General features: G+C 53.4%; 51 protein-coding genes (2 of these 51 cut by a window edge). 23 read left to right on the top strand and 28 right to left on the bottom strand.

The window, feature by feature from the left end:
* On the bottom strand, positions 1-835 hold the 5' portion of the coding sequence (gene menA, locus WG929_RS14115; protein WP_416206563.1) for a 1,4-dihydroxy-2-naphthoate octaprenyltransferase. 35 nt of this gene lie to the left of the window's left edge; 835 of the gene's 870 nt are visible here — the first part of the coding sequence; the start codon lies at positions 833-835; its stop codon lies off the left edge, out of view.
* A 226-nt stretch (positions 836-1,061) separates the two neighbouring features.
* Between menA and WG929_RS14120 the strand changes: the two genes are divergently transcribed.
* Complete coding sequence (locus tag WG929_RS14120) at positions 1,062-1,955, top strand: bile acid:sodium symporter family protein (RefSeq protein ID WP_416206564.1); 894 nt, start codon at positions 1,062-1,064, stop codon at positions 1,953-1,955.
* 49 nt (positions 1,956-2,004) lie between these two features.
* Here WG929_RS14120 and WG929_RS14125 read toward each other — a convergent pair whose 3' ends face one another.
* The 8 genes from WG929_RS14125 to WG929_RS14160 all read right to left on the bottom strand — a co-directional run bounded on the left by WG929_RS14125 (position 2,005) and on the right by WG929_RS14160 (position 10,821).
* The gene (locus WG929_RS14125) at positions 2,005-3,291 is read right to left on the bottom strand and encodes an HlyC/CorC family transporter (protein ID WP_416206565.1); all 1,287 of its coding nucleotides are present in this window, start codon (positions 3,289-3,291) and stop codon (positions 2,005-2,007) included.
* A 217-nt stretch (positions 3,292-3,508) separates the two neighbouring features.
* Complete coding sequence (locus tag WG929_RS14130) at positions 3,509-4,804, bottom strand: PepSY-associated TM helix domain-containing protein (protein WP_416206566.1); 1,296 nt, start codon at positions 4,802-4,804, stop codon at positions 3,509-3,511.
* A 103-nt stretch (positions 4,805-4,907) separates the two neighbouring features.
* Positions 4,908-7,313, bottom strand: a complete 2,406-nt coding sequence (locus WG929_RS14135) for a TonB-dependent siderophore receptor (protein ID WP_416206567.1) — start codon at positions 7,311-7,313, stop codon at positions 4,908-4,910.
* 146 nt (positions 7,314-7,459) lie between these two features.
* Positions 7,460-8,548 (bottom strand): FecR family protein, encoded by a 1,089-nt coding sequence (locus WG929_RS14140; RefSeq protein WP_416206568.1) that lies wholly within the window; start codon positions 8,546-8,548, stop codon positions 7,460-7,462.
* A gap of 68 nt (positions 8,549-8,616) precedes the next feature.
* The gene (locus WG929_RS14145; RefSeq protein ID WP_416206569.1) at positions 8,617-9,129 is read right to left on the bottom strand and encodes an RNA polymerase sigma factor; all 513 of its coding nucleotides are present in this window, start codon (positions 9,127-9,129) and stop codon (positions 8,617-8,619) included.
* A 153-nt stretch (positions 9,130-9,282) separates the two neighbouring features.
* The gene (locus tag WG929_RS14150) at positions 9,283-9,663 is read right to left on the bottom strand and encodes a DUF4870 family protein (RefSeq protein WP_416206570.1); all 381 of its coding nucleotides are present in this window, start codon (positions 9,661-9,663) and stop codon (positions 9,283-9,285) included.
* A 49-nt stretch (positions 9,664-9,712) separates the two neighbouring features.
* Complete coding sequence (locus WG929_RS14155) at positions 9,713-10,309, bottom strand: glutathione S-transferase family protein (RefSeq protein WP_416206571.1); 597 nt, start codon at positions 10,307-10,309, stop codon at positions 9,713-9,715.
* Between the two features lie 50 nt (positions 10,310-10,359).
* Positions 10,360-10,821 carry an EVE domain-containing protein gene (locus WG929_RS14160; RefSeq protein ID WP_416206572.1) on the bottom strand — a complete coding sequence of 154 codons (462 nt, stop codon included), beginning with the start codon at positions 10,819-10,821 and terminating at the stop codon, positions 10,360-10,362.
* 326 nt (positions 10,822-11,147) lie between these two features.
* Here WG929_RS14160 and WG929_RS14165 point away from each other — a divergent pair, with 326 nt between their 5' ends.
* Together WG929_RS14165 and WG929_RS14170 are read left to right on the top strand one after the other, a co-directional pair.
* A complete protein-coding gene (locus tag WG929_RS14165) occupies positions 11,148-11,372 on the top strand; it encodes a YgaP family membrane protein (RefSeq protein WP_416206573.1) in 225 nt (74 codons plus the stop codon).
* 287 nt (positions 11,373-11,659) lie between these two features.
* Positions 11,660-14,659, top strand: coding sequence for a transporter substrate-binding domain-containing diguanylate cyclase (locus tag WG929_RS14170; RefSeq protein ID WP_416206574.1), 3,000 nt, complete (start codon positions 11,660-11,662; stop codon positions 14,657-14,659).
* A 128-nt stretch (positions 14,660-14,787) separates the two neighbouring features.
* On the opposite strand, the gene WG929_RS14175 is transcribed toward WG929_RS14170, so the two are convergent.
* Positions 14,788-15,663: a GNAT family N-acetyltransferase gene (locus WG929_RS14175; RefSeq protein WP_416206575.1), complete on the bottom strand. Its 876-nt coding sequence runs from the start codon at positions 15,661-15,663 to the stop codon at positions 14,788-14,790.
* A gap of 268 nt (positions 15,664-15,931) precedes the next feature.
* Here WG929_RS14175 and WG929_RS14180 point away from each other — a divergent pair, with 268 nt between their 5' ends.
* From WG929_RS14180 to WG929_RS14190, 3 genes are all read left to right on the top strand, one after another.
* Positions 15,932-17,092, top strand: coding sequence for a cytochrome P450 (locus WG929_RS14180; protein ID WP_416206576.1), 1,161 nt, complete (start codon positions 15,932-15,934; stop codon positions 17,090-17,092).
* Positions 17,093-17,183: 91 nt separating this feature from the next.
* A complete protein-coding gene (locus WG929_RS14185) occupies positions 17,184-17,507 on the top strand; it encodes a 2Fe-2S iron-sulfur cluster-binding protein (RefSeq protein WP_416206577.1) in 324 nt (107 codons plus the stop codon).
* The gene (locus tag WG929_RS14190) at positions 17,507-18,799 is read left to right on the top strand and encodes an NAD(P)/FAD-dependent oxidoreductase (protein ID WP_416206578.1); all 1,293 of its coding nucleotides are present in this window, start codon (positions 17,507-17,509) and stop codon (positions 18,797-18,799) included. Before WG929_RS14185 ends, WG929_RS14190 begins: the two co-directional genes overlap by 1 nt.
* Positions 18,800-19,449: 650 nt before the next feature.
* On the opposite strand, the gene WG929_RS14195 is transcribed toward WG929_RS14190, so the two are convergent.
* Positions 19,450-19,614: a hypothetical protein gene (locus tag WG929_RS14195; RefSeq protein WP_416206579.1), complete on the bottom strand. Its 165-nt coding sequence runs from the start codon at positions 19,612-19,614 to the stop codon at positions 19,450-19,452.
* A gap of 324 nt (positions 19,615-19,938) precedes the next feature.
* Here WG929_RS14195 and WG929_RS14200 point away from each other — a divergent pair, with 324 nt between their 5' ends.
* From WG929_RS14200 to cas12c, 4 genes are all read left to right on the top strand, one after another.
* Complete coding sequence (locus tag WG929_RS14200) at positions 19,939-20,229, top strand: nucleotidyltransferase family protein (protein WP_369855371.1); 291 nt, start codon at positions 19,939-19,941, stop codon at positions 20,227-20,229.
* Entirely contained in the window at positions 20,226-20,579 is a 354-nt protein-coding gene (locus tag WG929_RS14205) for a HepT-like ribonuclease domain-containing protein (protein ID WP_416206580.1), read from the top strand. Before WG929_RS14200 ends, WG929_RS14205 begins: the two co-directional genes overlap by 4 nt.
* A 282-nt stretch (positions 20,580-20,861) precedes the next feature.
* Positions 20,862-20,999 carry a transposase gene (locus WG929_RS14210; RefSeq protein ID WP_416206581.1) on the top strand — a complete coding sequence of 46 codons (138 nt, stop codon included), beginning with the start codon at positions 20,862-20,864 and terminating at the stop codon, positions 20,997-20,999.
* A gap of 149 nt (positions 21,000-21,148) precedes the next feature.
* Positions 21,149-22,039: a type V CRISPR-associated protein Cas12c gene (gene cas12c / locus WG929_RS14215; RefSeq protein WP_416206582.1), complete on the top strand. Its 891-nt coding sequence runs from the start codon at positions 21,149-21,151 to the stop codon at positions 22,037-22,039.
* Positions 22,040-22,146: 107 nt separating this feature from the next.
* Here cas12c and hpaD (WG929_RS14220) read toward each other — a convergent pair whose 3' ends face one another.
* The 13 genes from hpaD (WG929_RS14220) to trhA all read right to left on the bottom strand — a co-directional run bounded on the left by hpaD (WG929_RS14220) (position 22,147) and on the right by trhA (position 35,617).
* Positions 22,147-23,073 carry a 3,4-dihydroxyphenylacetate 2,3-dioxygenase gene (hpaD, locus tag WG929_RS14220; RefSeq protein WP_416206583.1) on the bottom strand — a complete coding sequence of 309 codons (927 nt, stop codon included), beginning with the start codon at positions 23,071-23,073 and terminating at the stop codon, positions 22,147-22,149.
* Between the two features lie 62 nt (positions 23,074-23,135).
* Complete coding sequence (locus tag WG929_RS14225) at positions 23,136-24,350, bottom strand: multidrug effflux MFS transporter (protein WP_416206584.1); 1,215 nt, start codon at positions 24,348-24,350, stop codon at positions 23,136-23,138.
* Positions 24,351-24,425: 75 nt separating this feature from the next.
* Complete coding sequence (locus WG929_RS14230; protein ID WP_416206585.1) at positions 24,426-25,859, bottom strand: aldehyde dehydrogenase family protein; 1,434 nt, start codon at positions 25,857-25,859, stop codon at positions 24,426-24,428.
* A 296-nt stretch (positions 25,860-26,155) separates the two neighbouring features.
* On the bottom strand, positions 26,156-27,007 hold the full coding sequence (gene hpaD / locus WG929_RS14235) for a 3,4-dihydroxyphenylacetate 2,3-dioxygenase (RefSeq protein WP_416206586.1): 852 nt from the start codon (positions 27,005-27,007) through the stop codon (positions 26,156-26,158).
* Between the two features lie 334 nt (positions 27,008-27,341).
* Positions 27,342-27,764, bottom strand: a complete 423-nt coding sequence (gene hpaR / locus WG929_RS14240; protein WP_416206587.1) for a homoprotocatechuate degradation operon regulator HpaR — start codon at positions 27,762-27,764, stop codon at positions 27,342-27,344.
* A 58-nt stretch (positions 27,765-27,822) separates the two neighbouring features.
* Positions 27,823-29,136, bottom strand: a complete 1,314-nt coding sequence (locus tag WG929_RS14245; protein ID WP_416206588.1) for a hypothetical protein — start codon at positions 29,134-29,136, stop codon at positions 27,823-27,825.
* Between the two features lie 117 nt (positions 29,137-29,253).
* Positions 29,254-30,168, bottom strand: coding sequence for a 4-hydroxyphenylacetate catabolism regulatory protein HpaA (gene hpaA, locus WG929_RS14250; RefSeq protein ID WP_416206589.1), 915 nt, complete (start codon positions 30,166-30,168; stop codon positions 29,254-29,256).
* A 92-nt stretch (positions 30,169-30,260) separates the two neighbouring features.
* Positions 30,261-31,070, bottom strand: a complete 810-nt coding sequence (gene hpaI, locus WG929_RS14255) for a 4-hydroxy-2-oxoheptanedioate aldolase (protein ID WP_416206590.1) — start codon at positions 31,068-31,070, stop codon at positions 30,261-30,263.
* An 84-nt stretch (positions 31,071-31,154) separates the two neighbouring features.
* On the bottom strand, positions 31,155-31,958 hold the full coding sequence (gene hpaH / locus WG929_RS14260) for a 2-oxo-hept-4-ene-1,7-dioate hydratase (protein ID WP_416206591.1): 804 nt from the start codon (positions 31,956-31,958) through the stop codon (positions 31,155-31,157).
* A 143-nt stretch (positions 31,959-32,101) separates the two neighbouring features.
* A complete protein-coding gene (locus WG929_RS14265) occupies positions 32,102-32,863 on the bottom strand; it encodes a fumarylacetoacetate hydrolase family protein (RefSeq protein WP_416206592.1) in 762 nt (253 codons plus the stop codon).
* Positions 32,864-32,876: 13 nt separating this feature from the next.
* Positions 32,877-33,653, bottom strand: a complete 777-nt coding sequence (locus WG929_RS14270; protein WP_416206593.1) for a fumarylacetoacetate hydrolase family protein — start codon at positions 33,651-33,653, stop codon at positions 32,877-32,879.
* 782 nt (positions 33,654-34,435) lie between these two features.
* The gene (arfB, locus tag WG929_RS14275) at positions 34,436-34,876 is read right to left on the bottom strand and encodes an alternative ribosome rescue aminoacyl-tRNA hydrolase ArfB (protein ID WP_416206594.1); all 441 of its coding nucleotides are present in this window, start codon (positions 34,874-34,876) and stop codon (positions 34,436-34,438) included.
* 24 nt (positions 34,877-34,900) lie between these two features.
* Positions 34,901-35,617: a PAQR family membrane homeostasis protein TrhA gene (gene trhA / locus WG929_RS14280; protein ID WP_416206595.1), complete on the bottom strand. Its 717-nt coding sequence runs from the start codon at positions 35,615-35,617 to the stop codon at positions 34,901-34,903.
* 74 nt (positions 35,618-35,691) lie between these two features.
* On the opposite strand from trhA, the gene WG929_RS14285 reads away from it, so the two are divergent.
* The 4 genes from WG929_RS14285 to gspD all read left to right on the top strand — a co-directional run bounded on the left by WG929_RS14285 (position 35,692) and on the right by gspD (position 39,833).
* On the top strand, positions 35,692-36,093 hold the full coding sequence (locus WG929_RS14285; protein WP_416206596.1) for a GIY-YIG nuclease family protein: 402 nt from the start codon (positions 35,692-35,694) through the stop codon (positions 36,091-36,093).
* A gap of 166 nt (positions 36,094-36,259) precedes the next feature.
* Positions 36,260-37,021, top strand: a complete 762-nt coding sequence (gene gspN / locus WG929_RS14290) for a type II secretion system protein N (RefSeq protein WP_416206597.1) — start codon at positions 36,260-36,262, stop codon at positions 37,019-37,021.
* Between the two features lie 27 nt (positions 37,022-37,048).
* A complete protein-coding gene (locus WG929_RS14295) occupies positions 37,049-37,936 on the top strand; it encodes a type II secretion system protein N (protein ID WP_369857028.1) in 888 nt (295 codons plus the stop codon).
* Between the two features lie 4 nt (positions 37,937-37,940).
* Entirely contained in the window at positions 37,941-39,833 is a 1,893-nt protein-coding gene (gene gspD / locus WG929_RS14300) for a type II secretion system secretin GspD (protein ID WP_416206598.1), read from the top strand.
* On the opposite strand, the gene WG929_RS14305 is transcribed toward gspD, so the two are convergent.
* The gene (locus tag WG929_RS14305; protein ID WP_416206599.1) at positions 39,830-40,435 is read right to left on the bottom strand and encodes a Maf family protein; all 606 of its coding nucleotides are present in this window, start codon (positions 40,433-40,435) and stop codon (positions 39,830-39,832) included. The genes gspD and WG929_RS14305 overlap by 4 nt on opposite strands.
* Positions 40,436-40,558: 123 nt before the next feature.
* Positions 40,559-41,143, bottom strand: a complete 585-nt coding sequence (sodB, locus tag WG929_RS14310) for a superoxide dismutase [Fe] (RefSeq protein ID WP_369857031.1) — start codon at positions 41,141-41,143, stop codon at positions 40,559-40,561.
* Between the two features lie 300 nt (positions 41,144-41,443).
* On the opposite strand from sodB, the gene WG929_RS14315 reads away from it, so the two are divergent.
* The 5 genes from WG929_RS14315 to WG929_RS14335 all read left to right on the top strand — a co-directional run bounded on the left by WG929_RS14315 (position 41,444) and on the right by WG929_RS14335 (position 48,113).
* Entirely contained in the window at positions 41,444-42,220 is a 777-nt protein-coding gene (locus WG929_RS14315) for a hypothetical protein (protein WP_416206600.1), read from the top strand.
* Between the two features lie 164 nt (positions 42,221-42,384).
* On the top strand, positions 42,385-43,896 hold the full coding sequence (locus WG929_RS14320; protein ID WP_369857033.1) for a fumarate hydratase: 1,512 nt from the start codon (positions 42,385-42,387) through the stop codon (positions 43,894-43,896).
* Positions 43,897-43,979: 83 nt separating this feature from the next.
* Positions 43,980-44,171, top strand: coding sequence for a 4a-hydroxytetrahydrobiopterin dehydratase (locus WG929_RS14325; protein ID WP_416206601.1), 192 nt, complete (start codon positions 43,980-43,982; stop codon positions 44,169-44,171).
* A 346-nt stretch (positions 44,172-44,517) separates the two neighbouring features.
* Positions 44,518-46,353, top strand: a complete 1,836-nt coding sequence (locus tag WG929_RS14330) for an alkaline phosphatase PhoX (protein WP_416206602.1) — start codon at positions 44,518-44,520, stop codon at positions 46,351-46,353.
* Positions 46,354-46,415: 62 nt separating this feature from the next.
* Complete coding sequence (locus WG929_RS14335) at positions 46,416-48,113, top strand: Aq_1262 family (lipo)protein (protein WP_416206603.1); 1,698 nt, start codon at positions 46,416-46,418, stop codon at positions 48,111-48,113.
* Positions 48,114-48,154: 41 nt separating this feature from the next.
* Here the strand turns inward: WG929_RS14335 and ppnN are convergent, their stop codons facing one another.
* Together ppnN and WG929_RS14345 are read right to left on the bottom strand one after the other, a co-directional pair.
* Positions 48,155-49,519, bottom strand: coding sequence for a nucleotide 5'-monophosphate nucleosidase PpnN (gene ppnN, locus WG929_RS14340; RefSeq protein WP_416206604.1), 1,365 nt, complete (start codon positions 49,517-49,519; stop codon positions 48,155-48,157).
* 171 nt (positions 49,520-49,690) lie between these two features.
* Positions 49,691-50,305 carry a CBS domain-containing protein gene (locus WG929_RS14345; RefSeq protein ID WP_416206605.1) on the bottom strand — a complete coding sequence of 205 codons (615 nt, stop codon included), beginning with the start codon at positions 50,303-50,305 and terminating at the stop codon, positions 49,691-49,693.
* A gap of 217 nt (positions 50,306-50,522) precedes the next feature.
* On the opposite strand from WG929_RS14345, the gene purU reads away from it, so the two are divergent.
* From purU to WG929_RS14365, 4 genes are all read left to right on the top strand, one after another.
* Positions 50,523-51,374, top strand: coding sequence for a formyltetrahydrofolate deformylase (gene purU, locus WG929_RS14350; protein WP_369857038.1), 852 nt, complete (start codon positions 50,523-50,525; stop codon positions 51,372-51,374).
* Positions 51,375-51,580: 206 nt separating this feature from the next.
* Positions 51,581-54,403 (top strand): hypothetical protein, encoded by a 2,823-nt coding sequence (locus tag WG929_RS14355; RefSeq protein WP_416206606.1) that lies wholly within the window; start codon positions 51,581-51,583, stop codon positions 54,401-54,403.
* 40 nt (positions 54,404-54,443) lie between these two features.
* Positions 54,444-56,318, top strand: coding sequence for a DUF1302 domain-containing protein (locus WG929_RS14360; protein ID WP_416206607.1), 1,875 nt, complete (start codon positions 54,444-54,446; stop codon positions 56,316-56,318).
* A 33-nt stretch (positions 56,319-56,351) separates the two neighbouring features.
* On the top strand, positions 56,352-57,671 hold the 5' portion of the coding sequence (locus tag WG929_RS14365) for a DUF1329 domain-containing protein (RefSeq protein WP_416206608.1). 42 nt of this gene lie beyond the right edge of the window; the window shows 1,320 of its 1,362 coding nt (coding positions 1-1,320); the start codon lies at positions 56,352-56,354; its stop codon lies off the right edge, out of view.

The raw sequence follows: 57,671 nt of genomic DNA on the forward strand, positions 1-57,671 counted from the left end.
CACAGTAGATCAGTCCGGCTTTGGCGGTCTGGGCTAGCAGGGTATTCAGTTCGCCTCCGCTGAGGCTATAAATACCGCGAATCAGGTTCAATACCGGTTTCAGGCACAGCAGCACGGGAAGCAGCATGAGCCATGGCTGCGGCCAAGCCGCCAGCAGATGGGTCAGCAAGGCAGCTGCAGTAACGCCGAGAAACAGCTGGCGCGTGCCTGCTTCGCCCAGACGTGCCGGTAAGGTGAGCTTGCCGCTGGCACGATCGGTAGGAATGTCGCGCAGGTTGTTCACCAGTAAAATAGCCACACTGAATAATCCGGCGCTGGTGCCATATAGCAGGGCGGTGAGTGTCAGCTCGCCAGTTTGCAGCCAGTAGCTGCCCATCACGGCAACCCAGCCAAAGAATATCAGTACCGTGACTTCTCCAAGGCCCACCGAGGCTAACGGCAGTGGACCTGCGCTGTAGGCAAATACGGCCAGCAGGCAGGTGATGCCGACCAGCAGCAGGTTCCAGTGGGTCAGTGCGGCCAGCGTCAGGCCGCACAACATGGCCATCAGGGTGAATAGTGCCAGTGCGATGGCCATGGCTTTGGGTGTTATAAAACCGGATTGCACCATCCGGGCGGGGCCTAATCGTGCTTCCGTATCGACACCGTTGAGGCCATCAAACAGGTCGTTGGCGAGGTTCACCGCAATCTGCAAGGCAATGGCACAGAGTATTGCCAGGCCGAATACCAGGCCATTAATGGTGGTCTCGGTGGACGCAAGCGCAGTGCCCAGCAGAATCGGGCCAATTGAGGCTGGAATAGTTTTCGGGCGAATGGCTAGCCACCAGTACGACACGCGGGATTCCTCTGGAAGTGGGGTGTTATTGGGTGGTCATTGCTGCGCGATATGTTAACACCTGGTTCGATACGACAAAGCCTGATGTGTAGGTAGTCGCGGCTCAGCCAATCGTATCCACGAGCAGCTTATAACAAAACCTTGCGTTAAATGGGTTCTTGATTGGCGCAATGGGGGGTAGAGTAGCGCTTGTTTTAACCCCACATTCAATAGCAAGGAGCGCTAAATGCAGCCAATGGTTTCACAAGTGGTTTTACCCGTTGTCCTGGCACTGATTATGTTTGCCATGGGACTGGGCTTGACCCGCCAGCACTTTATTGCGGTATTACGCCAGCCCATGGTGGCGTTGCTGGGGCTGGCATTGCAGATGGTGTTGCTGCCACTGATCGCCCTGACTATTATTTTGATATTTGATTTACCGCTGATTGCCGGTGCTGGATTGTATCTGGTGGCCTTGTGTCCGGGTGGTGCCACTTCGAATCTGTTGACTTTACTGGCACGCGGTAATGTGGCGCTGAGTATTTGCCTGACGGCGATGACCAGTATGCTGGTGCCGTTTACCTTGCCCTGGTTATTTTCTGTCTATATGCAGGCGGAAGGGGCGGAGATGAGTCAGTTCGGCTTGCCACTAGGCTTGATGACCAAACAGCTGATCGTGGTGACCCTGGTGCCGGTATTACTCGGGATGGCGATTCGTCATTTTTTTGCAGCTCTGGCTGTTCGGGTCGAGAAACATATCAAGACCGTGGCGACGTTAGCCATGCTGGCTGTGATCGGATTACTATTGGCCAGCAATTGGGCATTGCTGGAAACGATGTTCTCGATCAGTGGCGCTGCCGTTGTGACGCTGAGTTTGTCGTCGTTATTGCTGGCATGGAGCGTTGCCCGGCAGTTACAGCTGAGTCAGGCAGACAGTCGCACTATTGCCCTGGAAGTGGGTGTTCAAAATGCCGGTACGGCCATGATGGTGGCGCTGTCGTTATTGCATCAGCCGGAATTGGCCATGGTGCCGTTGATGTACGGCTTATTGATGAATATTCCGGCGTTTGGTTTTATCGGCTGGGTTACCCGGCAGGGTGACTCTGTGCCGCAAGAGCAGGAGCAACAGCAAGCCGGCTGAAATCCGGCTTGCTTGTTGTTGCGGCGGGCTAGCGCAGAGCCCGTCGGACTTAGGCGTTCGTTTTGCGTGGCTTGTCCAGCGTCACCCTGACGGCTTTGATCATGTTATCCTTGAGTTGCAAGATCTCGAAGCGGTAACGCCCGATACGCAAACAGACGGGAGATTCGGGAATATGTTCCAGAATCTCCACAATCATACCATTGATGGTTTTTGGGCCAGCAATGGGTAAATCCCAATGCATGGTCTTGTTTACATCGCGAATAAAGGCGGTGCCATCAACAATAAAACTGCCATCTTCCTGCGGATGTACATCCGGTGAACTGGCCGACAGCACATCGGTGGTGAATTCGCCGACGATCTCTTCGAGAATATCTTCCAGAGTACAAATCCCCTGGACATCACCGTATTCATCAACCACCAGTGCAATCCGGCGCTGGTTTTTCTGGAAGTTGAACAGCTGGGTATGGAGTGGGGTGCTCTCGGGAATAAAATATGGCTCGCGCGAGGCGGCTTCAATATCCTCGCGGGTAAACTCGCCCTGACTCATCACCCGTGCCAGTGAGCGCGCATGAAGAATGCCAATGATGTTATTGATGTCGCCACGATAAATCGGCACCCGGGTATGTTGTGTGGTACGCAGCTGCTCAACCAATACATCCATGTCGTCGTCCAGATCGACCCCGTAGATCTCATTCCGTGGCACCATGATGTCGTTTACCGTCATCTTTTCCAGATCGAGGATGCTCAGCAGCATGTGCTGGTGGCGCTTCGGAATCATCGATCCAGCTTCGCGTACCACCGTGCGTAGCTCTTCTGTGCTCAGATGATCCGAATTGGTGTTGCTGGTGTCGATGGGAATCAGCTTCAGCAAACCATTGGCAATGGTATTTACAAACCATACAAACGGATGCAACAACCACTGCAGCCCCAGCAGGATAGGGGAGGCCGGGAACGCGATCTGCTCCGGGGCTATAGCTGCCAAGGTTTTGGGAGTCAGCTCAGCAAAAATCAGCACGATCAGGGTGAACAGAATGGTGTTGACGAAAACGGCGAGATCCGGATTGTCAGGCCACAGCCGTTGACTGATGATGGTCGCCAGCGCCGCAGCAGCAAAGTTGACCAGATTATTTCCGGTAAGGATCGTGCCGATCAGGCGGTCGGGTTTTTCGAGCAGTTTGGAAGCCAGTTTGGCGCCCTGGTGGTTATTTTTAACCAGATGCCGCAAACGATAGCGGTTAAGCGACATCATGCCGGTTTCGGAACTGGAGAAGAATCCTGAAAAAATGATCAGTACCGCGAGTATGCCGAACAGCACACTTAAGGGAACCTCGTTCAAGACTGCGTCCTTTGACTATTAAGATTCCGCCATCATAGGGCGCGCATGAAAGCTGTCAACTGAAGAAGGGTGACGGTTTGATCATGTAGGGGATCCCGGTGAACATTGCTGCTGTAGCCGTTGTTTGAATGAGGCATTGCAAGCGGTGGTGCGGTCGTCAAGAACGGCGCGGGGTGTCGATAGCAGACCGGCACCGCGCAGATAACAGACGGATGGATTATCCGCTATTTACCGGGGTCATCTTGGGCACCGTTTTGTCCTGGTTGTCTCGTCCCTTGAGGGAGCGGGCAATACGGGCACGGCGCTTGCGCCACCAGATAATCACTCCGGTTATCGATAGCATCGCCACGACCAGCCCCATGGCTGAAATCAGGATTCGCCCTGGTAACCCCAGGATTCGCCCTGAATGCAGCGGAAACTGTGCCTGGATAAAGATGTCTGCCGCTGTGCCTTGCCAAGGAATCCTGTCACCGAGGAGTGCTCCCGTATGAGCGTCGATAAACAGGGTTTTGTGACCGGCACCACCAACACCGTGGTCTGACTCAGGCGGGTAGAACTTGACGTCATACAGATCAAACTGACGGGCGTAAAATACTGCGCCCAAGGGTTCTTGCCAGCCTTTGGTATCGGCTTGCTGGCGTGCCAGCGTCAGCACTTCGTGGTAGCTCAATGCTGGGGGGGTCAGTTGTTCGACCGGGATCATGGTGCGCTGGTCATAGGGTGTCGGTGTGACATCGGAGATAGCGCTCAAGGCCGGGTGAAAGACCTCCCGATACAGATTCAGTGAGAATGCAGTAAACGCAATGATCACCAGTAAGCCCCAAGTCCACAAACTCACTGCTTGATGCAGGTCGAAGTTGAGCTTGTAACCGCCTTTGTTCCAGCGAATAGCCCAGGCTGGCTGCCAGCGTCGCCAGAAGCGTTTACGTGGATTCGCCTTCAATCTGGCGGTACGGCGCGCAGTGTTTTTAGGCAGTGTTAGAATCAGTCCAAAGACACTATCGATCGTCCAGATCAATGCAATCACCCCCAACAACCAGACACCCCAGCGGTCGGTGCCAAACATTTCGGGCAGATGCAGGCTGTAGTGCAACTTGTAGAGGAAGGAGACAAAGGTCTCACGGGTGATAGGCCAGACAGCTCCCCATTGGCGGGTACCGAGTTCTGCGCCGCTGACGGGGTCAACAAACACCTGGTTGAACGATTCCGGGTAGAGTGCCCCGGTTGCTGGATTTAGTTTTGGCTGCACATAGAATTCGGCGGCATGACCTGGTTCATCATGTAAGGAAAAATACAATACTTCGACGTTCGGGTGACGGTCTTCCAGCTGCTCGACCAGGTTTAGCACTGGCTGTGGCTGGCCAGGGGTATGGGCTGCGGTCAGATGGCTGTTGAGCCAGCCATCCAGTTCATGATCCCAGGAAATCACCGCACCGGTTATTCCGGTGAGGAACAGAAAGGCCGCTGTGGTCAGTCCGGCCCAGCGGTGTAATAACACAAATGTTGAACGCATGGGTTTCTCTCTATCGGGCGTAATACAGACTCAAGTTGTGGTCGTTTGGGATCGATCTCGTTATCTATTCAGACGTCTCTACACCGGGATGTCCCTAACGGCTTCAGAATGTATAGTTCATGCTCAGAGTGCCACTGCGAGGCGCTCCGTAACGGTATTGGTCATAGAAACCGACTTGACTGTAATAGGTTTCATCCAGCAGATTGTTGATATTAAACTGAGCGGATAAAGCCGGACTGATTTGATAACGGCTCATCAGGTTGACCAAGGCATAGGCATTCTGGCTGATCGTGCCGCCATAGCTTTTGCCTTGCCAGTCAACACCACCGCCGACCACCAGGTTTTCCAAACGACCGGTCAATTCATAGGTACTAAAGAGGTTGAATTGTTCACGGGGGTGATCGGTGTTTACCCGTTCACCATCCGCGTCTTTGGCATCGAAGCGGGTATAACCGAGGTTAATGTTCCAGTTGTCATGCAGTTGGCCAACCACTTCTACTTCAAAGCCTTTGGTGACGGTGCCTTCTGCGCCGTAGTAGGCCTGCTCTGTCGGATTGTTGTTGACCATGATGGCTTCGCCATCAGCGTCGATTAACGCCTGTGCCAGGTTGTCCTGCTTAATACGGAAATAATTCACGGTGGTGTGTAGCTGATCATCCAGGAACGAGCTTTTCAGGCCGACTTCCTGATTAATACCTGTGGTTGGCTCAAGCGTTTCACCGCTGGCATTACGGGCATTCTGGGGATTAAAAATTTCAGTGTGGCTGAGATACACCCGATGCTGTTCTGACAGGTCATAGAGAGCACCCACATAGGGTACCCAGACACCATTATTGCCAAAATTGGTATCCACTCCCCAGGTGTAGCCCTTGCGTTGCCAGCTGGAAACTCGTGCGCCCATGATCAGTTTCAGGTTGTCGCTCAGGTTGAGACGGGTGGCAGCAAAAAAGCCGCGCTGGGTGGTGGTCATATCGACTTGCTGTGTGGCGGTACTGTCCCATTCCGGTTCGGCAACCGATCCATCCCATTCGTAGAAATTGCCTGACGATGGGTAGCTGAGTTCGTTGTATTCATAGGTGCGGGCATTTTGAGCACTGCGCAGGGCACCCAACGTAAATTCATGTAGTTGGTTGAAAGCTTCAAAGTCGCCTTTTAGCTGGACGTTGAGGCTGTCCTGGCGATTGATGCCGGTGCTGTACAGCGGCCAGGTGGCCAGTCCTTCGCCGCTGTCTTTGTCGATGCTGCCATACAGATACAGCAGCTTGCTGTCTTGGGTGTAGATCAAACGGTTGATACTGGCATCCAGTTCCCAACCGTTATTAAACAGATGCTCAACATTCATAAAGTAGTTGGTGCCAACAGTGTCCCAGTCAGTCCACTCGGCCGAGGTTGTGGTTGAGCGCTTCCAGTTGGTCTCGGTGTCGTCACTAAAAGTGGCAGGCAGGGCTCCCCAGGTGGCTCCATCCGGGCTGTTTTTGTCATAACTGATGCCACCGCGCAGTAACGTCATGTCCGTCAGATCGGCTTCCAGGGTGCCGTAGAGCACGGTGCGGTTGGCTTTGTAGAGATCCTGCCAGGATTCGGAATAGCTGCGTTTGGCAATGAGACGACCACGCACAGTACCGGATTCATTCAGCCCGCTACCAACATCGGCAGAGACTTCTTTATGGTTCCAGCTGCCAATCTTGGTACTGACAGAGCCACTCAGTTGATCATTGTCGGCATGCTTGCGCACCAGGTTGATCGACGCGGAAGGATCGCCGGCACCTGTCATCAGGCCTGTTGCACCACGTACAAACTCGATCCGCTCGTACAGAGAGGTATCGGCGATGGTTTCACCGGAATCACCGGCTAATGACCATGACAGCGGCACGCCATCGACCTGATAGTTGGTGACATCGAAACCACGGGACATGAATTCGTTACGCACGTTGTCAACTGCGCGAGTCGTGAGGCCAACGGCGCTGTTGACGGCATCGGCAATGGTGGACAGATTCTGATCCTTGATGCGCTGGGCCGTCATGATGCTGACCGATTGTGGTGTTTCCAGCGGCTTCAGACCGAGACCGGTTGCGGTATTCAGCTTTTCCCGTTCGATATAGCTGCCAATAGCAAACACTTCCACCATCGGTACCGCCGCTGCGTCTGGCTGGTCGATACTGGCGGATTCAATGGTAAAACTCTGCTCACCTACCGGTTTGGCCACCAAACCGCTTCCTTGCAATAAAATCCCCAGTGCTTCGGCAACAGAGTAACGACCGTTCACGGATGTACTTCGGTGTGATTGCAGTGAAACGCTGCTGGAGGCGATTTGAGTGCGGGTAGCGATGGCCAGCTGATTCAGAGCACTGGCCAGATTTTGGGCCGGAATGTTTAACTCAAAGTCTGCCTGGCGAGTGATGGCGGCGTCTGCAACGGCCTTTGCCGTCGGGATGATCAGGGAAGCGCCGATCGCCAGGCTGATGGCGATGCTCAGAATGAAGCGTTGCGGGTGGGCTGGGTGTGGCAAACGTCGAACTCCTCTACAAAATTAAATCAGGCACAAGTTTTTGATAATAAGATTGCTAGTACTAATGATTATCAAATATTGATTTGGATAGGAGACGTTTGATGGGCTGGAAACCCGTAATTGTTTTTTGTTGATGGAGTGTCTTTTTACCGAGCCGGCCGTTGGGGTGGGGCGGGGCGAAGTACCAGTCTTGACGTAGTGCCATCCATTTGCCTATTGGCCCGCAGTCGGAACAGTTGCAGCAGTGAACGAATGGCTTCGTCGGTCTGGTCAATAAAATAAGTGGCCGTGACCGGCACTTCTGGCTCGGGCAGAAATCTGCTGTCGATGTGGTAACGGGTGTAGCGGTTAATTTCTGCTAGCACCTCGCGTAGTGGTTGCTGATTGAACACCAGGGCACCGGTTTGCCAGGCGGTTGTTGCATTAGCCGCGACGGTAACCACCGTACCAATGCGGCTATTGGTCATGTCGACGCTCTGATTCGCACTGACGTGAGCGGTTTGTTGACGGGTAGCAGAAGTATGGGGAAGGCTGACGACGACAATGCCTTCTGTCACAGTAACCCGTGTGGTTCCTGACTCCAGCTGACGCACGTTATAGGCAGTGCCTACCGCCTGACTGCGAGTGGTGCCACTGATGACGATGAAAGGCCGGTTGGGGTTTTTTGCTACGTTAACAAAAAATTCACCGCGTAGCAGTGTGACTTGACGTTGCTCCGGGCTGTACTCCACAACAATCTCACTGTTCCAGTTCAGGGTGACCAGGCTGCCATCGGGCAGGGTGTGGCGGACTTGTTCGCCGTAGCCTGTCTGGTAGTTGATATGACTGAATCGGGTGGCGACTGGAGCGGACTGGGTGATTGAGTCAGGAGAGTGTGCCTGTTGCCAGAGCAGTGGCAGACATACACATACCAGCAGCAAGGCGCTAATGGCAATCAGTCGTCGGGGTTGATCTTGCAGTGCTGCGCTCTGAGTCGCGATATGCAGGGCCAGTTTTTCTCGTTGTGTCAGTGCTGGTCGTGCCAGCAAACCGAAGAGCTCCCAGTCTTGTCGGGCACGGGCGAGTGCTTGATGGTGTTCAGCGGAGCGTTGACCAAAGGCGTGTATGAGGGATGTGACTTGGGCCGTTGCCGCGTTGGTACGGGCTTCATGCTGCTGCTGGATCAGCTGAAAAGCCTGTTCATCCAGAGACTGGATGAGTGGTTTGGTGGCGTCCATGTCGGAAGGGCTGTTCAATCCATTGTTCTCATTGGTAGTGTGGATGATTGTTTTTGGGGGTGCTGAAGGTTCCATAGGAGCGCAGCTTACCGCTCATTGTCGGAGATCAGGCTTTGACGCAGGTGTTTCATGGCGCTGGCCAGGTGCTTCTCGACGGTTGATAGACTGATGTTCATTTGCCCGGCAATGTCTTTCTGGCGTTGCCCTTCAATCCGATATTGCCAGAAAATTTCTCGCGTCAGTAATGGCAATTGCTGAAGGGACTGATCTAGCCGCTGGAGCTTGCGACTGGCTATGGCTGCTTGTTCGATGGTAATGCCGTCTTCGTCCTCGGGATGCTGCGCGATAAAGCTCGACTCATGGCGTTGACGACTTTGTTCGCTGCGGTAGTGATTGACGATTTCGTTGCGAGCACTTTGGTAGAGATAGGCTTTGTGGTCTTGAATGTCACCGGGGTTCTTCTGTCGCAGTAGCTTTTCGGCCAATTGCTGCAGCAGATCGGCTGCTGTGTCCGGGCAGCCAAGACGGGCAGAGATAAAACCGAGTAACGAACTCTCGTTTTGTTTTAATACATCCATCAGGGCAGAGAGTTGTTTCATGGTCAGAGAATCGGTACCGCTGGCAGCCATCAATAAGTTAAATGAGATTGTGTATCATTCTATCCTTTTTGTAATGGCGTGTCGTTCGTACTGCCGTAAAAACAGTGTGGTAAAAATAGATCGTGCGTGGTTGGGTCATCAATGGCTCAGGCGTCAACCTTGATCAGCGTAGGCCCGGTTCGATGTTAACTGGGATAAGCCCTTGACGATTTTGAACACCGTCCAGATAAACGTCCCCAGCAAAATCAACCAGCCAATAACAATAAAGGTAGTCACAATGCCGATCACCATCATGCCCATCCCCCACCAGAAGACCTTGATGATATTGACAAAGTGATCCTCAAACAGCGACCCACGGAAATCGCCGATCTTGACCATCGCCCACACCCCGCCAATGACCCAGAACAAGCCGGTAAAGTAGCCAGCACCCAACAGACAATAAGCAATCAGCGCCTGGGTTTTGGCATTGTCGTCTTGCGGCGACAACGGTGATCCTGGTGGTTTGGTTGCTGGCTGGTTTGGAAAGCCTGACATGGAAATCTCCCGGAATAGTCTGCCTTGGATGGTCGCAGATGTTCCTGGTTCACGCCATGGCAATAAATCCGGGCGTCGCTTCAACACGGCCAAGCCAGGCCAGGATAGCGGGATAGCGCTCAAGCTCAAAACCGCCTTCATGGGCAACATGGGTATAGGCATAAAGGCTGATATCGGCATTGGTGAGCTGGTCACCACAAAGATAGGGCGTTGCTGCCAGTTGTTGTTCCATGACCCCTAGCGCCAGGTAACCGCCAGATTGTTTTGCCTTGTATTCAGCCTGACGTGAGGCGGGCATGCTCTGGTATTTGGCAATAAAACGGGCAACAGCAATGTAGGGTTCGTGGCTGTATTGCTCAAAACACTGCCACTGCTGCATTTTTGCCAGTGTGAACGTGTCTTTGGGGAGCAAGTCGGAATCCGCCGCCAGATAGTTGATGATGGCGTTGGATTCGCTCAGTGTGCGGCCATCGTCCAGCTCCAGTGTCGGAATCTTGCCATTGGGGTTTTTGCGTAAAAACGCCGCGCTGCGGGTTTCGCCAGCCAGAATATCCACCGCAATCCACTGATGTGGGATAGCCAGCATGGCGCACACCAGCTGGATTTTGTAACAGTTGCCGGATTGGCTATCGCCGTAGAGTTTCATACGCTCTCCTTGCATGGGTGTGTGGCGGGTAGGTGTGCCCTGTTGGTTAATCAGCTGGCTCGCTGGAGCAGAATATCAAATTCCTGTTTATTCACCGGCATGATCGACAGCCGATGGCCCTTTTTTACCAAGCCCAGTTCGGTGATTTCTGGCATGGCCTTGATGGTCTTGAGTGGTAATACGCGGGGGAATATCTGTTTCAGCTTGACGTCCACCCGATACCAGCGCGGCTTTTCCAGCGTGGCTTTGGGATCATAGTATTTTGATTGCGGATCAAACTGGCTGTGATCGACATAGCCTTCCTGCACCACCTCCGCCAGCCCGGCAATCCCTATTTCTTTACAGCTGGAGTGATAAATAAACACCAGATCGCCCGATTTCACCTCGTCACGGAGGAAATTACGCGCCTGATAATTACGCACGCCATCCCATGGCTCGGTTTGCTCCGGGCGGGATGCCAGATCATCAATGCCAAAGGCATCCGGTTCGGTTTTAAACAGCCAGTAGTTCATAAGGTGTCGTGGGTGGCCATCATCAAGAAGGAAGGCTGATTCTGACGTCCGTATTGGCCGCTGTCGAGAGGCTGCGGAAGGGTAAATCTCAACACCGTGGTGCCAGTTGGAGGCAACTCGATGGAGGGTGCTGGTCTATCTATCTATGCTATGGCCTATGCTATGGCCGATGGGGCCTATAGCGTCATGGGGCTTGGTTGATGGATGGCCGCAATGGGTGTAACGACTATTTGGATATATAGCCATAAGCTGATGTAAGTCATCCTGACAGAGTTGCTCCGACCTGACTGAAAGCCTACTGTGGCAACAGACGGATAGGCAGTTGCTTGAATATTCTACAACCACAGCAAGAGGTCGTGAACATGCAATGTAATGTCGGTAAGAGTGATCGGATGTTTCGTATTGTGGCAGGCTTGGCAATGATATTGGCGGGCGTGTTTTTTCACTCCTGGTGGGGCGCTGTCGGTTTGGTGCCATTGGTAACGGCAGCAATGGGCTGGTGCCCGCTGTACGTCGTACTGGGTATTAAAACCTGCAAAGCGCCAGATTGACCGCAAGGGCATCGAACGGCTTTAAACGTTAAGGCGGACAGGAAATTTTTTGTCGAACATCTGGAGTGCCGGGGAATAAGTCAGGAGTTGCCGCCTGCTATTCCCGCTTTGTCATTTTTTAAACTATCGCTGGTACTATAGAATGAGTCAGTTAGACCGGCCAGAGTGTTTCCAGCATTTTGGGCATTCATCGGCATCGAAGGCATTCTGTGATCATTACTCGTTTCCTCCTGCAATATCCTGTTCAGTGGCTGTATTCGCTTTTCGTCACACTCTTCGCGACAGGGATGTCCCTGATATTGCTGTTCGCGCTTATGCTGTTCCGGCATCCGGTACAGGCGGCGGAAGCTGATGGTCTGGCAACAGGATTAGTAGCCGAACCAGCGGCCAATCTGAATCTCACCGAGGAAGAGCGTACCTGGCTGCTGAACCATCAAACCATACGGGTGCACAACGAGACCAACTGGGGACCGTTCAACTACTACGAATTCGGGCGTCCGAAAGGTTATTCCATCGAGTTTATGGGTCTGCTGGCGGAAAAGCTGGGCATCCAGGTTGAGTACATCACCGGGCCGAGCTGGGGCGAGTTTATGGCGATGCTGGGCAACCAAGAGCTGGATGTGATGCTCAACATCATCAAGACCGAAAACCGCAGCAAACACATTCTGTTTACCGACCCCTATGTCAACAACCCGCCTGGTATCGTGGTACGAGATGATAATAACGATATCCGCGATCTGCGCGATCTGAATGGCCGGGTGCTGGCGATTCCGAAGGGGTTCTTCTACCAGGAAATCATTGAGCGCCACTTCCCGGGCATACAGCTGTTGCTGTTGACCGACCAGTTGGAAAGCCTCAAGGCGGTGTCGTTTGGTCACGCAGACGCCACCATCGGTGGCATCGCCATTCAAAATTACCTGATGCGTAACCATTTGATCAACAACACCAAGGTGATTGGCGGTATCGACGATCCGCGTTTTGACAATAACCTGCGTATCGGTGTGCGACCCGACTGGGGAATCTTGCGTAATATTCTGCAAAAAGCGCTGGAATCTGTGACCGAACAGGAACGCAACAGCCTCGGCCGCCGCTGGCTCAGCAGTGGCCTGCAGAGCACTCAGGTGTTGCAGCTGGATAAAGACGAAAAGGACTTTTTGACGACTCATCCGGTTTTGCGGGTTCACAACGAAATGGCCTGGCCACCGTTCAACTTTAATGAACAGGGCAAGCCCAAAGGTTTTTCTATTGATGTGATGAACCTGATTGCCAAAAAAACCGGTTTTCGTATTGAGTACATCAGTGGCCCTGGCTGGAGCGATTTTCTCCACATGATGCACGAGCGCCAGCTGGATATGATGCTCAATATCGTTAACACCCCGGAGCGACGTGAATATATTCGTTTTACCCGTCCTTATGCGGTGAACCCGAATATTATTGCTAGTAAAAAAAGTGCCAAATACGAGAGCATCGAAAGTCTGAAAGGCAAAACCGTAGCAATACCCAAAGGCTTCTTTTATGAAGAAGTACTCAGCAAGGAACACCCTGAGATCAAACTGCATCTGGTGAAAAATGCAGTGGAAAGTCTCAAGGCCGTCTCGATCGGCAAGGCCGATGCCGCACTGGGCGAAGCCGCCGTCTTTAACCATCTGATTGCCCGCAATATGCTCAACGACCTCACCATCTCTGGCGAAGTGGACGTCGGTCAGCCAGATCTGGCCAACCTGCGTATTGGCGTACGTTCCGACTGGCCGATTCTGCAAGGCATCATGGATCGTGCAGTCGACTCGCTCACCCGTGACGAACTGGCAACCATCTCCCAGCACTGGATGGGTAACGAAAACTACATTGCCCGTCCTGGCAGTGGCCTGGCGCTGACCAATGCTGAAAAAGCCTATCTGGAAAAACAGCCCAACATCACCTTCTGCGCCAATCCCGACTGGATGCCGCTGGAAAAAATCGGTGAAGGGGGCAAACACGAAGGAATGGTGGCTGATTACCTCGGCCTGATGGCAGATCGGATTGGTATCAGCCTGACCATGGTGCAGACCGACAGTACCGCCCAGTCACTGGAATACGCCAAGAGCCGCCGTTGCGACATCATGTCGGCCGCGTTTGAAACCCCGGAGGCCGCGCGTCAGCTCAACTTCACCAAACCCTACCTGAGACTGCCGTTGGTGATTGCCATTCAGGAAGACTCACTGTTTGTGGATGGCCTGAAATCCCTCAACCAGCAAACCATTGCCGTGCCCAGTGGTTATGGCTTGCTGAAAAAGCTGCAACGGGATTATCCGCGCCTGCAGGTGATTGAAGTGTCCAGCATCACCAATGGTCTCCGGCAAGTCGAAGAAGGCCGAATCTTCGGCATGATTGGTGCTATTGCACCAATTGGCCACGCCATCCGCAAAGACCGCTTTATTAATCTCAAAATTGGCGGACGGCTGGATGAAGACTGGAAACTGGCCATTGCCGTGCGTAACGATACGCCGGAGCTGCTCTCCATGTTCAACAAGGCCACCGATTACATTACCGAAGAAGAACGATCCAAAGTTTTCCAGCGTTGGGTTGCTGTGAAGTTTGAACAGCAGGTGGATTACCACCTGGTATGGAAACTGGTGGCTGCAGCGCTGGTGATTATGCTGGCCATCATCTTGTGGAACTGGAAACTGGCCCGCCTCAACCATCGTCTTAAAACCGAGATGGGACTACGCCATAAAGTGGAACAACAGCTGCAAAATGCCAATAATGAACTCAGCCGCAAAAACAATGAGCTGTCGGTGCTCTCTACTACCGACAATCTGACTGGCCTGGCGAACCGCCGTCATATCGAAAGCCAGCTGGACACCGTACTGGAAAGCCAGCAAGGCGAGCGAAATCCTTTCTCGGTGATGCTGCTGGATATCGACCACTTCAAACAGATTAACGACCAGTACGGCCACCTGTTGGGAGACGAAGTGCTGAAAAGCATCGCCCGTATTCTGGAAAACAACATCCGCGACAGCGACAGAATTGGCCGCTGGGGCGGGGAAGAATTCATGATTATTCTGCCCAATACCTCCGCTGCTCTCGCTTATCGCCTGGCAGAAAAATTACGCACCGCGATCGCGGCAGAACAGTTTGAAGACGTCGACCACGTCACCGCCAGCATTGGATTGGTCGACAGCAGCATCCCCGGCGAAACCGCACGACAACTGATACTCAAGGCCGATAACGCGCTTTATTGTGCCAAAAAAGCCGGTCGTAACCGGGTGGTGAGTGATGCTGAACCAAGCCCGTGTGATGTCTGTTAGTGCAGCCTGTCTGGTGAGCAGGCCGGTTTAATTATTGAGAATGCCCCTGGCAAAGCAGACTGGGATCGCAACTACTGCGCTGCTGCCGACGCCATTCCCTGCTTCGACAACTTCCCTGGCCGCCCAGGTTAACCAATCTCGAAAGAGGTAACGCCGTACAGCTGTGCCAATGGCAACACGGGCGCACGGGCGGTGTACATCCGCGCGGTTTCAAATGACACCTGCATCTGCAGCCGTTCGGCCAGTGCCACGGCGGCCGGGTTGACCTCCGGGGTATCGAAATAAAAGGTCGCTCCCGGTTCAACCCGCCACAACAGATCATGCAACAGCCGTTCGGCCAGTTCGGTAGAGGCGGCGTACAGAGGCCCAACCTTGTAGCCCGAACGGCATTGCCGAATCACGCCACTGGCAACCAGCTGCTTGCCTTGTGTGATGCCCCGCGCCACACAGCCCGGTTGTTGAATCCAGCACCGCAAAAAAGCAGGGCGAGGCAGCGGGAAAAAGTCATTGTTGTGACGTTCAACCTCAGCAAATGGCAGAGCCGACAAGGCAACGGACTGGCCGGAATCGGCCAGCCCGTCAGGTACCAGACCTTCATAACGAATATTACGATATGCCAGCGTGAAACCGGACTGGCAATAATTCTCCTGCTGCGCGACCACGCCATCCAGCGCAACATGGCAGCCTTGCAGATACTCCATGGCGGCATTCCAGATCTGAAGACCATACCCTTGACCACGATACTCCGGCTTGACGATATAAAAGCCGATAAAACCAAAGGCGTCTGTATTGGTTCTGGCAGAGGCCTCCGGTCGGTAGCGAATGGCTGAAATACAGGCAATAGGCTCGGCGTTTAACAGACCGATCAAAAAGCCGTCAGGATCGGCTGCGTGGTAACAGTCGGCATCGTACAGGCCTGGATTCCAGCCTTCCTGCGCGGCCCATTCCACCGCAAGATCCACTTCGTTACGGGTCATCGGGCGGATGGAGTAGGTATCTGTCATGGTGCTCATCCTGAATATTAAATGGCACACCATAAAAGCGCTGGCGGGCCAATAAAAGTGTTGGCGATGATTGTCGACGCAGACAGGTTATAAGAATAACCCGGTTAATCAATCAGTATTGATCCGTATCAATAATCATCTCCAGGTGTTGAATAAGTACCTGCTGTGATCCTTATAATCCCTTAATTTAGCCTTCTTTCGTTCATAAAATGCCCGGCGTACCAAACAAAATAACGACAACGCAACAACTTCGCCGGAGGTAAAACGGATGTTTCGATTTGACCCGTTTTCACCGGAAGTGGATGTCAATCCATTTCCTTTTTACAAGGTACTGCGTGACGAATACCCATTGTTCTGGAGTGAAGAAGCCAGCATGTGGGTGCTGTCCCGGTATCAGGACATTATTACGGCACTGAACGATTGGGAAACCTATTCATCGGCTCAGGGTAACCTGATGACCGAACTGCCCAATCGTGCCGGTGCCACATTGGGCACCACTGATCCCCCACGTCATGATCGCCTGCGTGCGCTGATTCAGAAAGCCGTGACCAAGCGTTCCCTCGACCATTTGCTCGAACCGGCTCATGCCGTTGCCCGCAAGCACCTGGATGCTGTGGAAGGTCAGTCACAGTTCGATTTTGTGAAAGACTTTTCGGCCAGATACACACTGGATCTGATCGCCTATCTGTTTGCATTACCGCCTGAAGATCAGGAAATCGTGCGCCAGAAAGCGGTGCTTATGGTGCAGTCTGACCCGCTAACCCGTACCAAGGGACCAGAACATCTGGCTGCCTATGAATGGATGGTGGAATACACCGACAAGCTGGTTGCCGAGCGTAAACAGCATCCCGGCGAAGATTTGCTGAGCAACTTTATTAGCGCTGAAATCGACGGAGAAAAGTTGCTGGATCGCGAAGTACAGCTGACGGTGACGACACTCATCATGGCGGGCATTGAATCTTTATCGGGCTTTATGACCATGCTGATCAAGAACATCACCGACCATCCTGACGCTCGTGATGCACTGGTTGCGGAGCCGTCGAAAATACCGGCAGCGATAGAAGAAAGTCTGCGCTACAACACCTCGGCCCAGCGTTTCCGTCGTTGTGTGCAGAAAGAAACCACGCTGTATGGCCAGACCATGCAACCGGGTGACTTTGTCTGCCTGGCCTACGGTTCCGGTAACCGGGATGAGCGTCAATACCCGAACCCGGATGTGTACGACATCAGCCGTAACCCCAAAGGTCACCTGGGTTTTGGTGGCGGGGTACATGCTTGTCTCGGGACAGCTATTGCCCGCCTTGCTTGCAAGGTAGCCGTGGAAGAAATCCTGGCGAAGTACCCGAACATCGGCAAGGTCGAACAGGAACTGCGGTGGATGCCATCGTCTACCTTCCGTAGTCCGCTGTCGCTGTTGGTGTCGATCTGATCGATCCTCGACAGCAGATCACAGCCTGAGCGGTGTGCTGCCGCTCAGGCTGTGATACAGGCAAAAAATAATCAGACCGGAGAATAACACCATGCCAAGCGTGACTTACGTAGATTATCAAGGCCAGTCCACCCAATTGGAACTGGCAGAAGGAATGACCCTGATGCAAGGTGCCGTCATGAATGGCATCGAAGGCATTGAAGGCGAATGCAGCGGCTCTTGCGCCTGCGCTACCTGTCATTGCTATGTGGATGAAAGCTGGGTCGGCAAGATGCCGCCGATGTCTGAAAACGAAGACGACATGCTGGATGGCACCGCTTCTGAACGCAAAGACAATAGTCGTCTCAGCTGTCAGATCAAAATGACCGCCGAACTGGATGGCATCGTGATTCACATGCCCGAGGAACAAGGCTGATGAGTGACCAGCTGCTTGCCGCCGGAGTGGTGATTGTTGGTGCTGGGCACGCCGGTTTCCAGTGTGCTGACTCCCTGCGCCGTAATGGTTTTGACGGTCGTATTGTGCTGGTGAATGGCGAAGCGGATTTGCCGTATCAGCGCCCGCCGTTGTCAAAAGGTCACTTGCTCAGCCCGGCGGGCGAAGAAGCACTGTGGTTTCGGACGGCCAACTGGTTTGACGACCAGAATATCACCCTGCTGAATCATACCCGGGTTGAATCTATTCAGAACCAGCGTCGGCAGGTGAGCCTCAGCAACGGCGAGCCACTGGACTATCAATGGTTGGTTCTGGCCCCTGGCGCTCGTTTGCGAACACTCGAACTGCCCGGTGCCAACCTGGACGGCGTGTGTTACGTCAAATCCATGAGTGATATTCGTACCATTGCACGCTGGCTGCCCGATACCCAACAGATTGTGGTCGTGGGGGGCAGTTTTATTGCGCTGGAATTTGCCGCCACCGCCGCAAAATTGGATAAACACGTGACGGTACTGGTTCGTGGCCAACGGCTGATGAACAACGCCGTAGATGATCTGTTGGCCGATTACATGCTGCAACAGCACCGCGCTCATGGAGTGGATATTCGTTTTGGAACCTGTCTGGAAGCTATCAACGGCGAGCAGGGCCGGGTCGCTTCAGTATTACTTAACAATGGCAATCGACTGCCAGCCCAAATGCTGGTGGCGGGTATTGGCGTCGAAATCGACACCGACTTGGCACAACAGGCGGGTTTGGCATGCGGCGAGCGTGCTGCTGGGGAGCCAGAAGGTATACGCGTTGATCGTCAGTGCCTGACCAGCGATAACAGGATCTTTGCCGCCGGCGATGCCGTTATCAGCCCGAACCCTTACGGCAACGGTCTCACCCGGTTGGAATCGGTACAGAACGCAGTTGATCAGGCTAAACTGATTGCTACCGTCATCACCGCTAAATCTACTCACGACACACCAAACGAACAAGCAGAGGCCGTGCAGCCACAATACGACAGCGTGCCATGGTTCTGGTCTGACCAGTACGACATCAAACTGCAAATGGCCGGGCTGTTTAACGGTTATGACCAGCGCGTGCAGCGTGGTGATACCGCCACTGGCAAATTCTCGACGTGCTATTTGCGTGATGGCGTATTGATCGCGGTGCACTCCGTCAACAAACCCGCCGACCACATGCAGGCGCGCAAATTGGTGGCGGCCCGTATTGCACCGGATATCGCCTTGCTGGCGGATGAAAACATCAAGTTGAACAGCCTTTTTTAAGGCCTGGTGCTATTTCAGCAAGCGTATAGGGGACATATATTTAATCCGGCAGCCCCCGCAGGGCGCGGGTTGCCGCCGTCCAGTGCGGTGTTGACGAATGTGAAAAGGACTCGTCATTTCGCTGCATTCGCCGCCTCTGAACAAGGGCAACACTCGTGCAGAGTCGTGCAGGATTAAATAGATGTCCCCATAGGGTCAGCACCCAGCGCCCACCACCGGAACATTTGCTGGTATTGTCAGCACCATTCAGGGCAACCGAAACCCTTTTGTCTCCTTCAGCCATAATCCGGGTTATCTTGCCGGGCCCGGACTAATCGGCACAAGCTCCTGAGGCAGAGGCCGCCAGCAGTAAAAAAGAAAAAATCATATATCATAAACCCCCCTGATTATAGGTTTTAATATTTGTTTAATGATTATAAATGAGCGGGGCTGGCTCGCAAAGCGTTGTTTATCTCTGATTTATCCATATCCATATGACCCAGTCATAAAAACAATAATAAACAATAAAGACATCCATTTATCCTATAGTGCCAACGCTCACGACTTCCAATGATGACCAGCTCCGCGCCTGATCGGCATTCACAAACAGCACCCTATAATCGTGATTCGACATCACCGCATAAGCCATAACCGGTAATAAGGCAAAAATCTCAGGCAGCGCCAGAATACACTCCTCCAGCCAGCAAGACCGGTGTGCCTAGCCGTTGCCAGACGCCTGATCGGTGCCACACAAAAACGCTCGACGCACAGCGGGAAACGCCGAGATACCAGGGCGTTGCATCCAGAGATACCCGTTGCTTGCGGGGCTTTGGCATGATCGGCTCCTTTCGGTGAAGTCAGAGCAATATGGCCTGGCGGGATGAAATAAAATCAGGCGAAAGGCTGATTTGGGTGATCCGGGTTGTCGTGCAAAAGTCTGCCGATAGCAGCTTACGGGCAAAGTGATTCCGGCGATTGAGAAAGCGGGCAGGGGTTGAAGACCGGGGGCGATTTTTGGGGTATCCGTTCGGATACTCCAGTAAGTTCAATGGATGTGGGCAGGTTCGGTTCCTGTTGTGGAATCGAATCGGGTCTATGCTGGCCAGCACCCTCCGTTGGCATCATAATCCACAGCAGATTTGCTATGAAGAGAAGAAGATATGAAACCCTCTGAAGCATTGGAATTGAATCGGGCCGTGATTCGGCGGGTAGTGGAGGCTTATCACGCGAGCAATGCGCGAGTGTTCGGCTCTGTGCTGAGCGGTCAGGACACCGATAACAGCGACCTCGATATTCTCATTGATCCGACACCCGACACAACGCTGATGGATGTAGCTGCCATCCAGCTGGAGTTGCAAAACCTGTTGGGGGTATCGGTGGATGTGCTGACGCCACGATCCCTGCCGGATGCGTTTCGGAGTCAGGTTCTCTCTGAGGCCATGCCGGTATGAATAAGGAACTGAGGGTGCCTGATTACCTTGGGCACATTCTCAAGGCCATCGAACGTATCGACCGTTACACTGCCGATATGGATGAAGTGGCCTTTCTGAATAATGAACTGGTGCAGGATGCGGTTATTCGCAATATTGAAGTTATCGGCGAAGCATCCAATAGCATTTTACGTGTATCTTCTGAGTTTGCAGAGGTACACGCCGATATCCCCTGGCAGGTGATGTACACCATGCGCAATCGGGTCTCTCACGGATACCATAAGGTGGACCTTGAGATTGTCTGGAATACGCTTCAGCGTGACCTGCCAGAACTGCATCAGCAGATACTGCAAGTATTACCATCGGTTTGACGATGGAGGGTGCCGACATTGATGTCTGAGCGTGCGGGACGCAAGCCCCGCCCACCAGCCCTGCCGAGCCTTTATCACCATCAGCAGTTTGTTGAATGATGCTGGCATGATGGCTTCAGTTTGTAGTACGTTGCCGTACTACGTCATATATATCAATCATACATATCAAGAAGTGGGGAGCGTCTATATATGTCCTGGTTATCCTATTGGCGTGACTGTTCTGGTTGAATATTCCGAACACCTCAAGAAGAGATAAATTCTTCGCCAACAGAGGTGCCAACCATGAGCCAGAAACGCAGTTACAAGCAGTACCCGCAAGAATTTAAGGAAGAAGCCGTTGCTCTCGTGACCGAACAAGGTTACCCCGTTCCAGAGGCCGCCAAGTCTCTGGGGATAGCCACCAATTTGCTCTACCGGTGAAAGGAAAAACAGGCGCAATCAGCCAGTGAATCGAAGCCTGCGGAAACTGAACTGGAAGAGCTGAAACGGCTTCGTCAGGAAGTCAAAACCCTGCGTATGGAGAAAGAGATTTTAAAAAAGGCGTCGGCTTTCTTCGCGAAAGAAATGAAGTGAAATACCACTTCATTGATAAACACCGACAGAGCTATCCGGTACGGCTGATCTCTCGTGTTAAACAGCATCGTAAACTGGTTCAGCCCCGGCAAAAATTTACCCAGCGTTTTGATGCATCGCTGATGCAATTACGTGAAAACGTAGTGGGCGATACCGCACATGTTATTAATTCTTTGATGCACCGGTTTCATGGTGTTCCGATTCTGGAGAGTTCAGTGCGAAACCTGGCCAGTGGCACCAAGCAGTTGCAGTTGGTGTATGACAAGGTGCTGAATTTGTACACCTACTCGGGTACGGATGCTCATAAGACGGCTCGTAAACACTTTTGGTGTGGTGCCGAGCAATGGGTGGATCCAGGAGTGACCGAAACAGTGCGGGATGGGGATAAAAAAATGCGCTCCGGTGAACCCAAATACAAAATACGGGATTTGCTGTTGTATCCTGGCAGTCAGGTGCATCCTGCGGGCACCAGTCAGGTGTGTTCCGAGTGCGGTTATAATCCATATCAGTTACTGGAAGTGGCTTATAAAGAACGCAGAACGCTGAGGACGGATGGCAAGGGTATTCTTGATTTGGGTGCGCACCAACTTCAACTAATGACTCGTAAGCAAGCTAACCCGAAACACTATCGTCGCCAGAATATTCGTGCTCCGTTTGACCAGCCTTTGGCTAACAAAAAGCTGACTCGTGATGAGGCATTTAAACAGGTGAAATTCCAGTTACGCCGTGCGCCGGATTCGTTGAGGTCTCGGGATACGACGCAAAGTCGTTATCACTGTGTGATGGTGGGATGTGGTCATGTGATGCACGCGGATGCCAATGCGGCGATCAATATTGTGCGAAAATGGATTCATGACCGGGCGATAACCCCGAAAGCAGGAAGCTGATTGTCAGGATACTGGGCAGCCCTTGCAGGGCTGTTCTGGCTCCAAGATCCCAGACTCCCACCCGACGCCGGTGTTTCCCGACGTCAGGTGCGCTATTACCGGCTCAATTACAAGCGGCTTTCGCCGTATACCAGTTCTTCCATCTTCGAAGCCTGTGGCCCAGGTACTGCTTCACCTGTTTGTGGAGTAACCGGGAAGATGGCATTGATCTGGCCTGTGCCGGAGCTGCCGAAGTAGGGAGTGATGACTTCGACCTTGCCGTCGTAGTCCGACCAGCCCAGCGCGCCGAGCAGCATGGCGGTGTCGTGCATAAAGCCTTCACCATGACCTTTGGCAGCGTATTCTGGCAGCATGTCGCAGAAGGTTTTCCAGTCGCCGTTTTGCCACATTTTTACCACATCGTGGTCGATGGTTTCCAGCAACGGGCTCCATGTTTTATTGGAGAAATCCGGTGCCTGGCCGTTCTGGGCGAAGCGGTGCGACAGCGAGCCGGAGGCCAGAATGGCGACGGTGCCGTCGTAATATTTTTCAATCGCTTCCCGCAATGCCCAGCCGAGACGGGCACTGTCGTTGAGGTAGTGAACCTGGCACAGGGCTGAAATGCAGATGACCTTGTAATGGTTATCTTTGTTCATATAGCGCATCGGTACCAGGGTGCCGTATTCCGGTGCCAGGGTGGTGTTGTCGTGCGCCAGTGCGTCTATGCCGTGCTCGTTGCAGACCTTGGCCAGCAGGTTGCCCAGCTCCGGGTTGCCGTACAGATCGTATTCCATGTTGCTGATAAAGTGCGGCAGTTCGTTGCTGGTATAGGTGCCTGACCAGTGCGGTGCGCAGTTAATGTGGTAACCGGCGTTGACCAGCCAGTGGGTGTCGAATACGACGATGGTATCGACCCCCAGTGCACGACAGCGGCGATCGATTTCGAGATGGCCGTCGATGGCGGCTTGGCGACAACCTTTACGCGGGCCATCCAGTTCCGACAGGTACATGGAGGGGACGTGGGTGATTTTTGCTGCGAGTGCGAGTGTGCCCATTGTTGTGATCCTCGTGGTGTGACAGCCATGCCATCAGTATGGTATTGGCGGAGTCTGTGTTGTTATAAATTGGCTGTGATGGCAGCCGGTCGTTGTCGCTTGAGCCAGGAATAGCTGTGGCAGGCCATTGCCAGAACGGGAGCGGCGACCATGCAGCCCATTAATACGACCAGCCCCTGATGCATGAGCCAAGGGGTGATCTGGGCCATTACGGCACCGGTAAGTAGTTGTATAAAACCCATGAGTCCTGACGCGGTTCCGGCGGCGGTATTGGGAAAGCTCAGGGCGCAGGCTATGGCCCCGGACTGGGCGTTGGGCTGGCTGAGACCACGACCGAGAGTGACTACCGCCATCGGCACAAACAGCGTCCAGAAGCTGAGTTGGTGTTGCAGAGCGAACCACAGCAGTAATAACGTGCCCAGCAACGACAAGCTGTTGCCAAGCATAATCATACGATCGATGTTGAGCAGTTGCGCCAGCCGGGTCGACAGCAAGCTGCCCGCCATAAAAGCCAGCGAGACGATTAAAAACCAGCTGCCGAACTGGGCTGAGTTGCCGCCCAATTGATCTACGACGAGGTAGGGCGAACTGCCCATAAACATGTAAAACACCGTCGCGATAAACGTGGTGGAGAGGGCGTAGCCGAGGTATTCCGAAGAACTCAGTACCTGTCGGTACTGGGCTAACACTCGTCCTGGGCGCAGACCGTCACTTTTTTGCTGGCAGGTTTCTGGTAACCATTTTACGGCAGCCAGTGCTACGCCGGTGCCAATCACCAACGGCAATAAGAAGGTGCTGCTCCAGCCGAACCATAGGTTGAGAAAACCGCCCAGCGCAGGGGCGATGGACTGGGCAATGGCAATCGACATCACCATATAGCCCATTTTTCCGGCTGCGCCCTGGCGGCCGTGCACATCGACAATAATCGTGCGCGCCAGCGACATGGCGGTGCTACCGCCCAGTGCCTGTAACACCCGTCCGGCAATTAGCAGGGTGATATCATTGGCGCTCGCGGCTAAGACACTGCCAGCCACATGTAATGCCAAGCCCCATAACAACACCGGTTTGCGGCCGAAGTAATCCGCCAGCGGCCCGGAGATCAGCTGGCCAATGGCCAGGGTCAGCAGGTAGGCGGTAAACGTCAGCTGAATGGTGTTGATGTCCACCCCCAGATCCCGCGCCGCATCCGGCATGGCGGGCACGAACAGGTTCAGCGCCAGCGGGCTTGCCAGCGCCACGGTAGAGAGTAGCGGCATGGGGACGTGGGGGTTGTTCAAACGTGTTCCTCGTATGGTTTGGTGACCCAAAAGCCGTTCCCACGTCGAGTGTGGGAACGGCGGTGTAACCGACGCTTACGCGTTCGGGTTGCGCAGTACCATCAAGCGGATTTCAGTCATGTCTTCGATGGCATACCGCACACCTTCACGGCCAATGCCGGAGTCTTTCACACCGCCGTAAGGCATGTGGTCAACTCGCCAGCTGGGGACGTCGCCAATCACCACGCCGCCGACGTCCAGTTCGTCCCAGGCTTGCTGGGCTTTGTAGATGTCTTTGGTGAAAATGCCCGCTTGCAGGCCGAAGTCGGAGTTATTGACTTCTTTCAGCGCGTCGTCGAAGTCTGTGAATTTGCTCAGGATGGCGACTGGGCCGAAGGCTTCTTGGGTATTGACGTTCATCTCGGCTGTGACGTCACACAGCAGTGTGGCTTGCAACATGGCACCGTCGCGCTCGCCGCCACAGAGTATGGTGGCGCCGCCTTCTTTGGCTTCTTCTACCCAGGTGTGCAGTCGGATGGCTTCTTGCTCGGAAATCATCGGGCCGATAAAGGTGTTTTCATCGGCGGGGTCGCCGTGTACCAGTGCGCCAACGGCCTTGGCCAGACGGGCTTTGGTATCGTCGTACAGGCTGTCGTGCACCATGATGCGCTGCACCGAAATACAGCTCTGGCCAGACTGGTAATAAGCACCAAAGACAATACGCGTCACGGCGTCGTCGAGGTCGGTGCCTTCGTCAACGATACAGGCAGCGTTGCCGCCCAGTTCCAGTACCACCGGCTTCTTGCCAGCCTTGGCTTTCAATGCCCAGCCAACTTCCGGCGAACCGGTGAAACTCAGTAGCTTGAGGCGGTCGTCGGTGGTGAACAGGTCAGCGCCATCGCGGTGACACGGCAAAATCGAGAACGCGCCTTTGGGCAGGTCGGTCTCGGCCAGAATTTCACCGATAATCAGTGCGCCAACAGGGGTCAGGGAGGCGGGTTTGAGTACAAACGGACAACCCGCCGCCAGTGCCGGAGCCACTTTGTGGGCCGCCAGGTTGAGCGGGAAGTTGAACGGCGAAATAAACGAACAGGGGCCAATCGGCACGCGTTTCCATTGACCGCTGTAGCCTTTGGCGCGCGGGGTTATGTCCATCGGGATTACTTCACCGTAAATACGGGTGGCTTCTTCGGCAGCGATCTTGAAGGTGTCGATCAAACGGGTCACTTCACCGCGCGCATCTTTGATTGGCTTGCCTGCTTCCAGGCACAGGGCCTGGGCGATTTCTTCAAAGCGTTGTTCAAAACGACGGACGCAGTGGTAAATGATTTCCTGACGTTTGTAGGCGGGCATCTTGCGCATGGGTTCGGTGGCTTCAACCGCCGCCGCAATGGCTTTATCGATGGCGTCAACGTCAGCCATGGCGACGCGGGTGGCAACTTCGCCGGTGTATTTGTTTTTTACTTCCAGATCCTGGTTCGGAGCCATTGGCTCGTTGGCCAGATAGTAGGGGTAGGATGCCTGCAGCATGGTAAACCTTCTGTGTTGAGTTTATTGGTCTTTCAGGGCGGCCTGGCCCAGCGCTGAGATGGCCGCTTCTGCACATTGAATATCGTGTTCTACGGTTGCCCCCGATATGCCGACAACACCCACCACCCGAGCCCCGGATGGTAACTCGCCAATGGCACTCCTTGGGGGCCGACAATACAAATACAAACGGCCACGCCAAGCTCTCCGGTCTTGAGCCGGGCAGCCTGTAACATGGCCAGAGCGGAGTCGCGGCTCCGCTCGTCGAGCGAGTGGGTCACGCTCATAAAGCGTCGTGGTTATACATGGAACTGGACGTTGGTCTGACCGGTGCCGGAGCTTGCGAAATAGGGGGTCAGTACTTCGGCCTTGCCCTGGTACTTGTCCCAACCCAGGGCACCAAACAGCATGGCAGTGTCGTGCATACCGCCTTCGCCAGAACAGAATTTGGCGTATTCCGGCAGCATCTTCAGGAACGTGGCGTACTCGCCTTGCTCCCACAGCTGCAGTACCCGCAGATCAACCTGCTTGTGAAACTCGCGGGAGATGGTGAAGGTGCCGTTATTGGCTTCGTACAGTTCGTTTTCCCAGATCTGGTGCGACAGCGAACCAGAGGCAATCACCATGACCTTGCCATCGTACTCCTTGATTGCTGCGGCAATGGCTTCACCCAGTACGCGGGAGTCGTTGAGGTTATGAACGGTGCACCAGGCTGCTACCGACACCACCTTGAATTGCGAATCCGGATCCATAAACTTCAGTGGCACCAGCGTGCCGTATTCCAAATCCAGCGTTGGCACCTGGTGCGATAGGGTATGCACTCCTTTTTCCGTCGCCTTGGCGGCAATTGCATCCCCCAACGCCGGTGCACCAGGATGGCTGTATTCAAGGTTCTGGATAAAGTGCGGAAATTCGTGGCTGGTGTACACGCCTTCAAAATGTGTGTTGCTGTTAATATGGAACCCGGCGTTGACCAGCCAGTGGGTGTCCAGAATCACCACGGTATCGACACCGGCAGCACGGGCACGACGACCCAGCTCGCGGTGGCCATCAATAGCGGGCTGGCGGCAGCCTTCCAGTTTGCCAGGCTGCTCCGACAGCAGCATGGTAGGTACATGAGTCACTTTTGCAGCAAGGGTCATTTCGCCCATGGTCGTCACCTTTTTATCGTTGTTAGACAGAATTGGCTTGTCCCGACGGCAGATCGGCTTTTGGTCGGGAGCATGGCAGTGAAAAACAACCATGCGGCTCAGTGATCACTAAATATTAACATGTTAAGTAAAAATATAATTAACATGTTATTTAATGTCAATAAAGCATCCTGGCTGGAGTGAACGAGCCTTGAGGTAAATCAGTCCAGGGCTTGAGGCAGGTCAGCTTTTGCTGGCTGATTTGCTGGCTGAGGTGTTATCAGCCGCTAAGAATATTTGCAGGCCAGTGGCCCGTGCTGTCGAGGCGGGATGACAACGGCATGCCGGGCGAGGTTCAAGGTTCGAGCTTGATGATTTCATCCAGCAGCTCTTTCAGCAAATCCATCTTTTGTGGTGACAGCTGGCTGGTCATTTCAGCATAGAGTCCTTCCATTCGTGGACTGGCGTTGGCAAACATGGTTTTGGCTTTATCGGTCAGGCTGATCAGGATCCGGCGCTGGTCTTCGGTGGACTTGCGGCGGCGGAGGTAATCTTGTGCTTCGAGCCGGTTGATGATGCCGGTGAGACTGGGACTGAGAATACAGCACAGCTCAGCCAATTGTTTGGACTCCAGCTCCTCGTATTCGTTGAGGGCTCGAATCACTCGCCATTGCTGTTCTGTGAGACCGATTTCTTGCAGGATAGGCCTGAAAAAGGCCATGGTGGACTCGCGTGACTTGAGCAATTTGAGTGGGATGGAGTCGTCGAACTTGCGCATTAAAAAGGCTTCCGTTGTGCTTGTCTGAATCGTCTGGGCGGGTGGTGTCTGCCCGTGTTTATTGTATACCGGCTGCTTCCATCGCCAGCAACATCAGGCTGGTGAATAGCAGCATCAACAGGGTGTAGGGCAGGTTGTGACGCAGGATCTCGCGATTACCAACCTGGTACTGGCCCTGCACGATAAAGTTCAGGCCGCTGAATACACTACCCGACATCGATAGGGATACCCCCATGATATAAGCAATGGCCATCAGCGTAGGGGTGACGGTGACGTTGTGCATCAGACCGGCAAAGATGGCGAACAGGGCAAACTGGTGGACACCGAGGCTGGCAATAATAACGATGGCCAGCATAGTGATAATGGCCACCGTGGCGCTGGTTTGTTCGAACGGAAAGCTGATTAGCCCGGAGCTGATACAGGCTTTGACTCCAGCTGCGAGAAAACCGGCAGCAAGAAACAAAGATACTTCCGGACGACCGTTAGGCAACTGGGTGGTGATGTGTTTTTTCAGCGTATCGAGGCCACCGGCAAGACCATTTCGCCACCCCATCAGTGTAGTGGGTATCAGCACGGCGACGGCAGAGACAATGGCGATCATGGGGGTGTTCGGGAACAGCCGGTGGCTGATTAACAGGGTGCCGATCAGAATACCGGGAAGCAACAGGCTGGCTGGCCGAAGCGGATAACCCTGATACGTTGCCAGTTCGTCACCGTAGCGCAGTTTTGCTTCGATCAGGGTGACGACCATAGCCAAAACGACCAGGGTTAAGGCCCATGGGTAGACCTGCGGCATTTGTACGCCGGGTACTTGTTCCAGTATCAGCGGGATCATGCTGAGAAACGGCGACCAGAATATGGCCAGTGAAAATCCCCGTGACAATAAGATATAAGACAACGGGCTGATTCGGCCATGCCGTTGGATCTGGTCACCAATCAGCACCAACGAAGAGAAGTTAGCCACGGACGAAAACAGGTGCATACCACCCAGCGTCAGACCAAAGCTGCGTATGCCGCTGCTTTTACCGCCGGGATAGAGGCGAGTGGCGAGGCGAATAAAATTCACGGCGGCCAGCAACATGACCAATTTCAGATGCTCTCGCATCATGTGCAGCAGATCAAAACCCCCGCCACGACTCCAGGCCCAGAGCGCAAACCCGAATCCGGCGGCGATCAGAATCAGAATGGGGAGCCGCTGTTTGCGATTGAGCCGTGGCAATTCAATCACCAGAAATGCCCACGCCAGCAGGGTGGCCAGGTTGGTGGCTTCGATCAGGTTCAGGGTATCGGCCAGGGTCAGTGCCCAGGTCAGCAGTAGCAATACACCGGAAACAGCAATCGGTGGCCAAAAGGGTGGCAGGAAGAGGTTCAAGAGAGTCTCTTAAGATGTTAAATAAATAATGGCTATCCTACACTGGCCAGCAGGAATGATGAAGTTAGCGCTTGAAAATGAAGGCGTTGATCGATATCGGGCGGTCAATAATGGCATTTATGCAAGGCCACGTTCCTGTTCGCGAAATCCTTTTGGGGTGATTCCGGCCTGTTTGCGGAAAAAACGTGAAAAATAGGATGGATCGGTAAAGCCCAGCTGATAGCCAATATCGTTGATGGTATGGCTGGAATAGCGCAGCAGGCGTTTGCTTTCTTGCAGCATGCGATCGTGGATCAAGCGTTTGGGTGGGCAGTTGGCGACGCGTTGGCAAATATGATTCAAATGGCTTTCAGAGACGCCGATGGCAGCGCAGTATTTGATCAGCGGCCAGCGTTGGCGAAATTCCCGTTCAATCAGCTCGGAAAAGCGGCGGAACTGGCGTAGCTCTTCGCTGTTGACTATTTGCGACGGGGAGGCGGCAGGGACAAGCCGCAGCAGTTGTAATAGCAACAGCCTGACCAGGGTTTCGAGCGCAAAACGTTTATCGTTATTGTGTTGATTCCATTCATCTTGCAATGACTCCAGTGTGAGCACCAGGCGTTGCCACTGACGCTGGCCGTCTGCGTCAAGCTGGCGTTGTTCAATGCCGATGGGAACCACGCGTTCCGCTTCCAGATGGGTGTGCTGGCTATCGTGTAACAGCTGCCACAACAGGGACTCGTGCAGCGTCAGCACGTAACCGGTGACGCCAGGTTCGGTCATAAAGGAGTGGGGTACCGACGGCGGGGTTAAAAAACAGCAGGCTCCCAGGCAGTGGTAGACCTGGTCGTCGATGTAAAAATGGCTTTCACCCCCTTCAATAAAGTGAATTTGCAAATAACGGGCATGCCGGTGCACCGGCATATCACGGCCAAAAAAATCTGCCATGCGGCCCAATACATCGAAGTGGAGACTGGCATTTTCGTAATGGCGGTCGTAGTCCTGACCGATAACGATATTGGGAATCCATTCGTTCAGGTGATTAACGGGCATAGTTGCTTCTGGTTGATTTTTTATTGTGTCCTCTTGTTCCCACGTTCTGCGTGGGAACATCCGGCTCGGAGACCGGAGGTCTGACGCGGCGGTTAATACACCGAGCCTTTTTCCTGCTTCGGCGCTGCAATGGTCGCCTTGAATTCAGCCGCCAGTTCGGTGGTGGACTTCACCATCAAGCCGGTATCCGTGCCGACACCGACAAATAAGGCACCCAACTCAATATAACGTTTTGCCAGTGCCTTGTCGGCAATCAGAATGCCAGGCGCTTTGCCTGCGGCGACGATTTTGACGATGGATGCTTCAATCACCGCCTGTACGTCTGGATGGGCCGGGTTACCGATATGGCCCATGGAGGCACTCAGATCAGACGGGCCAATAAACACGCCATCAACCCCTTCGACAGCCAGAATATCATCCAACGCTGCCACACCTTGTGGGGTTTCAATCTGGATCAGCACGCACATCTGGTCGTTGGCGGTGTGCAGGTATTGGGCGGTACGGTTGAATTCCGAGGCCCGTGCCAACGCGCTACCCACACCGCGAATCCCCTGGGGCGGGTAACGGGTAGCAGCAACGACTTCGGCCGCCTGCTCGCCGGATTCCACCATCGGAGCCAGAATGGTCTGGGCACCAAGGTCGAGGATCTGCTTAATGCGCACGGTATCTGGCCAGGCCGGCCGTACGATCGGTGTGACCGGATACGGTGCCATCGCCTGCAATTGCCCGAGCATGGTCTGCAGGTCGTTAGGGGCGTGTTCCGCATCGATTAACAACCAGTCGAAACCGGCTCCGGCAATCAGCTGGGCGGTGTAACTGTTGGCCAGTCCGAGCCATAAGCCGATCTGGGCCTGTTCGCCTGTCTGGATCGCTTGTTTGAACGTATTGATTGGGGCAGACATACCGTCTCCTTGATTGGGAATCGAAGCCTGCAGCCAGCCTTCGATTCTGGTGTTCCTGGCTCCCGCGCTCCTGCGCCGTCGCCATTATTTGAAGTAGCAGCTAATTTGCCCGAGCTCGCCATAATCGACCTGAAAAGTGTCACCTTGGCGGGCGGCGACCGGACGGGTAAATGAACCACCCAGGATAATCTGCCCCGGTTCCAGCGTTATGCCATACGGGTGCAGGCGGTTGGCCAGCCAGGCGACGCCGTTGGCCGGGTGGTTCAAAACACCAGCGGCGACACCGGTTTCTTCAATCACACCATTACGGTACATGATGGCACCGATTCGGCGCAGGTCGACGTCCATTGGTTTGATCGGGCGGCCTCCAAGGATAATCCCGGCGTTGGCGGCGTTATCCGAGATGGTGTCGAAGACCTTGCGCGGACGGCCGGAGTCGGGGTCAATGGACTGTGAGCGGGCGTCGATCAATTCCAGCGCTGGCACCACATAGTCGGTGGCGTTGTAGACATCGAAGATAGTGCAGTTAGGGCCGCTCAGGGGCTTGGCCAGAATAAACGCCAGTTCCACCTCGATACGCGGCACAATGAAACGATCGGTCGGGATGTCGCCACCGTCCTGAAACAGCATGTCGTCCAGCAGGGTGCCGTAATCCGGCTCGTTGATCTGGGAGGACATTTGCATGGCGCGGGAGGTCAAGCCAATTTTATGGCCGATGATCTTGCGGCCTTCGGCCAGTTTCAGCTTCAGCCATTCGCTTTGTACTTTGTAGGCATCCGGGATGGTAATGTCCGGGTATTGCAGCGAAATCTGACGGATTTGCTGGCGATCTTTCTCAGCCTGGTTTAACTGGGCCGCACAGTCTTTGATGATGTCGTCTGAGAGCATATTTTTCTTATCGAAGCGGCTCGGGGCAGCTTCTTACTCCTGTTAGAGGTGGTGTGCCGTATTATTCGGGGCAAGCCCCCTCCCGCGATGGGATGTGTCCGGGCAGGTAGGGGCGCTTGCGGCCGATGTCTTTGGCGATCGGTTTACAGCGATTGCAGATACTGGCTTTCGTTGATGATGTAATTCACCAGACGGCCAACACCTTCTACTTCGGTCACAATCTCGTCGCCGGGCTGTACGTCAGCCAGACCTTCCGGGGTGCCGGTGAAGATCATGTCGCCCGGTTCCAGCGTCATGATGGTGCTCAGATACTCGACCAGAAACGGGATGTTAAACACCATGTCCTTGGTTGAACCTTCCTGCTTCAGCTCACCGTTAATATAGGTGCGCAGGGCCAGGTTGTGCGGGTCGGCGACTTCAGCGGCATCGATGATATAAGGGCCAAGCGGCGTGCAAGTATCGCGGCTCTTAACGCGCAGGTTCGGGCGGTAGTAGTTTTCCAGATAGTCACGGATGGCGTAATCGTTACCGACGGTATAACCACCGATATAGTCCATGGCGTCTGCGCGGGAAACGTTTTTGGCGGTTTTGCCAATCACCGCCACCAGCTCACACTCGTAGTGCATGTAGTCGATGTTATCTGGGCGATAGGTGTTTTTACGGTGGCCCAGCAGGGTGTTGGGACCTTTCAGGAACACCAGAGGCTCTTCTGGTGCCTTGAACGCCAGCTCGGCCGCGTGGTCAGCGTAGTTCAGACCCAGAACAAACATCTTGCCGTCGCAAGGTGGCAGCCAGTTGGCGTCAGCTTCGGCGATGATAGTGCCATCCGCCAGCAGGGCGTCATTGTTGTTATTAACGGTAACTGCCGTGACCTGGCCGTTGAACAGAATACGTGCGCGTTTCATCAGTGTGCTCCTCTCAGGCCAGTTCGGTTTTGCTATTTGATTCACTGCCAGTCTCAACCATCACTGGGTTTTCCAGGCGGCCGATGGCTTCAATCTCGATGGCAACCGTGTCTCCGGCTTTTAATGCCAGCTGTTCCGTGCGCTCTGGTGTACCGGCGATGATCAGATCACCGGCTTCCAGCGTCATAAAGCTGCTGAGGTAACTCACCAGTTCAGCAATACCGGTACGCAACCGGTCGGTGCTGGTGGTATGGGTCAGCTCACCATTGATAAAGGTTTTGATGGCCAGTGCTGCTACATCAGTGACGTCATCAGCATCCACTATCCATGGGCCAATCGGGCAGAAGCCATCTCGGCACTTGGCTTTTACCGCCGGACGGTAAAAGGAATTTTCAGCCAGTGATACTTCGTTAACCACGGTGTAACCACTGATGTACTCGAACGCCTGCTCAGTACTGACACGGGTTGCCTGTTTGCCGATCACAACACCAATGGACGGGCCTGCATAAATAGCCGTGCCATCGGCTGGCGTCGGAATGGGCGCACCGTAACCAATATGGGTGTTGGCGGTTTTAATGTGCAGAACCGGGCGCGTTGGCGGATTCACATGAGGCTTTTCATGGAACGATGGCTCCAGTTTGGCGTACAGCGCCTTGTCGTTCAGGGCGATACCAAACACGGTGCCGATGGTGGCTGGCAGCCACTGGTTGGCCTTCATGTTTTGTGTGCTATCAGTAGCGGTGACCAGGTCGGTTGCAACGCCATCCTTCAGGATGCGGCTGTGCCTCATGGCGGGTTCTCCAAATCGGTTTCTTATTGGGAGGCGCATTCAGAACACCAGGCTGCGGTACTCTGAAAATCACCAGAATCCGGCTTTTCAGGACGAATTCATTTTAATGTATATGTTAAGTAGTTTTGCCGCAGAGGCTTTGGATGTCAATAAGTTAATATATTAATTAGTGCGGTGGTCGTAGTTGGATGAGACTGTTTTGCAAAGGCTTCTATGGAAGGGTTAAAACCGACTCTGGTGCCTGTTGTTTTGAAAAGAAGGGGCATATCTGGTTGATTGGTTGTTGCCAGATAATAAATCAATACCGGGATACATCCCATGGGCAGCTGTATCGAATACCCGTGGTGCGACCTGCCCGAAGCCTTCGGGAACTGGATCAGACGCAACAACCCATAAGGGGATATCTATTTAATCCGGTGCCCTTAGGGCACTGCTTGTTGCCTTGTTCTTTCCTTGCTCGTGGCATGTTATATGCCTTTTTAGGAGCCTGTCGGACGTAGGCGTTCGTCACGAGGGAAAGACTGGTTTGAGCGATTTGTGCGCAAATTTGAGGCGAATAGTGGTTTTATTTAACCAGAATTTGCTCAAAAAAGAGCCAGATTCAGCTTTTCCGCCGTAGAGCAGCCCTCAGCCCGAAGGGTTATGGTTAAACATCCATCATGCGGTGTTGTTGAACTTGAAAAGGGCCCACCATTCTCTGCGTTTAACGCCTTGCCTGATGGATTTTTGCTCCATAACAGGACGCGTTAACTAATTGAGAACGCCCCCTAAGCCCGACAGACTCAGGTGTCGACCTTACCGACTTTACCGCGCAGGTTTTTGATCTGCCCGCGCCGGGTTTTCTGATCGACCCGTTTACGCTGTGACGAGCGGGTGGGTCGGGTGGCGACTCTGGGTGGCAAAACAACGGTTGCCTTGCGGATCAGCTCGGCCAGGCGCTCCAGCGCATCCTGACGGTTTTTTTCCTGGGTGCGGTGTTGCTGCGCCTTGATCACAATAATACCGTCTTTGCTGATACGACTGTCGGAGGTATTGGCAAGGCGCTCCTTGATATAAGCAGGCAAGGACGATGCACCAATATCAAAGCGCAGGTGGATGGCGCTGGATACCTTGTTAACATTTTGGCCCCCAGCCCCTTGGGCGCGGATGGCCAGTAATTCGATCTGATGCAGCGGGACGGAGAGGCGGCTGGAGATGTCCAGTTCGGTTTCGGAGTCAGTCATGGCGTTCTGTTGGTTATAAAAATGTCAGCCAGTGGCGTCGGGATGGGATGCCGCAGACATCACTGGAGCGATGTTTGCTACGGGTAAATCCGCGAGGCCAAAGGCAATGGCCCAAAAATGACAGAATACGCCAGCAATCACAAATAAATGCCAGATTTCGTGGAAGCCAAAGGTGTCAGGCCAGGGGTTTGGCCATTTGCAGGCGTAAATAACCGCGCCTATGGTATAAAAAACACCGCCACAGGCCATCCAGATCAACGCACCGGTTGGAATACGCTCTATTGCTGGCTGGGCAGCGACCATGATCAGCCAGCCCATGGCGATATACACCAGCGTAGACAGCCAGCGTGGTGCGGTGATCCAGAAGAGCTTCAGCGCCACGCCAAGCAGCGCCAGTAGCCATACGGTGCCAAGCAGCCACCAGCCAGTGGTGCCGTGGAGAGGCACCAGGCAAACCGGCGTATAAGTACCGGCGATCAGTAAAAAAATGGCGATATGATCAATCCGTTTGAGCCAGGCAATCCATTGCTCGGAACCATATGACAGGTGATAGACCGCACTGCTGGCGAACATCAGCAGCATGGTGGTGCCAAATACGCTGAACGATACAATATGCCAGATGCTGCCATGTAGCGTTGCCTGGACACTCAGAATGCACAGCGCAACAATGGCAAACAGCGCACCGGCAAGGTGGGTGAGGCCACTGACTGGTTCGCGAAACAGCGGGCGACCCGGGTGCATTAAAAACTCCTTGGCGGGCTGTGAGGGGCCATAGTGGATAACGCAATGACCTTTTTGGGGTTTATACCGATTTTATGGCAGCAAACAGTGTAGCGCGACTGAGTATACCGGCAGATCAGGTAAATTATGACGCCGACCTGGCAGAAGGTTCCTCTGATATCAAACCTGCCACTGAATCTGCTCCTGACGCGGGCTGGTTTTTGTATTTTATTCGTACCCGCCACAACACCTTGTACTGCGGCGTTACGACGAATGTGATTCGGCGCTTTCACGAGCACAACTCCGGTAGCGTGCGTGCTGCGCGGGCGTTGCGAGGCAAGGCACCCTTGCAGTTGGATTTTAGCTGGTTGTTGCCGAGCAAGTCGGTGGCACTGAAAGTCGAATACCGAGCGAAACGGTTGAGCCGACCCCAAAAGGAACGGCTGATCGCTGGAGACCGCACACTGCAACAGCGCTTGTTGCACGATGTGGCGTGAATCGTGTTATGAGGCGCGCAGTGAAAGGTTTATCAGACGCAAGCTGAACACTTGTTACCGATACACTGCGTAATTGTTACATGGATGTCATAACTTCGCTTTAGACTCCGGCGCCCTGTCAGTAGAATGACACGCAATTTATAGCGATACGGACACCATCATCATCATGTTTGCAGCCATTTGGGCAACTCGCTGGTACCTGCTTCTCGGCCTGTTTACCTTTCTTGTATTTCTGGCCATCAATGCGCCATTACACTTCGTCTGGCGCATGCTGGAACCTGATGTGCGGAATTTACCGGTCGATGTTCGGTCAGTAACCGGCACACTCTGGCATGGTCATCTCCAGGCCGAGCAACGACAACTTGGCCCCATTGATGCGGAGTGGCAGTTGTCGCCCTGGGCGTTGTTGACGGCAGCGGCTGAAGTTGACTTGACGTTGACAGCACCTGCGATCCGAATGAATGGTCTGGTGCGCCTGGAGGCCGATCAGCAGTTACATGTCACCGGGCTGGACGGTTTTGTTGATACTGATTTATTGAAGCCGTTACTGAAACCATTGCAGCTTGATCTGTCTGGCAACCTCGAAGCCAATGATGTGGCTGCCGTGATTGAGCTGGATACCCGGCAGCTGACGGCACTGGATGGCCGCCTGGTTTTCAGTGGTGGTGCGGCGGTTTTTCCGGTACAACGCAAACGGGTGACGGCTGAGGTGCCGATGCTGGTTGGGGTTCTGAGGATGGATAAAGAACGTGCGGTACTGGATGTGACGTCAATGGAAGGCCAGAAGCTGGTACAAGGGTTTATCCAGCCGGATGGCTGGGGTGGAGTGGCGATACGACGTCGCATGTTTGATGTGTTAGGGCAAACCTGGCCAGACAAAGCCGATGTGGATACCGTGGTTTTTGAAGTGTCACGAAAGATTCTATAACCTGGGCGCCGATTCGGAGCAGTCGATTTGGATAAGAATGTGGTAGAGCTGTTGCTGTGGCAAAAATGGATATTGCTGGCGGGCAAGCTGATGCTGACGGTGTTATTGAGCTGGCAGGCAGCACAGCTGGTGTGGCTGGTGGCCGCCCCGGCACCGCTGGTATTAAAAGCGCCCGTTCAAGGTAATGCTGAGGCGGCAGATGGTCATGTGCGGGGAACCGCAGCCTATCACCTGTTCGGTGAAGCAACGGCGGTCGCTCCAGTGGTGGTACAAAAAGAAGTGGAAGCACCGGATACCCGCCTGAAGCTGACCCTGCTGGGGGTTAATCAGTCCTCGCGAGAGGAATACTCCAGTGCCATCATCTCTGCGGCGGGTCGGGCTGGGGAGTTTTATCGGATGGGGGATGCCGTTCAAGGCCGTACCCGGCTGGCCGGTGTGTATTCGGACAAAGTCATTCTGGATACGGTGGGCAAGCTGGAAACCCTCAAATTTGACGAGCAGACAAGTCGTGGCTCGGATGTGCGGATTGTCCCTCGTGACGATACTGACAGGGGCAACCCGAGTGCCTCTAGCGGGCGTTCCGGTTCGTTAAAGGAGCGTTTTGGCAAGATCCGTAATGCCACTGAATTTGTCGATCTGGCGACGTCTGAACTGGAGGATGATCCGCTTGAAGCGCTGGGACGCATGGGGCTGGAGCCGCAAGGGGATGGTTTGGGCTATCGGGTGCAACCCGGTTCGCCGCTGATGCAGTTCAAACTCCGGCCAGGTGATCTGCTGTTGTCGATCAACGGCCAGTCACTCGGAGACCCCGCCAGTGATCAGAGCCTGTTGGCTGATTTGCAAAATACCGATAGCGTGCGTATCGAAGTACAGCGCGGCAATGATCGTTTCACCGTTAACCACAGGCTGAATTAAGGATATGGGTGTGTTCAAACATTGGGTAGTGGCTGTCTTGTTATCACTGAGCTTTACCGTCAGTGCTCAGGAGAGCTGGCAGATCAATCTGAAAGAAGCCGATATCGGCGCCTTTATCAGCCAGGTGGCGGATATTACCGGAAAAAGCTTTGTGGTCGATCCGCGTGTCAAGGGCAAGGTTAATGTCCTGACCAGTGAGGCGATGGATTCCAGCGGCGTGTATGAGCTGTTTCTGTCGGTGTTGCAGGTGCACGGTTATGCCGCCGTACCAGCCGGAGATGTGGTGCTGATTGTCCAACAGAACGAGGTGAAACAGGTTGGTCGTGACCTGAACACCCAATCGGCCAATGACAGCCAGGAAATGCTTACCAAGGTAATCATGATCAAGAATACACCGGCGCTGGATCTGGTGCCTATTTTGCGCCCGTTGGTGGCCAAATACGGCCATCTGGCCGGGGTCAAATCCGCCAACGCGCTGATCATTTCAGATCATGCCATGAATATTCAGCGCATCGAGCAGATTATCGATCGCCTCGATAAGTCCGGCAGTGAAGAACTGGAAGTGGTGCAACTCAAAGAAGCCTGGGTCGGCAATGTCGTTACCATGTTACAAAGCCTGGACCCCTCCAAGGTTTCCCAGGGTAATGGCGATAATAACAATACCGCTGGCAGCATTCGGGTGGTGGCCGACGAGCGCAGCAATCGGCTGATTATCAAGGGCGAAAAAACGGCTCGCGAACGTATTCGCCATCTGATCGAGCAGCTTGACCAGCCATCCTATTTCAGCGGCAGTGCCCAGGTGATTCGGCTGCAGTACGCCGATGCCACCAAGCTGGCGGATCTGCTCAAAAACCTGATGGGTGAAGTGAGCAGTAACGACAAGGATGCCCAGCAAGTGAAGGGTTCTGTCGGTATCCACGCCGATGAAGAACTGAACGCCCTGGTAGTGCGTGCCGAGCCGTCATTGATGAAAGAGATTCAGGAACTGGTCGCGTCACTGGATGTACGCCGTGCCCAGGTGTTGATTGAATCGGCGATTGTTGAAGTGACGGGTGATGTGAACGATGCACTGGGCGTGCAATGGGTTTCTGGTGATCTGGACAACCCGGTATCCATGACCAATTTCAGCGACGCCGGGCCGTCGCTCAGTACCATCGCCACCAGTGTTGCGTCCGGGTCGTATGCCAGTGCCATTGGCAGTGGCCTGACGGTTGGTGGTTACAGTGAGAATAACGGTGTGCTGGACTTCGGCGTGATCTTGCAGGCATTGCAGAGTGACAGTAATACCAACTTGCTGTCGACCCCCAGCATCATGACCATGGACAACCAGGAAGCGGAAATCATTGTCGGCCAGAACGTGCCGTTTATTACTGGCTCGACGTCGTCGTCGACCAATTCCAATCCTTTCACCACCATCACCCGTGAAGATGTTGGTGTGACGCTGAAAGTGAAGCCACACATTCATGACGGCACGGATATTCGTCTGGAAGTGGAAGCTACGGCAGAATCCGTATCGGCCACCTCGGTGTCGGGCAGTGCGGATCTGATTACTAACAAACGATCGATCAAAACCATGATTCTGACTGGTAATCAGGAAACCATCGTCCTGGGCGGCCTGATTCGTGATGACGTGATCGAGAGTGAAAGCAAGGTGCCTTGGCTGGGGGATATTCCGGTGCTGGGCTGGTTGTTCCGCTCATCCAGTAGCGAACATGTCAAAAGTAATCTGATGGTGTTTTTACGTCCGACCATTGTTAATAACGCTGAGACCTCCCGTGATCTGACCCGTGAAAAATACAACGGTATCTGGGAATTTGATGTATCGGATCAGCTCGGTGCAGACAGTATTGATGCGTCGCTTGATCGACTGTTTAGTGGTCGTCCAACCAATCGTTAATGGGTTTGCTCACGCGGCGCGGAGGCTGCCAACTGCAGCGGGTTCAGTCCTGCTGCTCTCATTAAGTCGCATACGCGGATTAATGGCAGCCCAATCAGGCTATTGATGTCCCGCCCATGCAAGGCTTCAAATAAATGGATGCCGAGGCCTTCGACCTTGAAGCTGCCAGCACAATCGTAGGGTTGCTCCAGTCTCAGGTAATCTTCAATTTCATTGGCTGACAGAGCCCGAAATTGCACATCAAAGTGCTCAACGGCACTGCTTGTTTTACCTTGATGCCAAAGTGCAATACCGGTCGAAAAACGAATGGTCTTCCCGGCGCTGGCCAGCAGTTGCTGGCGGGCGTTGTCATGGTTTTCCGGTTTGCTGACTACCGCGCCATTCAGTGAACAGGCCTGATCGCTGCCGATAATCCAGTGCTGCGGGTATTGCGCCGCCATGACTTGGGCTTTTTGTTCCGCCAGACGCTGGACATAGGCATCGATGGTTTCATCGACGTATGGGGTTTCATCAATATCTGGACTGGCCCATTCGAATGGAATACCCAACTGTGCCAGTTGCTGGCGACGATAGCGAGATGATGAGGCGAGTAACAGTTGCATTGAGACTCCTGTAGCGTAGCCGCCACTGGGCTGAAAAAGGTAAGGAAGAAAAGGCGGCCAGTTAATAAAAAAACAAGCCAACAAAAAAGGGAGCCGAGGCTCCCTTTTTTATCAATGCAGTGATCAGGCAGCGAAGTTAGCGTTCGCAAATTCCCAGTTCACCAATGCCCAGAAACCTTTCAGGTAATCCGGACGTACGTTGCGATAGTCGATGTAGTAGGCGTGTTCCCACAGGTCAACGGTCAGCAGCGGCGTCAGACCTTCTTCAGTGATCGGGGTAGCAGCGTTGGACGTGTTGACGATATCCAGTGTGCCGTCTGCCTTTTTCACCAGCCAGGTCCAGCTGGAACCGAAGTTGTTCACCGCCATATCGTTGAATTTGGTCTGGAATTCCTCGAATGAACCAAACGCAGCGTTGATGGCGTCGGCGATAGCGCCAGTCGGTGCACCACCGGCATTCGGTGCCAGACTGTTCCAGTAGAAGGTGTGGTTCCAGATTTGGGCTGCGTTGTTGAATACGCCGCCAGAAGAAGTCTTGATGATTTCTTCCAGAGTCTTGCCTTCAAATTCAGTACCACCAATCAAACCATTCAGTTTGGTGACGTAGGTGTTGTGGTGCTTACCGTAGTGGAAATCGAGGGTTTCTGCAGAGATGTGAGGTTCCAGTGCAGTTTTTTCGTATGGCAGAGCGGGAAGTTCGAAGGCCATGAGCGTTCTCCATTATCAGGCTAGGTGGTTGCATTCAGGGGTGTAGATGGGGCTTTATAAAAATAATTCAACGGCTCCATCCCGCCTTCCGAAGTCGCAGCATGATAACACCGGAGCGGCCGGAGCGGCTATGTGTTGCTAATAGTGAATCACTATTATGGAAAGGATGAATTCTGGCTCTACAGGTGTGTCTGATACTCTGGTCAGGCATGAAAATTCCCGGCTGCGGTCGGTATTTCAGCGTTAATGTTTGTATACTGCGGGCCGTTTATCTCCTGATCGCCAGTTCCGGAAATCCTAATGGACAACGTTAAAGAACCGCTTATACCCGACATCAAACCCTCGAAAGACGATATTGAAATGCGTCAGCGGCAAAATAAATCGCGGCGTTCACCGGCGGCAGCCGGGTCTGCCAACACAACAGGCAAGTCCGCTGGGGCCGGGCTGGTGGCTGTGGCACTGTTGCTGGCTCTGCTTGGTCTCGCCGCCGCCGGGTATCTTTATACCCTGGTGCAGACGATGCAGACCGAGCTGCTGGCGGCCAGACAGACCCTTCAGCAGCAGTCGGTTAATCTGCAACAACTAAATGAGCGTTTGTCGGTTACTGGCGAAAACGCCAGTTTGTCACTCGATGCGCTCAAGGTGCTGCTGAAAGAACATGATTCTGAAATTCGCAAGCTGTGGGATGTTGCCAATAAGCGTAACAAGGGCATGATCGCCAGTAATGAAAAAGCCATAGCGAGCAATGTGGCGACTGTCAAAAGACTCAAGTCCGAGGCCGACAAGCTACAGGCCAGTCTGACCACGCAGCAAGCGACGCTGGAGCAGCAGCAGCTGGCCAGCAGCGCGCTGTCGGAGCGAGTATCTTCCGCCGAAGCGGCACTGCTGTCCTTGCCGGAATCCGAGTTGCGTATTGCCCAGAACAGCGAGGCGGTACAAATGACGGGGCGTAGCGTCGCCATCCTGAAAGAATCCCTGGCCAATCGTCAGCAAGAGATTGAGACCTTACGCAAGCAGCTGCGTCAGGTGGAGTCGCGTATCACCACACTGCACACTCCGGCCGCGACCAAACCCTGACATTTGACTAAAGGCGCCTGTCGATCGCATTTGAGCCGCTTGTTCCTTCGGGTACAATCGGCCACCGTTCGCGCCAGCATCGGTCTGGCGCATATCACTGCTGAGTGTTTTGTCGCAAGACGGAGCCAGGGCACCCGAGAGAGAGCACAGAGAGAGAACTCGCCATGACAGTGATCAAGCAAGAAGACCTGATCCAAAGCGTCGCTGATGCGCTGCAGTACATTTCCTACTACCACCCCAAAGACTTTATCGACGCCGTTCACGCAGCGTACGAGCGTGAAGAGTCCAAGGCCGCCAAAGACGCCATGGCGCAGATTCTGATCAACTCTCGTATGTGTGCCATGGGCAAACGTCCGATCTGTCAGGATACTGGTATCGTTACCGTTTTTCTGACCATTGGTATGGATGTCAAATTTGAAAGCGACATGTCGGTCGAAGACATGTGTAACGAAGGGGTTCGTCGTGCTTACCTGAACCCGGACAACGTCTTGCGTGCTTCGGTACTGGCGGATCCGGACGGCAAGCGGGTCAACACCAAGGACAACACGCCGGCGGTTATTCATATGAAACTGGTGCCGGGGAATACCGTCGACGTGCATGTCGCAGCCAAGGGTGGCGGCTCCGAAGCCAAATCCAAGTTCGCCATGCTGAACCCGTCCGACGATGTGGTTGAATGGGTACTGAAGCAGATTCCGACTATGGGGGCTGGCTGGTGTCCGCCGGGCATGTTGGGTATCGGCATTGGCGGCACGGCTGAAAAAGCCATGCAAATTGCCAAGGAATCGCTGCTGGAGCCAATCAATATCCAGGAACTGCAGGCGCGTGGTGCCAGTAATCGTGCCGAAGAACTGCGCCTGGAGTTGTTCGATAAGGTCAACAAGCTGGGCATCGGCGCTCAGGGGCTGGGTGGTCTGACCACGGTTCTGGATGTGAAAGTGGCGGATTATCCGACCCATGCCGCCAACAAGCCGGTAGCCATTATTCCTAACTGTGCGGCAACCCGTCACACCCATTTTGTGCTGGATGGTTCCGGGGTTGCCTCGCTGCCAGTGCCAAAGCTGGAAGACTGGCCGGAAATCAGCTGGGAAGTTGGTGACAGTGTTCGCCGCGTTGACCTGAACACCGTAACGCCGGAAGACGTCAAGGATTGGAAAACCGGTGAAACCGTACTGCTGTCTGGCAAGATGCTGACCGGCCGGGATGCCGCTCACAAACGTATGGTCGAAATGCTGGCCCGTGGTGAAGAACTGCCGGTCGATCTGAAAGGTCGCTTTATCTATTACGTTGGCCCGGTTGATCCGGTTCGCGACGAAGTAGTTGGCCCTGCTGGCCCGACCACAGCCACCCGGATGGACAAGTTTACCCGTACTATCCTTGAACAAACCGGACTGCTGGGCATGATCGGTAAATCCGAGCGTGGCCCGATCGCGATTGAAGCCATCAAGGACAACGAAGCCGTGTACCTGATGGCCGTCGGCGGTGCGGCTTACCTGGTTTCCCAGGCGATCAAGGGTGCGGAAGTGCTGGGTTTTGCGGATCTGGGTATGGAAGCCATCTACGAGTTTGACGTGGTGGATATGCCCGTCACCGTTGCTGTCGATACCAAAGGTGAATCGGTACACATGACCGGCCCGATCGAATGGGCGGCGCGTATTGCCGCGAAAGAAGTGAGCTGATCACGCTGTTCTGATTGAATAACCCGGCCCTGTGTTAACAGCGCCGGGTTTTTTGTTTTTTACTGCGGATACCGGAGCAACCAATGACACCATCTTCACTCACTCAGGATGAAATCGTTCGTGTTTTGGCGGGGCCGCTGTCCGCCTGGGAATTGATAAGCGAAGAGAACCAATCGATGTTACAGCGCAAGGTAAAGACCCAGAATTTCGGGCAGTCGCTGGGGTTGGCTAATCGCACAGGAGAACTGGCAGAGGAACAGAATCACCACCCCTAGTGGTGGTGGGGTAGCCTGACGATTCATATCTGAAGCCACGAGCAACGGGCCATTTCTCCCTTCTGCATCCAGTTGGCCATCTTGAGAAGATGCTCTTGTCCGAAGGTTGAGTACCCTGGAATCTGAGGTCGTTTTTGGCAACCATAGCCGGCAGATTGCACCATTGATACCTCAATAAAGCTCCAGTACAAACGCGTCATAGGAGTGTATCGACGTCAAATTCGTTATTAATAGCTGTCACAATAACGTCTTCTTTCTGACATAAAAGCTCATTCAAGTTGTCATTTTCTGCGACTAGCCTATGCCGCACTTAGACCTCTATAAACAATCGATGAGAGAGTGCGTTATGGAATTCAAGAAAAACAAACTGCTGCAGGCATTGCTGATGGCCGCTCTGGCTACTGGTCTGGCTGCTTGTGGTTCAGATGGCGACGATGGCAAAGACGGCGTTGCTGGTGCTGACGGTGACAAGGGTGATCCAGGTACTGATGGTGAAGATTTAACAGCGGCAGATCATACGACTGCAACTTATGGTACCGAGCTGACGTTTGTGGGTGTAAGCGCTCCAGCAACTGATGCTGACAAGCGCGCTATCTTCGCTTCTTCAGCGATTGTTGGCGAAGGAACTTTTGGTGGATCCTTCAATCTGTTGGCTCGTTCTGGTACTGATTACAATGGTGTGACCTTTGGCCAATTGATCAACGAAACCGGTACTGTTCTTCAGAGCAATGACGGTAGCATCAACGTCACCAACAGCAACGAACACACGTCACTGTTGCCTATCGGTGACAAGTTGTTCTCTGTTTCTCAAATGGAATCTACTCCTGGAGCCATGTTCCTGATGGAACTGAATCAGGATGACGATACTGGCGCTCTGTCTGTTAAAAGTATGAAGCAGATTGATCAGTCTGGTGTGAACGGTGGTTGGGTACATTGTGCAGCTTCTGTTACTCCATGGACCACTCACCTGGCCTCTGAAGAATATGAACCGAATGCCCGTAACCCGGATAGCGGCCAACGTAGCATGCTGTCCTACTACGAGGACGAAGCTTCCTGGAACCCGTACTTTTACGGCTGGAATATCGAAATCGAAGTCTCTGAAGATGCATCTACCGATCTGACCAAGCATTACGCCATGGGTCGTCTGGCATTTGAGCTGGCTTATGTAATGCCAGACTCCAAAACAACTTATATGACAGATGACGGCACCAACGTTGGCCTCTATATGTTTGTTGCGGATACCGCTGGTGATCTGACCGCTGGTACTTTGTACGCCGCCAAGTGGACACAGACTTCTGCTGATAATGGCGGAACGGCAGACATCAGCTGGATCGACTTGGGCCACGCATCTGATGATGATGTGAAACCTTATGTTGTTGGTACTGATACACAAGAACAGCTGACCTTCACTGACCTGTTTGACAGCGAAGATGTCACGGATGGTGCTTGCGCAACTGACGGCTTCACTTACGTGGATACTGCTAGCGGTGGCGCTGAGTGTTTGAAAGTGATCGAAGGTATGGAAACTCAGGCCTCTCGTATGGAAACCCGTCGTTATGCTGCGATAAAAGGTGCTTCCATCGAATTCAAGAAAGAAGAAGGCGTCACGTTCGATCCAACTCGTAGCAAGTTGTACGTTGGCATGTCCAGTGTTGGTAGTGGCATGAGCGATAGCAGCGGTGACATTCAGCTGGCTGAAAGCAATGATTGTGGCATCGTCTATCAGTTGGATGTAGCAGCAGATACAGACATCGGCTCTGACTACGTTGCCAACTCTATGTACTCACTGGTAGAAGGTGTTCCTGTTTCTGAGTCAGAGCAAGTGACTGGTTTCGCAGATAACAACTCTTGTCATATTGATGGCATCGCCAACCCGGACAACGTGACGTACATGTCTGGCTACGACAAGCTGATTATCGGTGAAGACACGGGTTCTGGTCACCAGAATGATGTGATCTGGTCTTATGAGTTTGATGATGAATCACTGACTCGTATCCAGACTACGCCTTACGGTGCAGAAACCACGTCTCCTTACTGGTATCCGAACATCAATGGCTGGGCTTATCTGATGTCGGTTATTCAGCATCCATATGGTGAGTCTGATCGCGATATGGACACAGGTGCTGGTGAAGACATGGCTTATACCGGTTATGTTGGTCCTTTCCCTGGTATCGCTGAGTAATAATATCAGTATGAGTTTATAAGGGCGGGGAGACCCGCCCTTTTTCTGTTTGTGAGGTTGTTGTGAGAATTTTCCATTTGTTGTTAACGTCCGGTTCTATGGTTGCTGGATTACTAGCGTTTGATGTCGTTGCTGAAACCTCGTCAAATAGCAGTCTTGTAAAAAAGCAGGTGAGTGATTACCTGACCGCGGATCGCCTTGATAACAAGACTCCTTATTTACTACCTCAGTGTTATACCGACCCGGTAGATGACAGTGGATCTTATAATCCTTGTTATGCTTGTCATACCGCAAGTAAAGAACCTAACTATTTTAGTGATATAGATGTTCAGGTTGCTTATAACATGCCAGAACCAGGAGTGCATAATTCTTGGGAAAATGTATTCAAAGACCGTACGAAGGCAATTGAAAAAATAACCGATGATGAAATTCTTAATTATGTAAGGCACGATAATTATTCCAGTCATAATGGTGAGATTTATCTGGCAGAGAAATTGAAGAATGTCCCTGCAGAATGGGATCGCAACAAAAACGGTCAATGGGATGGCTATATCCCGGATGTCTGGTTCGATTTTGATAATCAGGGATTTGATCATGACCCTTCTGGCAACCCGACAGGCTGGCGTGTATTTGCTTACTATCCGTTTCTGGGTACCTTTATGCCAACCAACGGTTCAACGGACGACGTGTTGATTCGTTTGCCTGAGGCGTTTCGTGAACTCAAGCCGGGGGAATATGATCAGGAAACCTACATAATCAACCTGGCCATTGTGGAAAGCCTGATGAAGCAGCAGGATGTGGTTATTCCTGAAGTGGATGAAAATCGCTATGGCGTTGATCTGAATAAAGATGGAAAGCTCGGTAAAAGCCATCTAATTCGTTATGAATGGGCCCCACTTGACAAAATCTATATGAGCTATGTGGGTCAGGCCAAAAAACAGCTGGAAAATAAACAGGTGCATTTGGCGGCACGTTTATATCCAGAAGGAACAGAGTTTGTACATACCGTGCGTTATATCGATGTGGATGATCAGGGTAAAACCAGTATTGCTCCACGGATGAAAGAGCTTCGATATGGCCGTAAAGCCAGCTGGCGCACTTATTTTAATTTGCAGCGCTATGTGGAAAAAGAAGAGAAAGAACGCTACGACTTCCCGGAACGTACCAAAACGGTTATTGGTAATATGGAAGAAGGCCTGATTGTTCCTCTGGGCTGGGTGTATCAAGGATTTATTGAAGACAAGGCCGGTGACCTAAGACCACAAAGTTACGAAGAAAACTACTTCTGTGTTGGCTGCCACTCCGGTATTGGGGCGACCAATGACTCAACTTTCGCCTTTACGCGCAAACTGGATTCCGGGCATTCATTCCAGAATGGCTGGTACCATTGGATGGAAAAAGGCTTTGAAGGCGTTAAGGATCATGTCCGTGAAGACGGTCAGGGAGAATACGCTTTTTATCTGGAGCACAATCCAACGGGTAACGAGTTCAGAACAAACGATGAAGTTCGCAACAAGTTTTTCAACCCGGATGGTAGTAAGAAACCAAAAGCGTTTGAGCGCTTGAAAACGGATATTAGCTATCTGTTGATGCCAAGTCGTGAAAGAGCTCTGACGTTGAACAAGGCTTACAAAGTGATTGTCGATGAGCAAAGTTACACACAGGGACGGGATGTGGTCATCACGCCTCTGAAAGTGGTTCAGAAAGACGTACAGCTGTATGGCCCAACCGGGATCACTGATGTGTTGAGTTATTACTAATTAACCGATAAGGCGGCTCTGGCCGGGCCGCTTTCTTTCCGTTAATTATTAACCGTTGCAATTTTATAGCAGGGGGTATACTCCCCTGTTATTTTCATACGCTCGTTAGCCACCATGCGAGCCAGCAAGGCGTCCATCTCGGCCATAATTTGCGGATCACCATTCAACAGGTAGGGGCCATGCTCCTGTACCCGCTTGATGCCGTCTGCTTTTACGTTACCTGCAACAATGCCGGAAAAGGCACGGCGCAAGTCGGCGGCCAGCTGGTGTCCTGGTGCTTTTAGCGACAGGTTGAGTGCTGCCATGGCTTCGTGGGTCGGATCGAACGGGTGTTGGAAGTCTGCTTCGATATGTAATGACCAGTTAAAAAAGTAGGCATCTTTTTGCTGTTGCCGCCAGATCTTGACGCCGTGGATCCCGGTTTTGATTGCCTGGGCGACCGCTTGTGGGTCATCAATAATCAGTTGGTAACGAGCCTGGGCTTTTGCGCCTAATGTGGTTCCGATAAAGCGGTCGATCGCTTGCAGATAGTCTTCTGTCTCTTTTGGTCCGGTAATGATGACCGGAAACGGCAGGGTAGCGTTATCCGGGTGGGTGAGAATCCCCAGCAGGTAGAGCAGTTCCTCGGCAGTCCCCGGCCCGCCAGGAAAAATAACAATGCCGTGTGCCATGCGCACAAAGGCTTCCAGGCGTTTTTCAATGTCTGGCAAAATCACCAGTTCGTTGACGATGGGGTTTGGGGCTTCGGTGGCGATAATGCCGGGTTCGGTAATGCCAATATAACGGCCGTTGCGGTTGTGTTGTTTGGCGTGGCCGATGGTGGCCCCTTTCATGGGGCCTTTCATCGCGCCGGGGCCACAGCCGGTACCGATATCCAACCCGCGCAGACCGAGGTGATAGCCGACTTCTTTGCAGTATTTGTATTCGCTGCGTGGAATGGAATGGCCTCCCCAACATACTGCCAGATTGGGTAGCTGATCCGCCCGTAAGACATCGGCATTACGTAGCAGGTGAAAAATGGCGTTGGTGATGTCTTCGCTGTTGTTCAAGTCAAAGCGCTGGGCTTTGATAATGGAATCCTGGGCGTAGAGAACATCCCGCAGTACAGAAAATAATTGCTCCCGTACACCGCGAATAATTTCGTTGTCGACAAAGGCGCTGGCCGGGGGGTTGATCAGTCGTAATACCAGGCCCCGATCTTCTTGTTCAAAGTGGATATCGAACGGCTGATAGGCTGCTTCTATTTCAACATAGCTGTCGTTCTGGCTACCGGCACTCAATACCGCGTAGCAGCAGCGCCGTACCAGGTCGTGAGCCTGACTGCTGACGTCTCGTAATTGTTGTATTTCGTAGCGCGACAGTACGCGCAGATGGGTTTTGGGGTGAATCAGTTCATAGCTGTTCATGGATGTGGTCATTTCCTGCCGTCGGTCGTATTGATCACTATAGGCTGCGGGTAAAAAAACTGCAGCAATAACAGCATGTAAGCCATCGGAGTTAAGGAATCTGAGGGCGATTATTGGGCGGGTCATTGATGGCTGCATTTGCCAGGACGTGCAGTGTCGAAGCATTGACCGTCAGACCCAGAGGGTGATTTCGGGGTAACGACTGAGGGCTCTCAGGCAGTCGCTACGGGTCAGAATGCCGGTGATCAGGTCATGTTCAACGACGGGTAGGCAACCAATGTGTTGTTCGCACAGCAGCGCTGCGGCCTGGCGAATGTCGGTATGAGCTTCGACGCACATCACTGGATGGCTGGCGATCGCCATCAGTGTTGCTGGGGATTGATGTTGGTCGGGTGAGGCGTAGTAAGTGAGCAGGTCCCGGTCAGAAAGCAGCCCTTGAATCCGTTGTTCTGTAACGACCGGCAAGTGGCGAAAGGGGTGCTCGCGCAGGCATAACCAGGCTTCTTCAAGGGTGGCTGTTGCTGGCAGGGTGGTGGGTGAAACGGTCATCAGCTCGGCTACGTACAGCACCGGGCGGGGAGTGTTGTCTTGTTGTCGATCCTGTTGCTGATAGCGGTGGATCGCTGGGTTGCGGGGTGGGTTATGACCCGCTGGTGTTGTTTCGCTGCCGGCATTCGGGTGGATAGCGCTGGCAGGGCTGATGGCCCCGGTACGCTCGACCTTGCGGGCTGTTGGCTGCTCTGGGGTGATGACTCGTTGCCCCATATCAAAACTGATAATGGCCATGATGCTCTCCGTCTGTTGCCAGGCACATACAATGAGCGGATTAGCGGTTAAACTCGGCGTACCTTCAATGATGGGTTCACCAAGACGGTTTCCGGCAGCGTTAAATATTATCTGTCGATGCGCGGCAAACGAACAGCTTGTACTGCTGTTGGTGCGCTTCGCTCTGACAACCGTTCAAGACATTTTTAAGCATAGCGTGGTAACAGGCAGAATTCTTATGGAACGTGTATATCGATTGACGATTTCCTGTCCAGATCGGGTCGGAATTGTTGCTCGGGTGGGGCAGTTTTTTTCCGGCCTGGGTGGCTGGATTGTTGAGGCCAATCATTATTCAGATGCGGCCACCGGTCGGTTCTTTATGCGTCACTGTATTCGGGCGGAGTCGCTGCCCTTCGAGATTGACGAGCTGCGCCGTCGTTTTGCGGAGATTGCCACCGAGTTCGATATGGACTGGCACATCAATGACTCCGGCAGCGCGAAAAAAGTCATTCTGATGGCGAGTAAGGGCAGCCACTGCCTGGTCGATTTGTTGCACCGCTGGCACAGCCAGGAACTGATGTGTGATATCCCCTGTGTGATTTCCAATCACGACACCTTGCGCTCGCTGGTGGAGTGGCACGGTATCCCGTTTTTTCATGTGCCGGTTGATAAAGACAACAAGGCGGAACATTTTCGCCGGGTGAATGCGATCGTGGAAGAACACAAGGCCGATACCATCGTACTGGCGCGTTATATGCAAATTTTGCCGCCAGAGTTATGTGCGCGGTATATCGGTCAGGTAATCAATATTCATCACAGTTTTTTGCCGTCGTTTGTAGGCGCGCGGCCTTATCACCAGGCGGCCGATCGTGGGGTGAAGTTGATCGGTGCCACCTGTCATTACGTGACCCAGGAATTGGATGCGGGCCCTATCATCGACCAGGATGTTATTCGGATCAGCCATAACGACACCGTGGACGATATGGTACGGCTGGGCAAGGACGTGGAAAAAATGGTGTTGGCGCGCGGCGTGCGTAGCCATCTGGAAGATCGGGTACTGCTGCATGGTAACAAGACCATCGTGTTCTGACCCCCTGTTGCTCACTTCATACTTTATCAGGCAGGCCACAGGGCCTGCCTGATTTCTTTCTGAATGCCGGTTTGTTGTCTAGACTTTTGGTTGTAGCTAGCTGGTGCCGGGCCGGTTTGGCGCTGACAAGGCGTAGATTTTTTTGTTACAGAACTTAACAAAAGCAGCGGCCATTCTCGGTGGATTCATACTTTGGAGGGATGAGTATGAGCGCTTTGGCAGACTATATTCCTCTCATAGCTGTGGCTATGGATGCCTCCTTATCCATTCACAGTACTAATAACAACAATACGACAGGTAGCAATATGGTTAACAAGACGTTTCTCGGTCTGGCCATTGCGGCAGCAACTGCGGGCTTGGTTGGCTGCAACATCAGCAGTGTGGATGGCAATAGTGAAGTCGATCAAACCTCGGTGCTCGCCGGTAGTGGGGAAAATCAGGATACTTTTGTTTCTCCGATGTTTAATCCCGCTACGTCAGAATTACCGTTAAATATCGATTTTCTGTTCAAAACCTACCCGACTAATACCGATGGCTCTGCCGTCGACGCCACCGATGTGGATGGCACTCTGTATTATGCTGCGGGCAAAGACATCGCTCCGCTGTCGGCGACGGGTGACATCAACCCTGATTACAACCCGGTCTACGATGCCATTAACGATCTGGATGGTTTTTCTGTTACGGCGCCGTTTGATATTGCCTTTGATGGTGAGTTGTCGACCGACGTTGCCGCTGGCTCCGTCTATCTGGTGCCACTGAACTATGAGGGTGGAGCCAAGCTGGGTTCTCTGGACCCTGCAGCGCCGTTTCAATACCTGAGCATGCCTGCTATTCGTGCCGAGGTGGTGAGTTACACCGATGGCAACCTCAGTAACAACGTACTTCGTATCAGCCCAACTGAGCCGTTACTGGAAAGCACCCGTTATCTGGTGGTGGTGCTCGACAGCCTGCTGGGCGCCAATGGCAATCAGATTGATGCCTCGACGCAATACAAGTACCTGTCTGATCCGGATCTGGAAGCCTATTCGGATGCTCTTGAATCTGCCAAGTCAGCGGTAGAAGGCTGGCAGCAACTGGCGGAAGGTTTTGTCGGCGGTGTACTGCAGCGCAGCGATGTTCATGTTGCGCTTGCCTACACCTTTACCACCGGCGGTTCAACGGCCGTGATGAATGCCATGGCCGCCCCCGGTAACGTCAACAGTGCCTTGAGCAACAAGGATATTCCAGCGGTGGTGCAGAATTATCTCAACACCACTAGCGACGATGCCAGCACTCAAATGGCGACCGTCACCATGATGGCCAGTGGTGATACCGCGACCGCTACGGCGCTGATTCAGGGCAATACCCTGTTGGCTACCTTGCCGACACCGGCACCGCGCAAAACGGATTTCAGTACCAGTGCGTCAGTTCCTTCAGCCTTGTTGGCGGCTGGTTTGCAGTCGACATTCCGCAGTGGCCGTATTGAACTGCCGTATTATCACAGCGCGCCAGAGGGTGCCTACAGTGGTGAGAGTCCGGCCGCCGGTTATGGCTGTACACCGTCGAGTGCAACGGACTCTGACTGTTTGCTGAAACAGCTGACAGCCGCCAATGTGATTACTTCACAGTGGGTGTCTGATGCCGATGTGATCAGCAATATTCAGCTGGCGCTGGGAGCCGACGCGACAACGGCGGCGGCTTATGCGGCACCTTCTGAAAACGTCACCGATTTGTTCCCGTTTGCCGCAGCCCAGGGCACCGTGTCAGCGCCGGTACTGGTGGTTGAGCCGGTTTCCAGTTGCGTCAAACCGACGACCGGCTGGCCAGTGGTGATTTATCAACACGGTTTACGCTCCCAGCGCCTGGATACCTTGCCGCTGGCAGACCAGTTCGCCCAGAACTGTTATGCCACGGTCGCCATTGACCTGCCGCTACACGGGGTGATGCCAACCGATACGGTGGATCTGTCCGCCATGCTGGGGGCCGAATTTGCGGCAGTACCGGCCCTGGCGATTGTTGAGGGCAGCGAACACAGCGAGAACAGTGCAACCAGTTTGTACGCCTTGGGGCAAAGCGAGGGCACGGCCGCGTTGCTGGCCAAGGTGACGGAGATTGTTACGGCCCAAACTTACAGTCAGCGTCACTTTGGGCTGACCGCCAATGGCGTAGCACCAACAGCGGTCAGCGCAACGGATGCTGCCGCGAATGTCTCCGGTTCGCTTTACATTAACTTTGTGCGCTTCCAGACCACGCGCGATAACACCCGTCAGGCAGTGATGGATTTACTCAACCTTAATGCGTCGATTCCGTTTATGGATATCGATGGTGACGGTAACGGCGTGTTGAACAGTGCGCCGGATTTTGATGCCAGCAAGATCTATTTTGCCGGTATTTCGTTGGGTGCGATTGTCGGTACCGAATTTGTGGCGATCAATAACGCCAATACGCTGGCGGCCAATGCCACAGGTAACAGTGCCTTGAATCCGGTGCAGGCTGCCGCTTTTGGTGTTCCTGGTGGTGGGTTGGCAAAAATGCTTGAACATTCCGATGCCTATGGCCCGACAATCGTGGCAGGACTGACAGATCCCGACAGCTTTAACCTCACTCAGGGCGGCTCGGACTATGAGTCACTGATGTATGTGTATCAGGCGACCGTGGATGCCTCTGACCCGATCAACTACGTTAAACAGCTGGCAGCCACCGGTACGCCTTATACCCTGATTGAGGCGGTGGGTGATCACGTTATTCCGAATACGGTTGATGATGCCCCGTTATCGGGTACCGAACCGTTGATTGATGTTCTGAGTGCGACGCTGGTGGATACCTCGTCCGATTTGTCGGCCATTCATCCGGTGCAGGTTGCCTTGCGCCTCAATGCGGATTTGAGCAGTCATATCTCGATGGCGGTACCGGATACAAGCGATGCGACTGCGGAAACGGCTGCGACCTTTGGTGTTATCGCCAACCACATTGTGAGCCTGTTTAACGATCCGGCAGCACCGACTCTGGTCGATGGTGGCGCTGGTATTGTTGAAGCAGCGGCAGAGTAAAGGGGCGACCATGAATAATAAGAATACAGGCGGGCACGCGATGAAAAAGCTTCCACTGGCTCTGGCCATTTCGGCTCTTGCAGCCACTTCTGTTCAGGCAACCGAGTTTGCTGTTGGCGCGATCGATATGCGACTGGACAACACCGTCAGTGCCGGTATCGGCTGGCGACTACAGGAACCTGGTGCGTATCAGATAATGCCTGGTAATGGTGCGGCCTCGGGCAACGATGCGACGGGTTCTTCGTACAATTATGACGACGGCACACAGAACTACGGCAAGGGTGATGTCTATACCCGAGTGATAAAATGGACATCCGATCTGGAAATGACCTATCAAAATTACGGCGGTTTTTTCCGGGTTCGGGCATTTTATGACGATGCCATCATGAATGACGATACGGATTTCAAGGCACTCAGTAATGAAACCAAGGATGCTGCGGGTCGTGGTTATGACTTGCTGGATGCGTATGTCTGGGGTGATTTTGATATTGGCGAGACACCGCTCTCGGTACGTCTGGGACGTCAGGTATTAAGCTGGGGTGAAAGCACTTTTATTCAGGGCGGTATCAACAGCATTAATCCGGTGGATGCCTCGGCGTTCCGTAAACCTGGGGCAGAGCTGAAAGAAGGTTTGTTGCCCGTCAACATGCTGTACACCTCGGTCGGCCTGACCCCGGATCTGTCGATGGAAGCCTTCTATCAGCTGCAGTGGGAAAAGACCCGGACTGATCCATGCGGCACCTTCTTCTCTTCGTCCGATTTTGTTGCCGACGGCTGTGGCCCGGTGATCTTGGGAGGTAGCTCCAGTGAGCTGGATATCCTGGCAGCCCGAGATCAGGAAGTGGCGGACAATCAGCCCCTGTCTGAACGGGTTGCACCGGTGGCGGAACGATTGTCTGACGATGAACCCAGAGATTCTGGCCAATATGGTCTGGCATTACGTTGGTATTCCGAAGCGTTGGGTGACACGGAATTTGGTGCCTACTACATGAATATTCACAGCCGTTTGCCGTTTATCAACGGCGTGGTGGTGAATAAGTCTGACAGCAGTTACTACAATGCCAATGCCACCTACGAGAGCAATTATCCGCTCTACCAGATTGCTTATCCTGAAGATATTCAGGTGATGGGATTAAGTTTTGCGACGGCGACAGAAGGCGGTGCCTCGGTATCTGGAGAAATCAGTTATCGCCCGGATATGCCCTTGCAGTGGAATGCGTTTGAGCTGCTGCTGGCTGGTAACGCTGCTCCCTATAGCCGTATGTATCAGCAGCGGCTGGCCGAAGTTGGCGGTAACCCGGCTGATTTATCGGGTGAACTGGCCGTTGGTTACGATCAGTTTGATATGTGGCAGGCACAAACCACCTATATTGCGTTCTTTGATCGTATCCTTGGTTCCGACCGTGCAGCCCTGGTGGGTGAGTTGGGGATGAGCTTTATCCCGGATCTGCCAGATACGGACGATGCTCGTTACGGCCGCTCGGGCGCTTACGGTATTGGTAACAACGATGGCGTTTATAGCGCTGCAGGGGATACCAACTTCTGTACCGCCGACACCGTACCAGGCACTAATGAAGCAAATAGTGGTAAAAACGTGCATGCTGCCAATTGTACCGATGACGGCTACGTTACCCGGCTTTCTGGCGGTGTGCGTTTGCGTATGTCATTCGACTACAACAATGCGCTGGCAGGGGTCAACATCACCCCGATTGTGTCGCTTGCCTATGACAAGGGTAATGGCCCAGAACCCGGTGCCCAGTTTATTGATAACCGCCTGACCACCGGTTTGGCCATGCGCTTTGTGTATCTGAACAAGACATCGGTCGATGTGAGCTATACCAATTACACCGGCGGTGATTACAACCAGATTAAAGACCGCGACAACATCAGTCTGTCTGTATCCTATTCATTTTAATTGGCAGACAGTGGAACAAGCGAGGAACACAGAATGATCAAATCGACGATACGTGTGCTGGGCAGTGCACTGATGCTTTCGCTGCTCGGGCTGTCTGCAGAGGCCGCAGTGACGGCCGCAGAAGCTGCTAAATTGGGTAATGAGCTGACCCCTATGGGTGCCAACAAGGCCGGGTCGGGTGATATTCCCGCCTGGACCGGTGGCCTGACGCAGGCCCCGGCCGGATACGTCAGTGGTGGTAAGCTGGTTGATCCGTTTGCTGACGAAAAGCCACTGTTTGTGATCAATAGTAGTAACTACAAGCAATACGCCGACAAAATGTCGGCTGGCCAAAAAGCCATGTTTGAAAAATACCCGGACAGTTACCGTATGCCGGTCTATCCCTCCCATCGTACCGCTGCGTATCCTCGCAGCATCTACGATGTGACGGCCAGTAATGCGACGGCGACCAAACTGGTTGATGGTGGCAACGGTCTGGAGAACTACGTCGACGGTACTCCCTTTCCCATGCCCAAAACGGGCCTGGAAGTGATTTGGAACCATATCGTCCGTTATCGCGGCGGCAGTGTCGAACGTACTATCGGCCAGGTAACACCCCAGGCGAGTGGTGACTACACGCTGGTCCGTTTTCAGGAAGAGTTCACTTTCAGTGACAAGCTGACCGACTACACGCCGGGTCAGGACGACAACGTGTTGTTCTATTTCAAACAGGATGTACTGTCTCCGGCCCGTCTGGCCGGTAACGTACTGCTGGTGCATGAAACCCTGGATCAGGTAAAAGAACCGCGCAAGGCGTGGATCTACAATGCCGGTTCACGCAAGGTTCGCCGGGCACCGACCATTGCCTACGACAGCCCTGGCACAGCGTCCGACGGCATGCGTACTTCGGATAACTTCGATATGTACAATGGTGCACCCGATCGCTACGAGTGGAAGCTGATTGGCAAGCAGGATATGTATGTTCCGTATAACAGCTACAAGCTGAAGTCTGACACACTGAAGTACGATGACATTGTCAAGCCTGGCCATATTAACCAGGATCTTGCCCGTTACGAATTACACCGCGTCTGGAAGGTGGAAGCGACACTGAAAGATGGCATGCGCCATGTTTATGCCAAGCGGGTGTTTTATATAGATGAAGATACCTGGCAGGCATCGGTCATTGATCATTATGATGGCCGTGGGTTGCTGTGGCGTGTGGCGGAAGGCCATGAGGTGATGTACTACAATGCTACGGTGCCATGGTACGGCCTGGAAGTACTCTACGACCTGACCTCCGGCCGTTACCTGGCGTTGGGTCTGGATAATGAAGAGGACGGTTCGTACGTCTTTGGCGCAGAGCGCTCGTCCAGT

The sequence above is a fragment of the Oceanobacter antarcticus genome (assembly GCF_044962685.1).
In the GTDB taxonomy this organism is placed as follows: Bacteria; Pseudomonadota; Gammaproteobacteria; order Pseudomonadales; family Oceanobacteraceae; genus Oceanobacter; species Oceanobacter antarcticus.

Excerpts from the sequence above, each read along its gene's own strand:
- WG929_RS14345 (WP_416206605.1), bottom strand. The coding sequence starts at position 50,305 with ATGGCCATTATCAGTTTTGATATGGGGCAACGAGTCATCACCCCAGAG.
- WG929_RS14120 (WP_416206564.1), top strand. The coding sequence starts at position 1,062 with ATGCAGCCAATGGTTTCACAAGTGGTTTTACCCGTTGTCCTGGCACTG.
- hpaD (WP_416206586.1), bottom strand. The coding sequence starts at position 27,007 with ATGGGCGAAATGACCCTTGCTGCAAAAGTGACTCATGTACCTACCATG.
- WG929_RS14330 (WP_416206602.1), top strand. The coding sequence starts at position 44,518 with ATGGAATTCAAGAAAAACAAACTGCTGCAGGCATTGCTGATGGCCGCT.
- WG929_RS14210 (WP_416206581.1), top strand. The coding sequence starts at position 20,862 with ATGAGCCAGAAACGCAGTTACAAGCAGTACCCGCAAGAATTTAAGGAA.
- hpaR (WP_416206587.1), bottom strand. The coding sequence starts at position 27,764 with ATGCGCAAGTTCGACGACTCCATCCCACTCAAATTGCTCAAGTCACGC.
- WG929_RS14325 (WP_416206601.1), top strand. The coding sequence starts at position 43,980 with ATGACACCATCTTCACTCACTCAGGATGAAATCGTTCGTGTTTTGGCG.
- WG929_RS14205 (WP_416206580.1), top strand. The coding sequence starts at position 20,226 with ATGAATAAGGAACTGAGGGTGCCTGATTACCTTGGGCACATTCTCAAG.
- trhA (WP_416206595.1), bottom strand. The coding sequence starts at position 35,617 with ATGCACCCGGGTCGCCCGCTGTTTCGCGAACCAGTCAGTGGCCTCACC.
- hpaH (WP_416206591.1), bottom strand. The coding sequence starts at position 31,958 with ATGCTCTCAGACGACATCATCAAAGACTGTGCGGCCCAGTTAAACCAG.
- sodB (WP_369857031.1), bottom strand. The coding sequence starts at position 41,143 with ATGGCCTTCGAACTTCCCGCTCTGCCATACGAAAAAACTGCACTGGAA.
- ppnN (WP_416206604.1), bottom strand. The coding sequence starts at position 49,519 with ATGAACAGCTATGAACTGATTCACCCCAAAACCCATCTGCGCGTACTG.
- WG929_RS14175 (WP_416206575.1), bottom strand. The coding sequence starts at position 15,663 with ATGACAGATACCTACTCCATCCGCCCGATGACCCGTAACGAAGTGGAT.
- WG929_RS14230 (WP_416206585.1), bottom strand. The coding sequence starts at position 25,859 with ATGCTGCAGGCATCCTACCCCTACTATCTGGCCAACGAGCCAATGGCT.
- WG929_RS14185 (WP_416206577.1), top strand. The coding sequence starts at position 17,184 with ATGCCAAGCGTGACTTACGTAGATTATCAAGGCCAGTCCACCCAATTG.
- arfB (WP_416206594.1), bottom strand. The coding sequence starts at position 34,876 with ATGACTGACTCCGAAACCGAACTGGACATCTCCAGCCGCCTCTCCGTC.
- WG929_RS14150 (WP_416206570.1), bottom strand. The coding sequence starts at position 9,663 with ATGTCAGGCTTTCCAAACCAGCCAGCAACCAAACCACCAGGATCACCG.
- WG929_RS14190 (WP_416206578.1), top strand. The coding sequence starts at position 17,507 with ATGAGTGACCAGCTGCTTGCCGCCGGAGTGGTGATTGTTGGTGCTGGG.
- WG929_RS14360 (WP_416206607.1), top strand. The coding sequence starts at position 54,444 with ATGAAAAAGCTTCCACTGGCTCTGGCCATTTCGGCTCTTGCAGCCACT.
- WG929_RS14130 (WP_416206566.1), bottom strand. The coding sequence starts at position 4,804 with ATGCGTTCAACATTTGTGTTATTACACCGCTGGGCCGGACTGACCACA.
- hpaD (WP_416206583.1), bottom strand. The coding sequence starts at position 23,073 with ATGGGCACACTCGCACTCGCAGCAAAAATCACCCACGTCCCCTCCATG.
- WG929_RS14270 (WP_416206593.1), bottom strand. The coding sequence starts at position 33,653 with ATGAGGCACAGCCGCATCCTGAAGGATGGCGTTGCAACCGACCTGGTC.
- WG929_RS14305 (WP_416206599.1), bottom strand. The coding sequence starts at position 40,435 with ATGCAACTGTTACTCGCCTCATCATCTCGCTATCGTCGCCAGCAACTG.
- WG929_RS14160 (WP_416206572.1), bottom strand. The coding sequence starts at position 10,821 with ATGAACTACTGGCTGTTTAAAACCGAACCGGATGCCTTTGGCATTGAT.
- gspD (WP_416206598.1), top strand. The coding sequence starts at position 37,941 with ATGGGTGTGTTCAAACATTGGGTAGTGGCTGTCTTGTTATCACTGAGC.
- WG929_RS14285 (WP_416206596.1), top strand. The coding sequence starts at position 35,692 with ATGGCAGCAAACAGTGTAGCGCGACTGAGTATACCGGCAGATCAGGTA.
- WG929_RS14355 (WP_416206606.1), top strand. The coding sequence starts at position 51,581 with ATGAGCGCTTTGGCAGACTATATTCCTCTCATAGCTGTGGCTATGGAT.
- hpaA (WP_416206589.1), bottom strand. The coding sequence starts at position 30,168 with ATGCCCGTTAATCACCTGAACGAATGGATTCCCAATATCGTTATCGGT.
- WG929_RS14315 (WP_416206600.1), top strand. The coding sequence starts at position 41,444 with ATGGACAACGTTAAAGAACCGCTTATACCCGACATCAAACCCTCGAAA.
- WG929_RS14145 (WP_416206569.1), bottom strand. The coding sequence starts at position 9,129 with ATGAAACAACTCTCTGCCCTGATGGATGTATTAAAACAAAACGAGAGT.
- WG929_RS14180 (WP_416206576.1), top strand. The coding sequence starts at position 15,932 with ATGTTTCGATTTGACCCGTTTTCACCGGAAGTGGATGTCAATCCATTT.
- hpaI (WP_416206590.1), bottom strand. The coding sequence starts at position 31,070 with ATGTCTGCCCCAATCAATACGTTCAAACAAGCGATCCAGACAGGCGAA.
- WG929_RS14155 (WP_416206571.1), bottom strand. The coding sequence starts at position 10,309 with ATGAAACTCTACGGCGATAGCCAATCCGGCAACTGTTACAAAATCCAG.
- gspN (WP_416206597.1), top strand. The coding sequence starts at position 36,260 with ATGTTTGCAGCCATTTGGGCAACTCGCTGGTACCTGCTTCTCGGCCTG.
- WG929_RS14265 (WP_416206592.1), bottom strand. The coding sequence starts at position 32,863 with ATGAAACGCGCACGTATTCTGTTCAACGGCCAGGTCACGGCAGTTACC.
- WG929_RS14320 (WP_369857033.1), top strand. The coding sequence starts at position 42,385 with ATGACAGTGATCAAGCAAGAAGACCTGATCCAAAGCGTCGCTGATGCG.
- purU (WP_369857038.1), top strand. The coding sequence starts at position 50,523 with ATGGAACGTGTATATCGATTGACGATTTCCTGTCCAGATCGGGTCGGA.
- WG929_RS14200 (WP_369855371.1), top strand. The coding sequence starts at position 19,939 with ATGAAACCCTCTGAAGCATTGGAATTGAATCGGGCCGTGATTCGGCGG.
- WG929_RS14170 (WP_416206574.1), top strand. The coding sequence starts at position 11,660 with ATGTCCCTGATATTGCTGTTCGCGCTTATGCTGTTCCGGCATCCGGTA.
- WG929_RS14195 (WP_416206579.1), bottom strand. The coding sequence starts at position 19,614 with ATGCCAAAGCCCCGCAAGCAACGGGTATCTCTGGATGCAACGCCCTGG.